The organism is Streptomyces sp. NPDC093071, from assembly GCF_044754545.1.
GTDB lineage: Bacteria > Actinomycetota > Actinomycetes > Streptomycetales > Streptomycetaceae > Streptomyces.
On sequence record NZ_JBIVPH010000005.1, the window covers coordinates 382,323 to 435,560 of the forward strand.

The following is a 53,238-nucleotide window of genomic DNA, read 5'->3' on the forward strand; positions in this document are numbered from 1 at the left end:
CCCCCGCTCCCTCCGGCGCCCGGAACCCACGATCTAGGATGCAGAGCGGCATGGGGTCCCAGGACCCCGGGGAGGAAGCCCGGTGAGATTCCGGCGCGGTCCCGCCACTGTGAGCCGGCCCGGCACCCCCGGGGCGGTGAGTCAGGAACTCCTGCCGTCCACACGACCACCCGGGGCGCGGACAACCCCGAGGAAGGCCTGCGCTCGCCATGCTCCTGCTGCTGTCGCACTCCGACACCGACCTGCTCAGCGCCCGCGCGGCCGGCGGCCCGGTCGCGTACCGGTTCGCCAACCCGTCCCGGCTCCCCCTGGCCGATCTCGACGGCCTCCTCGACGGCGCCGACCTCGTCGTCGTCCGGCTCCTCGGCGGGCTCCGTTCCTGGCAGGACGGGCTCGACGCGATCCGCGCCGCCGGAAAGCCGGTGGTCGTGCTCAGCGGCGAACAGGCGCCCGACGCCCAGCTGATGGAGGCCTCCACCGTGCCCGTCGGCGTCGCCACCGAGGCGCACGCCTACCTGGCGCACGGCGGCCCCGCCAACCTGGAGCAGCTCGCCCGCTTCCTCTCCGACACCGTCCTGCTCACCGGCCACGGCTTCGAGGCCCCGGCCGCCGCCCCGACCTGGGGCCCCCTGGAGCGCACCCCGAAGGCCACCGACGGCCCGACGATCGCCGTGCTCTACTACCGCGCCCACCACATGAGCGGCAACACCGCCTTCGTCGGCGCCCTGTGCGACGCGATCGAGGACGCCGGCGCGCGGGCCCTCCCGTTGTACGTGGCGTCCCTGCGCGCGCCCGAGCCGGAGCTGCTCGACCGCCTCCGCACCGCCGACGCGATCGTCACCACCGTCCTCGCGGCGGGCGGCACCAAGCCCGCCGAGGCGCAGGCCGGCGGCGACGAGGAGGCCTGGGACGCGGGCGCGCTCGCCGCGCTCGACGTGCCGATCCTCCAGGCCCTGTGCCTGACCGGGTCCCGCGCCGCCTGGGAGGAGAACGACGAGGGCCTCTCCCCGCTGGACGCCGCCAGCCAGGTCGCCGTCCCCGAGTTCGACGGGCGCCTGATCACCGTCCCGTTCTCCTTCAAGGAGATCGACGAGGACGGCCTGCCCGCGTACGTGGCGGACGCCGAGCGCGCGGCCCGCGTCGCCGGGATCGCCGTGCGGCACGCCCGCCTCCGGCACATCCCGAACGCCGAGAAGAAGCTGGCGCTCGTCCTCTCCGCGTACCCCACCAAGCACTCCCGCATCGGCAACGCCGTCGGCCTCGACACCCCCGCCTCCGCCGTCTCGCTGCTGCGCCGGCTGATCGAGGAGGGCTACGACTTCGGCCCCGCCGAGGACCTGCCCGGTCTGGTCTCGGGCGACGGCGACGAGCTGATCTACGCCCTCATCGAGGCCGGCGGCCACGACCAGGACTGGCTGACCGAGGAGCAGCTGGCCAAGAACCCGGTCCGCATCCCGGCCGCCGACTACAAGCGCTGGTACGCGACCCTCCCCGAGGAGCTGCGCACCCACGTGGAGGAGCACTGGGGCCCGGCGCCCGGCGAGATGTTCCTCGACCGGTCCCGGAACCCGGAGGGCGACATCGTCCTCGCGGCCCTGCGGCGCGGGAACCTGCTGGTCCTCATCCAGCCGCCGCGCGGCTTCGGCGAGAACCCGATCGCGATCTACCACGACCCGGACCTCCCGCCGTCCCACCACTACCTGGCGGCCTACCGCTGGATCGCGGCCCGCGCCGAGGACGGCGGCTTCGGCGCCGACGCCATGGTCCACCTGGGCAAGCACGGCAACCTGGAGTGGCTGCCCGGCAAGAACGCCGGCCTCTCCGCCGCCTGCGGCCCGGACGCGGCCCTCGGCGACATCCCGCTGGTCTACCCGTTCCTGGTCAACGACCCGGGCGAGGGCACCCAGGCCAAGCGGCGCGTGCACGCCACCCTGGTCGACCACCTGGTGCCGCCGATGGCCCGCGCCGACTCGTACGGCGACATCGCGCGCCTGGAGCAGCTCCTCGACGAGTACGCGCAGATCTCCTCCATGGACCCGGCGAAGCTGCCCGCGATCCGCGCCCAGATCTGGACCCTGATCCAGGCCGCGAAGCTCGACCACGACCTGGGGCTCGAAGAGCGCCCGGAGGACGACGGGTTCGACGACTTCCTGCTGCATGTCGACGGCTGGCTGTGCGAGGTCAAGGACGCCCAGATCCGCGACGGCCTGCACGTCCTCGGCGGCGCCCCGGCCGGTGAGGCCCGGGTCAACCTGGTCCTCTCCATCCTGCGCGCCCGCCAGATCTGGGGCGGTACGCAGGCGCTGCCCGGTCTGCGCGAGGCCCTGGGCCTGGACGAGTCGGCCGCGACCCGCACCACCGCCGACGAGGCGGAGACGAAGGCGCGCGAGCTGGTCGAGGCGATGGAGGCCGCCGACTGGGCGGTGGAGGCGGTCGAGTCGGTCGCGGCCGACCACGGCCCCGACGTGCGGGCCGTGCTGCGGTTCGCCGCCGAGCAGGTCGTGCCGCGCCTGGCCGCCACCACCGACGAGCTGGCCCACGCCGTGCACGCGCTCAACGGCGGCTTCGTCCCGGCGGGCCCGTCCGGCTCCCCGCTCCGGGGCCTGGTCAACGTCCTGCCGACCGGCCGCAACTTCTACTCCGTCGACCCCAAGGCCGTCCCCTCCCGCCTCGCCTGGGAGACCGGCCAGGCGCTCGCGGACTCGCTCCTGGAGCGCTACCGCACCGACAACGGCGACTGGCCGACCTCCGTGGGCCTCTCCCTGTGGGGCACGAGCGCGATGCGCACCGCCGGCGACGACGTCGCCGAGGCGCTGGCCCTGCTCGGCGTCCGCCCGCTGTGGGACGAGGCCTCGCGCCGCGTGAACGGCCTGGAGCCGATCCCGCTCGCCGAGCTGGGCCGCCCGCGCGTCGACGTCACCCTGCGCATCTCGGGCTTCTTCCGCGACGCGTTCCCGCACGTCATCGGCCTCCTGGACGACGCCGTACGGCTGGTGGCGGGCCTGGAGGACGAGTCCGCCGAGGACAACTACGTACGGGCGCACGCGCAGGCCGACCTGGCCGAGCACGGCGACGAGCGGCGCGCCACCACCCGCATCTTCGGCTCCCGGCCGGGGACGTACGGCGCGGGCATCCTCCAGCTGATCGACTCCCGCGACTGGCGCACGGACGCCGACCTCGCCGAGGTGTACACGGTGTGGGGCGGTTACGCGTACGGGCGCGGGCTCGAAGGGCGCCCGGCGCGGGCCGAGATGGAGACCGCGTACAAGCGGATCGCGGTGGCCGCGAAGAACACGGACACGCGCGAGCACGACATCGCGGACTCCGACGACTACTTCCAGTACCACGGCGGCATGGTCGCGACCGTCCGCGCGCTCAAGGGCACGGCCCCCGAGGCGTACATCGGAGACTCGACCCGCCCCGAGACCGTCCGCACCCGCACCCTGGTCGAGGAGACCTCCCGGGTCTTCCGGGCCCGCGTGGTCAACCCGCGCTGGATCGAGGCGATGCGCCGCCACGGCTACAAGGGCGCGTTCGAGCTGGCGGCGACCGTCGACTACCTCTTCGGGTACGACGCGACGACGGGCGTGGTCGCGGACTGGATGTACGACAAGCTGACGCAGGAGTACGTCCTCGACCCGGAGAACCAGGCCTTCCTCAAGGAGGCCAACCCCTGGGCCCTGCACGGCATCGCGGAGCGGCTCCTCGAAGCCGAGTCGCGCGGCATGTGGGAGAAGCCGGACCCGGAGACGCTGGCCGCGCTGCGGCAGGTGTTCCTGGAGACAGAGGGCGACCTGGAGAGCGCTGCGGATTCCTCCGACGACTAGGACACACCGGTGAGGACACGGCGACCAGGACACGGCGACTAGGACATCAGGGCGGCCTCCGGGGCCAGTTCGAGCACGCGGCCCCGGAAGCCCGCCCGCAGTCGCCGGTCGTGGCTGACGATCACCAGCGTGCCCCGGTACGCGGCGAGGGCGGCCTCGATCTCCTCGACCAGGCCCGGGGCGAGGTGGTTGGTGGGCTCGTCGAGGAGGAGCAGGTCGGCGGGCGAGGTCACGAGTCGGGCCAGCTCCAGCTTGCGGCGCTGCCCGACGGACAGGTGCCGGACGGGGGTCGTCAGGTCGCGGGCGGAGAAGAGCCCGAGGGTGAGGAGCCGGTCCGCGCGGTCCGCCCCGAAGGCCTCGGCCACCGTACGGGGGTCGGTGGGCGGGGCCGTCTCCTGGCGGAGCAGCCCGACCCGGGCGGGGGCGCTCACGACGCCCGCGTCCGGGGCGAGTTCGCCCGCGAGGACCTTCAGGAGGGTGGTCTTCCCGGCGCCGTTCGGCCCGGTGACCAGGAGCCGTTCGCCCGCGTCGAGGTGGAGGGCGTCGAGCCGGAGCCGCCCGTCCACCCGCACGTCCGCGAGGTCCACGGGCGCGCCCGCCCCCGTGAGGTCCGCGCGGAACGTCAGGGGCTCCGGCGGCGCGGGCACGGGGTGGGCGGCGAGCCGCGCGAGCCGCTCGCGGGCGGCCCGGATGCGGCTCATGGCGCCGTGCGCCCGTGACCGGGCCCGGAAGGCGCCGGCCCCGCTGAACGCGGCCGGGGCCTTGCGGGGGATCGCGGAGAACCGGTCGATGTGGGTGTCCGCGAGCGCCGTGTACCGGGCCAGTTCCTCCTTCCACTCCTCGTACTCCCGCACCCTGCGCGCCCGTTCGGCGGCGCGCCCGGCCAGGTAGCCGGCGTAGCCGTCGCCGTAGCGGCGGAGGGTGCGGCGGTCCTCGTCGACCTCCAGGACGGCGGTGGCGACCCGGTCGAGGAAGACGCGGTCGTGGGAGACGGCGACGACCGTGCCCCGGTGGGCGCGCAGCCGGTCCTCCAGCCAGGCCACGGCCTCGTCGTCCAGGTCGTTGGTGGGCTCGTCGAGCAGCAGCAGTTCGGGCTCGGCGGCGAGCACGGCGGCGAGGGCGAGCCGGGACCGCTGCCCGCCGGAGAGCGTTCCGAGTGGCCGGTCGCGGTCGAGCGGCCCCCGCTCCCCGAGCCTCCGCAGGGTCGTCTCCACCCGCCGGTCGGCCCCGGCGCCGCCCCGGGCCTCGTAGGCGGCGAGCAGCCGGGCGTACCCGTCGAGGTCGCCGGTCGCGGCGAGGTCCGCCTCGGCGGCCCGGATGGCCCGTTCGAGCTCCCGGACGTCCGCGAGGGCGCGGTCGACGGCGTCCCCGACGGTGGCGGTCGGCGGGAGGTCCAGGGTCTGGGCGAGGTGCCCGAGACCGCCGGGGGCGTGGACGTCCACGCTGCCGTTGTCGGGGGCCTCCAGGCCGGCGAGCAGCCGCAGGAGGGTGGACTTCCCGGAGCCGTTGTCCCCGACGACCCCGAGCCGTTCCCCGGCCCTGACGGAGAGGGAGACGCGGTCGAGCACGGTCCGGGACCGGGCGTCCGTGGCGTCGTAGCGCTTGGTGACGTCGGTGAGTTGGGCACGGAACAAGGGCTGTCTCCTGTACGTCGACGACATGGGCGAGATGCGACGAGACGTCTCGTCTCGTTGTGTCGAAGGTACAGCAGGGGCGAGCTCCCCGCAAGACGTTCCGTCTCGTTGGGTTCGCGCGCGTCCGGTCGGCGGTGGGTCAGGCGGAGGCTATGCGCAGGACCAGGGCGGCCGCCGCGAGCAGCGCGAGGACCACGACCGGGGCCACCACGTAGTCCTTCGCGCGCAGGTGGGTGACGAGGGCGCCGAGGAAGTAGAGGGTCACGCCGATCGCCGCCGCCACGCCGAGCGCGGGCACGGCCAGGCCCACGAGGAGGCCGATCGCGCCGGCCGCCTTCGCGGTCGCGAGCCAGGGGAACCAGGACTCAGGGACGCCGAGGTTGGCCATGCTGCCGGTGATCTGCGGATTGCGCGTGAAGGTGAAGAGGGCGGAGGCGGAGAGCGCGAGGGCGAGCAGGACGGCGACGACGGCGTAGGCGATGAACATGGGGACGCTCCAACGATAAGTCAGCAACAATCGTTGAACTGTATCAACGATTTCCCTCGCTCCACAATAGGGCCGCTGTTACGGTGGATGACATGGCAGCAGTCCTCCCGAACGACCGTCTCGGCTTCCTCCTCTCCTTCCGCGGAGAACTCACCGGCGCGCGGATCCGCGCCGCCCTGGGCGTCGCCGGACTGCACCCGAGGAGCGTGATGACGCTCATGCAGCTCGCCCCCGGGGCCATGAGCCAGCGGGACCTGGCCGCCGCCATGGAGGTCGACCCCAGCCAACTGGTCTCGATCCTGAACGAGTTGGAGGACCAGGGGCTCGCGGAGCGGCGGCGCGACCCCGCCGACCGGCGCCGGCACATCGTGAAGATCACGGAGACGGGCGCGGCCGCCCTGGAACGGGTCGACGCGGCGGTGGGCGCGGCGGAGCGGGAGCTCTTCGGCGGCCTCACCGACGCCGAACAGGCGCTGCTGCGGAGCCTGCTGGACCGGGTGGTGGTCGACCCGGCCGGTCACGAGTGCGGGGCCGAGTAGGTACGCCCTGATCCGACGGCCGGATGGCCGGACGGCCGGACGGCCGGACGGCTGGGTGGCCAGGCGGTCGGGCGGTAGGCCGGGCGGCCAAGCGGCCGGGCGGCCGGGCGGTAGGACGGGTGGCCAGGTGGCGGGGCGGCCGATGAGTTTCGACGCGGACGGGAGTCCACCCCCATGACAGTCCCACCACCGAGGAGACCGCCATGGCCGAGACCGACACCAGGACCCTGGACACCGCCGGAGCCGTCCTGCGCTACGACGTGCGCCCCGGCACGGGCGCCGGTGAGCCTCCCCTTCTGCTCATCGGTTCTCCCATGGACGCGACCGGCTTCGCCACCCTCGCCTCCCACTTCCCCGACCGGACCGTCGTGACGTACGACCCGCGCGGGGTGTCCCGCAGCGTGCGGACCGACGGGGCGGCGGAGACGCTCCCCGAGGAGCACGCCGACGACCTGGCCCGGCTCGCCGAGGCGCTCGGCGCCGGCCCCGTGGACGTCTTCGCGAGCAGCGGCGGCGCCGTCAACGCCCTCGCCCTGGTCGCCCGGCGCGGCGACCTGGTGCGCACCCTCGTCGCGCACGAGCCCCCGCTGGCCGGGATCGTCCCGGACCGGGAGGCGGCCCTCACGGCCTGCGCGGACATCCGCGACACCTATCTGCGGGAGGGCTGGGGGCCGGGAATGGCCAAGTTCCTCGCGCTGGTGAGCCACCTGGGCCCCGTGCCCGCCGACTGGACCGAGCGGCCCGCCCCCTCCCCGGAGGCGTGCGGGCTGCCGACCGAGGACGACGGCACCCGCGAGGACCCGCTGCTCGGCCAGAACATCCGCGGCTGCACCTCCCACCTCCCCGACTTCGCCGCCCTGCGCACCGCGCCGACCCGGATCGTCGTCGCCGCCGGGAAGGAGTCCGAGGGCACGCTCGCCGCGCGCGCCGCGCTCGCCGTCGCGGAGGGCCTCGGGATCCCGCTCACCGTCTTCCCCAGCCACCACGGCGGCTTCCTGGGCGGCGAGTTCGGGCAGCACGGCGCCCCGGAGGAGTTCGCCGGGGCGCTCCGGACGGCCCTGGAGGGCGACGGCGACTGATCCGGCCGCCGCTCGGCGCGGCGGCGGCAACCGACTCGGCCCTTCGGCGCGGCGGCGGTCCCCACCGCCGCCGCGTTCGCGTGGCCGGCCCCCTTCCCAAGGCTCATTGTTCTAGTAGAGTGCGAACAAGGGAGGTTTTCATGAACCGCGCCACACCTCGTCTCCGCGCGCTCGCCGCGCTCCCCTTCGTCCTCGCGCTCACCGCGTACCCGCTGGTGTTCGCCCTCTGGTACGACCGGCTCCCCGACCCCCTCGCCACCCACTTCGGCACCGAGGGCGGGGGCCGCGCCGACGGCTTCACCGACCGCGCCGCCTACGCGGCCGTCAGCACGCTCCTGCTCCTCGGCCTCGCCGTCGGCTGGCACTTCTTCGTCCGCCGCACCGCCCTGTGGGGCGCGTGGGCCACCGCCGGCTTCACCGGGACGCTGCTCGTCCTGATCCTGCGGGGCAACCTGGACGCCACCGACCCGGCCCAGGTGGTCTCCCCGCTCGCCAACCTCACCGTCGCGGCCGCCGTCGCCGCCGTCCTCGCCCTCGCGGGCCGGGCCCTGACACGGTTCGTCCCCGAGGAGGAGCCGGTCCCCGGCCCCGGCACCACGGACGGCCCCCGGCTCCCGCTCGGCCCGAGCGAGGTCGCCGGCTGGTCCCGCGCCACCGGCTCCCGGCCGCTCACCGTCCTCGCGGTCCTCGCCCTCGCCGCCGTCCCCGTCACCCTGCTCCTGGCCCCGTGGCCCGAGGCCTGGCCCGCCCTCCTCGGCCTGGTCGTCGGGGTGCCGGGACTCGCCCTCGCCCGCGTCCGGGTCACCGTCGACCGGCGCGGCCTCACCGTCCGGCCCGCCCTCGTCCCCCGGCCCCGCGTCCGCGTCCCGCTCGCCGAGGTCACCGGCGCCACCGTCCGCGACGTCGACCCCGTCGCCGAGTTCGGCGGCTGGGGCTACCGGGTGTGGCCGCAGCGCACGGGCGTCGTCCTGCGCTCCGGCGAGGCCCTCGTCGTACGGCGGGACAGCGGGCGCGAGTTCGCGGTCACCGTGTCCGACGCGCACACCGCGGCCGCCCTCCTCAACGCACTCGTCGAACGGCGTGGGAGGCTCTGACCGTGCTCTTCCGCGTCGACCCGGCCTCGGCCGTCCCCCTCGGTGACCAGATCGCCGCCTGCGTCCGGGGCGCGCTCGCCGACGGCTCGGCCGCTCCCGGCGAACGCCTCCCGGCCGCCCGGGAACTCGCCGACTCCCTCGGCGTCAACGTCCACACCGTCCTGCGCGGCTACCAGCGGCTCCGGGAGGAGGGCCTGATCGAGCTCCGCCGGGGCCGGGGCGCCATCGTCGTCCCCGGCGCCACCGCCCCCGACCGGGCCCGGCTGGTCTCCCGGCTCCGCGAGGCGGCGGCCGAGGCCCGCGAACTGGGCCTCACGGAGGAGGAGTTCCTGGACCTGGCCCGTACGAGCCTGGGGTAGGGGGGCCCGTACCCCGGGCGGACCTCGCGCCCCGGGGCCCGTACCCGTACGCCCGCCCCCGCCCCCGTACCCCCGCCCCTCAGCCCAGCTCGCGCACCGGCGTCCCCGCCAGGAACGCCTCGACGTCCTCCACCGCCTGCCCGAAGTACCGCCCGTAGTTCCCCTCCGTCACGTATCCGAGGTGGGGGAGGGCCAGGACGTTCGGCAGGGTCCGCAGGGGGTCGTCGGCGGGCAGCGGCTCCGTGTCGTAGACGTCGAGGCCCGCCCCCGCGATCCACCCCTCGCGCAGCGCCCGCAGCAGCGCCCCGCCGTCGACCAGCCCGGCCCGGGAGGTGTTGACGAGGTACGCGGACGGGCGCATCGCCCGCAGTTCGGGCTCCCCGACCAGGCCCCGGGTGCGGTCGGAGAGCACCAGGTGCAGCGACACGAAGTCGCCCTCCGCCATCAGCTCCCGCAGGTCCTTCACGTACCGCGCGCCGTGCTCGGCGGCCCGCTCCTCCGTCAGGTGCGGGCTCCAGGCGGCGATGTCCATGCCGAAGGCGAGGCCGATCCGGGCCACCTTGGCGCCGATCTTGCCGAGGCCGACGAGCCCCAGGGTCCGGCCGGCCAGGTCGGCGCCGACGGTGGACTGCCAGGGCCCGCCCTCCCGTACCGCCCGCGCCTCGGCCGGCACGTGCCGGGCCAGGCCGAGCAGGAGCGCCCAGGTCAGCTCGGTCGGCGGCGTGGAAGAGCTCTCCGTGCCGCAGACGGTGACGCCCCGGGCGCGGGCGGCGGCGACGTCGATCGAGGCGTTCCGCAGGCCGGAGGTGATCAGGAGCCGCAGCCGGGGCAGCCGGTCGAGCAGCGCCGCGTCGACCGGCGTCCGCTCCCGCATGACGACGAGGATCTCGCAGTCCCCGACCGCGTCGACCAGGGCGTCCCGGTCGTCGAGGTGCTCGCGCAGGACGCGCACCTCGACGCGCCCGTCGAGCGGGCTCCAGTCGGCGGAGGACAGGGCGACGCCCTGGTAGTCGTCGAGTACGGCGCAGCGCAGCTTCATGAGGCCCATGATCGCGTACGCGCCCCGCCGTCCGCTCTCCCCTCACCTGCGTACAGTGCCGTCGGTCTTGAGGTCCGCCAGTTCCTCCTCGAACTCGTCGAGCTTGTCGGGGCAGTAGACCTTCAGGACGATCCGCTCGGCCTCGACGGCCCGGTCGTCGGAGATGACGGGCCGCTGGCCGGGCCCGGTGGCGCCGTTGGACTGCTGGATCTTCCACAGCGCCGTCTTCAGGGCGTTGCCCGGCGCCTCGCAGACCTGCCCGCCGTCCGTGCCGAGCAGCCGCTCGACGGTGTCCGTGTCGGGGGACGGGTATCCGGCCCTGACCAGCTCCTCCTGGAGCTGGTTGGCCTTGGAGAGCGTCTCGTTGTTCCGCTTCACGGACTCGTAGCGGATCAGGCCGGTGACGACGAGGGCGACCAGGATCAGGATCGCGCCCCAGTAGATCCACCGGTGCTCGGAGGCGAAGCGGGTGGGGCTCATGCCTGCTCTCCCTCGGTCGTCTTCGGGACGGCGGCCGTGCGCCAGTCCGGCTTGCGGAACTTCAGGAAGAGCGCCGGGATCAGCAGGCCCAGGATCACCAGGCCGCCGCCGATGACGAGCACGTACGACCAGACGCTGCTGCCGCCGAACTGCGACGGCGGGACGAAGCCGATGGCGAGGGCCGCCAGGGAGGCGAGCAGGCCGACCGAGCACAGCAGGCCCAGGACGGGCGCCCGGTAGCCGCGCGGATGGTCCGGCTGGGTCTTCCGCAGGCGCATCGCGGCCACGAACATCAGCAGGTAGACGATCAGGTACACCTGCGTGGTGATGGTGGAGAAGATCCAGTACACGCTCGACACGTTGGGGATCAGCGCGTAGAGCAGGGCGATGACCGAGGTCACGACGCCCTGCGTGACCAGGATGTTCTGCTGGATGCCGTACTTGTTGAGCTTCTGCAGGAACGGCGGCAGGTAGCCCTCGCTGCGCGAGATCTCCAGGAGGCCCTTGGACGGCCCGGCGAGCCAGGTCAACATGCCGCCGAGGGAGGCGGAGATCAGCATGACGGCGGCGATCGGGGTCATCCAGCCGACGTGGAAGTACGAGAAGAAGGCGTTGAAGGCCTGCATCACGCCGGCCGTCAGGCTGAGCTGGTCGGCGGGGACGACCCAGCTGATCGCGAGCGCCGGCAGGATGAAGATCAGCAGGACCAGGCCCACCGCCAGGAACATCGACTTCGGGTACTCCTTCGCCGGGTCCTTGAGCGAGGAGACGTGCACGGCGTTCATCTCCATGCCGGAGTACGACAGGAAGTTGTTGACGATCAGGACGAGGCTGGCGAGGCCCGTCCACTGCGGCAGCAGGTGGTTCGCGTCCATCGGCGCGGCCGACGCGTTGCCCTGGCCGAGGAAGACCATGCCGAGGACGACGAGGACCGTGCCCGGCACCAGGGTCCCGATGATCAGGCCCCAGCTGGAGAGCCCGGCGAGGGCCTTCGTGCCGCGCGAGGAGACCCACACGCCGGTCCAGTACAGGACCATGATGACGATCGCCGTGTAGACGCCGTTCGACGCGAGGGAGGGGTCGATGACGTACGCGATGGTGGAGGCCACGAAGGCGAGCAGGCTCGGGTAATAGAAGATCGTCATCGCGAACTGGCACCAGACCGCGAGGAATCCGAGCGGCTTGGAGAGGCCCTCGGACACCCAGCGGTAGACGCCGCCGCTCCAGCCGGAGGCGAGCTCGGCGGAGACCAGGGCCGTCGGCAGCAGGAACACGACGGCCGGCACGAGGTAGAGGAACACGCAGGCCAGGCCGTAGACGGCCATCGTCGGCGCGGCCCGCAGGCTGGCCACCGACGCGGTCGTCATCAGGGCCAGCGTCACCCAGGTGAGGGTGGTGGGCGCCGGTCGCGTCGCCGCCGCCCGTGGTCGGGGAACGTCGGCCGGGGTGTCGATGCTGCTCATGGGCCCTCCGTGCGTCGCGCGTCGGACGATCACCCCACGCTCCGACGGCACCGGGGGCCCGGCAACCGGAGACGCCCGGACGGGCTAACGGTCCTCGTGACGCCCGGCGGACCCCTCGGGAGGCTCCTCGGCGGACTTCTCGACGGACTCCTCAGGAGGCTCCTCGGCGGACTTCTCGGGGGACTTCTCGACGGACTCCCCGCTGGAGCTCTCGGGGGGCCGTTCCGCGGCCCGTTCCGCCGCACGCCGGTACTCCGCGTTGATGCGCTGGGCCTCCTCCAGCTGGTCCTCCAGGATGACGATGCGGCAGGCCGCCTCGACCGGGGTGCCCTGGTCGACGAGTTCCCGGGCGCGGGCCGCGATCCGCAGCTGGTAGCGGGAGTAGCGGCGGTGGCCGCCCCCGGAGCGGAGCGGGGTGATCAGGCGGGCCTCGCCGAGGGCGCGGAGGAAGCCGGGGGTCGTGCCGAGCATCTCGGCGGCCCGTCCCATGGTGTAGGCCGGGTAGTCGTCGTCGTCGAGTCGGTCGCCGAGCGGATTGTCCGCTGTCATCTGCACCTCTTCTGGGGAACGCTTCGGGGCCCGGGCGCCGTGCGGCACCTGGGCCCCGGAGGAAATTCAACCACCGGAGGGCGCGCCGCCTAGAATCGGCTCTCATGTCGAAGCCTGACGAACTGCTGATTGACATCGCCGCCACGGTGGAGTCCGGGCAGAGCAATCAGATGTCCCTGACCGTGGTCGCGGGGGGCGTGGTCATCACCGGGCGCCTGGCCCCCGAGGCCCTCTGGAGAGAGCGGGTGTCGGAGGTCCTGACGGACTCCGCCCGGCTCGGTGAGTTCTCCGGGGTCTTCAAGCCCTCCGAACGGAAGGAAGACCCGCCGACGCACCTCCACTTCCACCTGGCCCGGATCCTCCAGGGCACGGTGGGCATCCCCGAGACGGGCGGGATGTACCGCGTCGCGATCGCGGACGTCAGCGCGTGGACGGTGGGCGACTTCCGGTACTCCGACCACTGAGCCGCCGACGGACGAACGAGGAGGGCCCGACCGGCACGTGCCGGTCGGGCCCTCCTCGTTCTCGTTCCCGGTGCGGGGTCAGACGGTCCCGGCGGCCGTCTCCGCGGGGAACGTGCCGCAGGTGAAGCCGAGACGGGTCATGGCCCGCACGACCTCCCCGGCGCTGAAGTCGCGCCGGTCCTGGCGGGTGACGACCTCGCCGACCTGCTTCGCGGGGTACTGCCGGCGGCCGACGGTGACGAACTCACCGGTGCCCGGCTCGGGCTTGACGCCCTTCATCGAGTCCAGCACGCCGCTCTTCGTCAGGTCGAAGGGGAAACGGGCGATGACACAGCGCATGATGCCTCTCAGGGGGTGGCGGGGGAGTGCGGGCGGGAAGGGACGGGAGGGGAGGACGGCTCAGCGGGCGGCCGCGACGTCGCCGACGACGTCCCGGATCCGGAGCCGGTCCGTGTACGAGGAGGCGGCGCGGGCGGCGGTGAGCTGGGCCCGGGTGACCAGGCCGGCGGGCCGGTCGTCGCCGTCGCGGACGAGCAGCTGTCCGGTACGGGCGGCGGCCATGACGGACAGGGCCGCCTCGACGGTCAGGTGGTCGGGCGCCTGCGTCGCGGCCTCGTCGGGGGAGGTCCTGCGGAGCGGTGTCATGAGGTGCCTCCTGCGGGCAAAGGACGGGGACGCCGTACGGGGGACTCCGTACGGGCGCGACCGGTCGGGGTGCCGGGTGCGCCGGGTGGGGTCGGGTGGTCCTCCGGGGGCGCGGTCGGGGCGTTACGCGGAGGGCGCGGGACGGCGGCCGGTCCGGCGGGGGCGGCGGGTCCGCCGGGAGCGGGTGGGGGCGCCGTCGCGGCGGCGTTCGGCCGCGGGGGCCGTGAGGACGACGGGGACGCCGGACGGGGCCTGCGCGCCGGTGATGCGGTGCAGCTCGTCCCCGCCGGAGCGGACCTCGGTGACGCGGGGCCGGATGCCCGCGTCCGCCATGAGGCGGACCATGCCCCGGCGCTGGCTCGGGGTGACCAGGGTGACGACGCTGCCGGACTCGCCCGCGCGGGCGGTGCGGCCGCCGCGGTGCAGGTAGTCCTTGTGGTCGGCGGGCGGATCGACGTTGACGACGAGGTCGAGGTGGTCGACGTGGATGCCGCGGGCGGCGACGTTCGTGGCGACGAGCACGGAGACGTGCCCGGTCTTGAACTGCGCCAGGGTGCGGGTGCGCTGCGCCTGCGACTTCCCGCCGTGCAGCGCGGCGGCCCGCACGCCGCTGAGGAGCAGGTCGCGGGTCAGCCGGTCGACGTCGTGCTTGGTGTCGAGGAACATGATCACGCGCCCGTCGCGGGCGGCGATCTCCGTCGTGGTGGCCTGCTTGTCGGAGCCGTGGACGTGCAGCACGTGGTGCTCCATCGTCGTGACCGCGCCGGCGGACGGGTCGACCGAGTGGACGACCGGGTCGTTCAGGTAGCGGCGTACGAGCAGGTCGACGTTGCGGTCCAGGGTGGCGGAGAACAGCATCCGCTGCCCCTCCGGCCGCACCTGGTCGAGCAGCGCGGTGACCTGCGGCATGAAGCCCATGTCGGCCATCTGGTCGGCCTCGTCGAGGACCGTGGTCTCCACCCGGTCGAGGACGCAGTCGCCGCGGTCGATCAGATCCTTGAGGCGGCCGGGGGTCGCGACGACGACCTCGGCGCCGGAGCGGAGCGCGCCCGTCTGCCGGCCGATCGACACCCCGCCGACGACGGTGGTCGTCCGGAGCCGCAGCGAGCGGGCGTACGGGGTGAGGGCGTCGGCCACCTGCTGGGCCAGCTCCCGGGTGGGCACGAGGACCAGGGCGAGGGGCCGCCGGGGCTCGGCGCGCTTCCCGGCGGTCCGGGCGAGCAGCGCCAGGCCGAAGGCCAGGGTCTTCCCGGAGCCGGTCCGGCCGCGCCCCAGGGCGTCACGGCCCGCGAGGGTGTTCGGCAGGGTCGCGCCCTGGATCGGGAAGGGCACGGTCATGCCCTCGGCGGCGAGGGCGGCGAGCAGCGGGGCGGGCAGGTCGAGCGCGGCGAACGTCTCGACGGGCGGCAGCGCGGGGGTGACCGTCCGGGGGAGCGCGAACTCGGCGGGCGGGCCCGAGGGCGTCCGGCCCCCGCCGCCGGGACGGGTGCGGCCGCGGGGCTGCGAGCGGGCGGAACGGGCGGAATGCGCGTGCGTACGTGTGCGGTTCATGGCGAACCTTCCTCGATGCGGCACGTATCAAGGAATTCCCGCGGCGGAAATGCGGCACGGACAATCGCGAGACAAGCCGGACCGAAATGAGAGGGGTCCTTCTATGCAAAGAGCTGGGGCCCGCACCCCAAGGTGCGGGCCCCAGCTCGTGCTGCGCTTCGCAGGAAGCGCCGCGCGACAGTGACAGCGTCAGGCGGAGACGATGTTCTCCGCGGTCGGGCCCTTCTGGCCCTGCGCGATGTCGAAGTTCACCTTCTGGCCTTCCTGGAGCTCACGGAAGCCCTGCGAGGCGATGTTCGAGTAGTGGGCGAACACGTCGGGGCCGCCACCGTCCTGCTCGATGAAGCCGAAGCCCTTTTCCGCGTTGAACCACTTGACGGTACCGGAAGCCATGTCTTTTCTCCTTCGGGGCAGTGCTCGGAAATCCACACCGTGCGGATTCCGTGTCGCCGCGATGATCGCCCCAGCCGGAAAAGACCGGAACTTCTCATGACCGTTGATGCTCATGCTTCGGGAACCACAACTGCAACTGCTTTCGACAATAGCACGGTGGTCGGCGGAACGCGGTACGGATAATTCTTTCCGCGTGGTCCGGTGAGAAATTCTCACGGCGCGTTCTGCTGAATTCTCACTTCGCGGGGACAGATTTTCTCCGCCCGGTCCGCCACCCCGTTGCCGCCTTCACCCCGTCACTCCTTCACCCCGTCACCCCTTCACCTCGTCACCCCTTCACTCCGGAGACGACGAGGAACGGCGGGTGGTCGGCCTCCGCCGGGCGGCTGCCCAGGAGGGACGAGTGCCGGGGGAGTACGGGCTCGTGGACGTCCAGGTCGGTGAACCCGGCCTTGCCCAGGACGTCGAGGTACGTCTGGCACGGCCAGTGGTGGTCGACCAGGTCCAGCGGGGCGGCGCCGCCGGGCCGTTCGAGGCGGGTCCGGCGGCGCTCGCCCTTGGTGTAGACGCGGCCGGGGTCGCCGGTGCGGAAGGTCGAGAAGCGGATGCCGGTGCTGCGCGGGTTGGTGTCGAGGACGGCGTACCGGCCGCCGGGGCGCAGGACGCGGTGGACCTCGGCGGCGATGTCGTGCAGGCCCTCGATCTCCCCGACGGTGACGAAGACGAAGCAGGACATGGCGGCGTCCACGGAGCCGTCGTCGAGGAACGCGAGCCGGCCGCCCTCGATCAGCCGGTGGTCGATCCTCGGATGCGGGTGCCGTTCGCGGGCGACGGCCAGCATCTCCGGCGAGACGTCGGCGGCCACGACGCGCGCGCCGGAGGCCTCGACGACCCGGGCGGCGACCTTGCCGGGCCCGCAGCCGTGGTCCAGGACCGTGCGGACGGCGGAGGAGCCGATGCCAAGGGCGTGGAAGACGGCCGGGTAGCCGATGAGGCGCTCGGGGAGGTCGTCGTAGGAGTCGTAGCCGTCGGCGGCGTCGCCGGGGTCGGCTTCCTTCCATGCGGTGCTGTTGCTCATGCGGGTCGCCTTTCGGCCTCGGCTGACAGGGGGGAGCATCGACGGTGATCCACTTCTCCCGGAACGTACTGCTTGTCCCGTGGTGCCGGTATCAGCCCGACCGGCCGTGTCGCATCGCTCCGGGGAGGCCATCCCCCAGGTCCGAGCGGGTGCGAAGGGCTCGCCGGGGGCCGGCGCCGCCAGGGCGTCACCCGTCCAACGGGTGAACCCCCGATCCGGCCCGTCCTACGGAACCGCAGGTCGGAAGGGGTGAGGCCGTCAAGGTGGCGTGGGGCGGGGTCCCGGGGGCGCCCCTTCACCCGCCCGGGCCAACGGCCGCCCCCGCTGCCGGGCGCCGCCCCCGCCCCCGTGGGTTGATGGGAGGCACGGGGCCGTCCGCAGCGGGCGTGCCGTCGAGCGAAGGGGAAGCCGTGGCGCTCCACGAGATGAAGGCCCCGACGAGGGCCGACGCGCGGACGGACGTGTTCGCCTCGCCGCTCAGCGAGCGGGTCCTGCCGAAGTACCGCATCCCCGAGGAGCCCTCCCTGCCGGAGGCCGTCTACGCGATGCTCCACAACGAGCTGCTGCTCGACGGGAACGCGGCGCAGAACCTGGCGACGTTCTGCACGACCTGGTCGGACGACGAGGTCCGCCGGCTGATGGACGAGTGCCTCGACAAGAACATGATCGACAAGGACGAGTACCCGCAGACCGCCGAGATCGAGGCGCGGTGCGTGAACATCCTGGCCGATCTGTGGAACGCCCCCGAGGTCCCGGGGCGCGGGGCCATGGGCTGCTCCACCACCGGCTCCAGCGAGGCCGCCATGCTGGGCGGCCTAGCCCTGAAGTGGCGGTGGCGGGAGCGGCGCCGGGCCGAGGGCAAGCCCGTCGACCGGCCCAACATCGTGGCCGGGCCCGTCCAGATCTGCTGGGACAAGTTCGCCCGCTACTTCGACGTCGAGCTGCGCCAGGTCCCCCTGGAGGACGGCGCGACCGGCCTGCGGCCGCACCAGCTGCGCGCGTACGTCGACGAGAACACGATCGGCGTCGTCGCGATCCTCGGCGTCACCTTCACCTGCGACTACGAGCCGGTCGCGGAGATCGCCGCCGAACTCGACCGGATCCAGGAGGAGACGGGGCTCGACGTGCCGATCCACGTCGACGCGGCCAGCGGCGGTTTCGTCGCGCCCTTCCTCCACCGGGACCTGGTCTGGGACTTCCGGCTCGAACGGGTCTCCTCCATCAACGCCTCCGGCCACAAGTACGGCCTCGCGCCCCTCGGCGTGGGCTGGGCGGTCTGGCGCACGGCGGACCTGCTGCCGAAGGACCTGGTCTTCGACGTGAACTACCTCGGCGGCGACCTGCCGACCTTCGCCCTCAACTTCTCCCGGCCCGGCGGCGAGATCGTCGCCCAGTACTACAACTTCCTGCGCCTGGGGCGGGCCGGCTACCGGCGCGTCCAGGGGGTCTGCGCGGAGACCGCCCGCTACCTGGCCGGGCAGGTCGCGGAGATGGGCCCGTTCACCCTGCTGTACGACGGGCAGGGGGCGCTGCCGGCCGTCTCGTACACCCTCACCGACCCGGCGGGCGCGGGCTTCAGCCTGTACGACCTGTCCGACCAGCTCCGGATGCGCGGCTGGCAGGTGCCCTCGTACCCGCTGCCCGCCGACCGGCAGGAGACCGTCGTCCAGCGGGTCCTGATCCGGCACGGGGTGGGCCGGGACGAGGCCGACCTGCTCGCCCGGGACATGCGGCACTCCCTGGAGCGCCTCACGCGGGGCAAGCCGGCGGACTCGGAGCGCGCGGGATTCCACCACTGATCCGGGACCGGGCGGACACCGGTACATACACCGGTCAGGACACCGGTACATACACCGGTCAGGACACCGGTACGGGCACCGGTCAGGACACCGGTCAGGATTCGAGAAGCGCCGTCGGGGCGGGCGTGGCTAGCGTGGTGCGCATGGACCTCACCATCCACACCACCGCCCTCCCGCACGACGACCCGGACGCCGCCCTCGCCTTCTACCGCGACGCCCTCGGCTTCGAGGTCCGCAGCGACGTCGGGGAGGGGGCCATGCGCTGGATCACGGTCGGGCCGCCCGGGCAGCCGGGCACCTCGATCCTGCTCGCGCCGCCCGCCGCCGACCCCGGCGTCACCGAGGAAGAGCGCCGCGTCGTCGCGGAGATGATGGCCAAGGGCACGTACGGCTGGATCCTCCTCGCCACCCGCGACCTCGGCACCACCTTCGAGAAGGTCCGGGCCGCCGGCGCCGAGGTCGTCCAGGAGCCGACGGACCAGCCGTACGGCATCCGCGACTGCGCCTTCCGCGACCCGGCGGGCAACCTCGTCCGCGTCCAGGAACTCCGCTGACCGCCGTACGGGAGAGGGGACTTCGCCATGTGCCACCCCGCGTGGGCCCGCGCCCGCGAACGGGCCGCCCGGGAGCAGGAGGCCCGGGAGCGGGCCGTGCCGGACCCGGTCGTTCCGGGCCCGGCCGCCCCGGTCACCGACCCGCCCCGCCGTACCCCTGCCGTTCCAGGACCTCCGCGACCCGTGGCGGGCGGTACGACGGGCCCTTGAGGACCTTGCCGTCCTCGCGGAGGACGGGGCGGCCGTCGGGGCCGAGCTTCGACATGTTGGCGCGGTGGACCTCGGCGAGGACGGCGTCGAGGTCCACGCCGTGGACCAGGGCCGTGCCGTACGCGAGGTAGACGACGTCGGCCAGTTCGTGCGCGATGTCCACCAGGCGCCCCGCCTCCGTCGCCTCCGCGACCTCGGCCACCTCCTCCTCCAGGAGCGTCTGGCGGTGCCGGGCCAGCTCCGGGGGGACGGCGGCCGGGCGGCCGGTGCCGGTGCCGAGGCCGAAGGCCCGGTGGAACTCGCGGACCAGGTCCTGAGGGGTGGGGGCGGTCATGCGGTCGTCCTTTCGCGACGCAGGGCGAGCACCGCGTTGTGGCCGCCGAAACCGAAGGAGTTGCCGAGGACGACGTCGCCGGAGTCCGGCAGCGGGCGCGGCACGTGCGCGACCACGTCCAGGGCGCAGGCGTCGTCGAGGTCGTCGCAGCCGATCGTAGGCGGGATCCGGCCGTGGTGGAGCGTGAGCGCGGCGGCCACGGCCGCCACCGCCCCGGCGGCTCCCTGGAGATGGCCGATGTTCCCCTTCACGGCGGTCACCGGCACGTCCCCGTCCTCCCCGAAGACCCGGCGCAGGGCCGCCGCCTCCGCCAGGTCGCCCTCCACGGTGGCGGTGGCGTGCGCGCTGACGTGGGCGACGTCGGCCGGTACGGCGCCCGCGTCGGCGAGCGCCCGGCGCAGGGCGCGCACGATCCCGGAGCCCGTGGGGTCGGGCGCGACGATGTGGTGGGCGTCGGCGGACAGGCCCCAGCCCGCCGCCTCGCAGTAGATCCGCGCGCCCCGGGCCCGCGCGTGCTCCTCGGACTCCAGGACGACCGTGCCGGCGCCCTCGCCGTGCACGAAGCCGTCCCGGTCCTTGGCGAAGGGGCGCGAGGCCCGGCCGGGTTCGTCGTTGCGCGTGGACAGGGCCCGCATCGCGGCGAAGGCGCCCATCACGGCGGGCGTGACGGCCGCCTCCGTCCCGCCGGCCACGACGACGTCGAGGTGTCCGTACCGGATGCGGTCGATCGCCTGCCCGATCGCCTCGGTGCCGGAGGCGCACGCGCTGACGACGGTGCGGGCCTCGCCGGTGATCCGCAGGTCGAGGGAGACCTGGGAGGCCGCCTGGGAGGGGACGGTCATGGCGGCGGTGAGCGGCGGCACGCCCCGGGGCCCCTTGTCGCGCAGCCTCCGGTCCCCGTCGACCAGGGCGGGGGCGCCGCCGATGATGGTGCCGAGGGAGACCCCCACACGGTCCGGGTCGAGGCCGCTCCCCCCGGTCCCCGAGGGCGCGAAGCCCGCGTCCCGCCAGGCCTCGCGGGCGGCGACCACCGCGAACCGGACGGCGCGGTTCATGCGCCGGGCCACGGCCGGGGGCAGCAGCCCGGCGGGGTCCTCCGGCACGGTCGCGGCGATCCGCACGGGCAGACCGGCGAACTCCTCGCCCTCCAGGGCCCGTACGCCGCAGCGCCCCTCCAGGAGCCCCCGCCACAGCTCCGGGACGCCGACGCCGAGCGGGGTGATCGCGCCGAGCCCGGTGATCACGACCCGGCGCGGTGCCGTCCGGCCCGCTCCGGACCGTCCCCCGGACGGAGACGGAGACGAAGGCGCATACGAAGGCGGATACGGGTCCGGGGACGGGTGCTGCATGGAGATCTGCTTTCCTGTCGTCGCAGTCGCTCAACTCCACCGCTTTTGGCGGCAGTTGAAAACCATCAAAGCGATTCCCCGGATCTCCGCGCAAGGTGACGAGGCTCTCGTCGCTTTCTTCGCGCGCGGTAGAATCGTGTTCCATCGGGGGAGGGGAACGAAGAGCATGGAACTGCCGCAGCTCCTGCGTGCCTGGAGGATCGACGCGGGCGCGAAGCTCGGACGGGAAAGGGCGCTTCCGCAGAAGGAAGTCGCCGAACTCATGGGCGTGAGCGAGCGCTGGTACCGCAGCCTGGAGGCCGGGGACTCCGTATCGCTTTCCAGCGACGTATTGAGCCGGCTTTCCGCGGCGCTCGTCCTGGGCCCCGACGAACGGATGGTGCTTTACAGCAGTGCCCTCGCCGGTGCCGCCGGCATCGCCCTCGCGGACGAGACGGGCGAGACGGAGAGCCAGCTCGCGCTCCTGCACCTGGTCACGGCGCAGAGCCTTTTCCCGGCCTATCTCACCGACGGTTCCTGGAACATGCTGGGCTACAACACGCTCATGGCCGCCTGGTTCCCCTGGGTCCGCGAGCCGCACGCCAATCTCATGCGCTGGGCGCTGAGCGACCCCTCAGCACGTGAGCAGATGATCGACTGGCAGGAGCACGCGGAGGTGTACCTCGCGATGCTCCGGTTCGCCCTGGCCTCGAACTCCTCCCGTGACGCCCCCCGCGCCGCCCCGCTCAGGGCGCTGCTCGACGGCATACTGCGGGATCCCGAATGCCGCCGGCTGTGGGAGCGGAAGCCGAAGGTCGTCGCCTTCCGCCAGGGTCACCGGTACCGCCTCGATCTGCCGCACGTCTCGCCCGAGCCGATCACCGTGACCTCCCAGGTGCTTCTCCCCGCCTATCAACACGGCCTCCGCTGCGTCTTCCTGCTGCCGTAGGCCACACCCTACACACGGAATACCCGGTGTGAACCGGCAAGTTTTTGCCGGTTCCGCCGCCGGCGACCGGCAATTTCCTGCCGGTCGCCTTTCCTTTTGTACCGCTTCGGCGACCGGTAACTCCACGAACCCGTACAACTCCGTCCGGCGGCAAACTTTTGCCGCTTGACGGCCACTTGGCCCGCTGGCAGCATCCTGGTCCCACGAACCATTTTCGGACAATCCCGAAGGTTTAAACGAAGCAATGGCATTGCAATTTGCGAGTACGGCCAACCGGACCGTTCTCGCCCGCAGTCATCAGAAGCGCCTCGACCAGGTGTTCGCCTCGACGGAATACCAGCGGGCCGAATACCACGCGACCGAACACGGCGGAAGCGAATACCACGGAGCCGGGAACCGGCGGGCCGAATACCGCAGCCGTTTCCGCACCTGGGAGCGCGTCGCCACCGTACGGAACAGCCCGATGCGGTCCCTGGAGGCCGACGGCGAGCTCTTCTTCAGCCCCGAGCTCGTCCCCGCCCTCGCCCACCCCGTGCTCCGGCGGGCCGCGCCGCACGTCCGCGAGACCGTGCTGGTCCACCGGCTCTACGAGTACCTCCGGTTCACCATCGACCTGGAGCAGAGCGCGGTCATCCCGGTCACCGGGCACATCAGCCGCGGCATGTCCGGTCTCGACCTGCCCGAGGCGATGCGCGCCGACGCGTTCAAGATCGTCACGGACGAGGCCTGGCACGCCCAGTTCACCTACGAGATCCTCCGGCAGGTCCGCGACCGCACCGGTGTCGCACCCGCCCTCCCGGACGCGCCCACGTTCACCACCGAACTGGCCCGCATCCACGACTCCCTGCCGCACGAGATACGCGGCCTGGACGAGCTGCTCTTCGCCATCGTCAGCGAGACGCTCATCTCCTCGGTCCTGGAGGACCTGCCGCGCGACGAGCGGCTTCCCGAGGGGGTCCGCGAGATGGTGGCCGACCACGCGGTCGACGAGGCCAAGCACCACACGTACTTCTCGACGCTCCTCCGCCACCTGTGGCCCGCCATGACCCGGCGGGAGCGGGAGCTGGCGGGCCCGTACATCCCGCGCCTGATCTTCGCGTTCCTGGAGCCCGACTGCACCAGCGCCGCCCTGGGCCTGCGGGCCTCCGGCCTGACGGCCCAGGAGGTCGAGGAGGTCATGACCGACGTGTACGCGCACGACGGGATCGTGGCCGACGTGCGCCGGGGCGCGGCGCCCACCCTCCAGTACTTCCTCGAAGCGGGCGCGCTGGAGCACGGCGCGACCCTGGAGGCCTTCCAGGAATCGGGGCTGATCGCATGAGGACCGCCATGGTCCGGTCGGCGCATGCCCTGACGCCGACGGTCAGCCGGTACCTGCTCACCCACCCGTACGGCGGCGAACCGCTCCCGGCCGCCGAGCCCGGCCAGCACGTCACGCTGCGCGTCGGGCCCCGCGTCAAGACCTTCACGGTCGTGGCCACCGGCCCCGAGGGCTACGAGCTGGCGGTCCGCAACCGCCACCGGGGCGACCGGCGCGACCACCTCTCGCCCCGCCTGTACGCCGGCGCGGCCGTCAAGGTCTCCGCCCCGGCCGGCCGGTTCACCGCCGGACACCCGGCCGCCTTCACGCACTTCCTGGCCGCCGGCGTGGGCGTCAACCCCGTCCTGGCGGTCCTGTCCGGCGGACGGCTGCGCGGCTGGAAGCTCGTGTACGTCGACCGGGGCGCGGACGAGTTCCCCTTCCTCGACCGCCTCCGGGAGCTGGCCCGGGACCAGGACGGCACCGTCGTCACCCACGACACCGCGACCGACGGCCGCCCCGACTGGGCCGCGGTCGTCGCCGCGGTCCCGGCGGACGGCGTCGTCGGCGTGTGCGGCCCGCCCGCCATGGTCGCGGCCGTGCGCACCGCCGTCCACGAGGCGCCCGGGGAGCGGCAGTTGATAGCCGACGGGCCCGCCTCCGGTACGGCGGAGGTCGCGGAGTCCGTGGAGGTGGAGTGCGTGAAGTCCGGCGTCACCTTCGAGGTCACCCGGCACCAGCCGCTCCTCGACGCGCTCCACCGCAACGGCGTCGCCGTCCCCTCCTCCTGCCGCCAGGGCATCTGCGGCACGTGCGAGATCGGGGTCCGCTCCGGACGGATCGACCACCGCGACGAGGTGCTGACCGACGAGGAGAAGGCCGAGTCCGGCTACATGCTCCCGTGCGTCAGCAGGTCGATCGACCGCCGGCTCGTCCTCGACGTCTGACACGCACCCCGCCACCGGGGAGTCCCTTCACCGGCAAGCCCCTTCACCGGGAAGCCCCACCACCGGGAAGTCCCGCCACCGGGAAGCCCCCACCACCGGAAAGACCTCATGAACGACCTCATCACCCGCTACGCCGACCGGATCGGATGCGAAGGACCGCTGGAGCCGACCCTCGCCCACCTGCGGCGGATCCACGAGGCGCACCTCTACCGCGTCCCCTTCGAGAACTTCTCCATGCACCGCAACGCCGAGCGCGGCCTCACCGACGAGGTGCTCCACGAGGTGATCGTGGAGGGCCGCCGGGGCGGCATCTGCTTCGAGACGGGGCGGATGATGGAGCGGCTGCTCGACGCGTGCGGATTCGCGTACGGGATCCGGCTCGGCAGCGGCTGCGACCCGCACCCGACCCCGGCCACCCACCAGGTCTTCGTCGTCGAACTCGACGGCGAGCGCCTGCTCTTCGACATCGGCTACGGCGCCAGGGGCCCCCGCGGCGTCCTCCCGCTCGTGGACGGCGCGGAGCTGGCGCACCCCGCCCTCTCCACCCGGGTCCGCCTCGACCGCGCCTCCGGCGCCCCGGTCTGGACGGTCTCGGTCAAGGAGCACGCGGTCGGAGCCGCCGACTGGCAGGACATCTACCGGTTCGTCGACGTCCCCGCCGGTGAACTCGACCTGGAGATGGCGCACTTCTACACCACGTCCTCCCCCCACAGCCTGCTCAACCGGCACAAGGTGGCGAGCATCCCCACCGCCGACGGCCGCGTGAGCGTACGGGACGGACACCTGACGGTCGTCGCGGACGGCCGGAGCACCACCACCCCCATCACCGAGGCCGCGGAGCTCCAGGAGGCGGTGGGCCGTCACTTCGGCCTCGCCGTCTCCCCGCGGGACCTCGGCCTCGAAAGGTAAGGACCATGCACTTCCTGACCGTGCCGGGCTACACCGGCTCCGGACCGGACCACTGGCAGACCCATCTGGAGAACGCCTACGAGGGCTTCTCCCGGGTGGTCCAGGACGACTGGGAGACCGTCGACCGCGACCGCTGGGTCGCCCGGCTCGACGAGGCCGTGCGCGCCGTCGACGGCGAGGTCTTCCTCGTCGGCCACAGCTGCGGCGCCGTCACCGTCGCGCAGTGGGCCGCGGCCCGCTACGACGACCGGGTCGCCGGCGCCCTCCTGGTCGCCCCGGCCGACGTCGAGGCGCCCGACGCCCCGGACGCCATCCGGCCGCAGGCCCCCCTGCCCGCCTCCGTACTGCCGCTGCGGACCCACCTCGTGGTCTCCGACGACGACCCGTTCCTGTCGCGGGACCGGGGCGCGGCGCTCGCGGCGGCGTGGGGCGCCACCGTCGAGGTCGTCCCCGGCGGCGGCCACCTGGCCACCCGGGACGGCTACGGGCCGTGGGACCACGTGGCGACCCTGATCGCCCGCCACTCGGGGACCGTACCGAAGCGGCGCCCGGCCGCCCCGGGCACGGCGCCGGAGCCGACCGAGGGACGTGTTCCCCGTGCGTAGCAAGCTCGCGGCGGTGCCCCGGCCCGTCTACTTCTACCTGGCCGCCTCGTTCTTCATGGGGCTCGCCAACACCATCTTCGACGTGGTGTTCAACTTCTACCTCGCCGAGCGCGGCATCAGCGAGGGCGACGCGGGCGTGATCTACGCCGTCGCCACCGGCGCCATGGCGGTCGCGGTCGTCCCGCTCCTCCTCCTGGGCCGGTACGTCTCGCAGCGGGCCCTGCTCATCGGCGCCTCGGTGCTCTACACCCTGCCCTTCGCGGGCCTGCCGTTCGTGTCCTCGATCGTCAGCGCCTCGCTCGTCCTGAGCGCGATCCTCGCGGGGATGCTGGGCCTGCTGTCGGTGGGCAACGCGATCGCCGGCGCGCAGGTCCCGGCGTCCGGCCGCACCCGCCTGTTCAGCACCTTCTTCATCTGCTACCTGGGCGCGGGCGTCATCGGCTCCGCCCTGGTGTCGGGGATCAGCGACCGGCTCGACATGAGCGACCTCGACAAGTACCGCTTCTTCCTGCTGCTGTCCTTCGTCGCGGCCTGCCTGATGCTGCTTCTGCGCCTGCCGTCGGCGCGGGAGGTCCCGCGTCCAACGGCGACGTCCGCGCAGGACCCGGCCGGGGCGGCGGGCGAGAAGCGCAACTTCGTCACCCTCTTCGTCGCCTCGGGCTTCCTGGGCGCGTCGATCGCGCTGTTCTTCCGCTTCGCGAACGTCCTGTTCGCCCAGATCTACGACATCTCGGTGAGCGACATCTCGCTGATCCTGGGCACCGACAAGATCGTCAGCATCTTCGGCGCCATCTTCGCGCCGGTCCTGGTCAAGAAGTTCTCGCTGCGCCCGAGCGCGGCCTTCTTCGGCATGTTGGCCGTCGTCGGCCTGGTCCTGCAGACGTTCACGGTCCCGCTGGTGGTCTTCACCGTCCTGTACCTGCTGCGGCTGCTGTTCAACTACTGCCTGATGCCGCTGCTCGACACGGTCGCCATGTCCGGCTTCGCCCCGGCGCGCCAGATCGTCTCGATCGCCCTGCGGCAGTCCTCGTTCTACCTGGGCGGGGCCGTCGCGGCCGCCGTCTACGGAAGCCTCCTCGACGACGGCCGCTGGCAGGCGGCCCTGTGGGTCTCGGCGGGCTGCGCCCTGGTCGGCTCCCTGGCGATGACCCTGGTGCGGAACGCGGAACCGGCCCCGAAGACCGAGCGCGAGGGAAAGGTCCTGGAGAATGCCTGAGAACCCGCTCCCCGCGCGGGAGAACCCGACCCCCACGCCGGAGAACCCGCTCCCCGTCCCGGGGACGCCGACCCCCGTGCAGGGGGCCCCGACACCCACCCCCGGGCCCCCGACACCCACGCCCGGACCCGGGACCCCGGTCCTCGTGGTGGTGGACCCGTACTCCAGCGGCTCGGTCTTCGCCCGCCGGGCGAGGGAGCGCTACGGCCTGGACGCGGTCGCCGTGCTCACCTCGGAGACCCTCCCGCCGGCCCTCCTGGCGACGTACCCGCGCGAGGACTTCGCCGCGGAGCTGCGCTTCTCGACCGCCGGGGAGACGGCGGCGGAGGTCGAGCGGCTGTGCGGCGGGCGCCGCCCGGACTTCCTCGTCTGCGGCTCGGAGCCGGGAGTGGAGGCGTACGACGCGCTGGCCGCGCACTGGGGGATGCGCCCCAACGCGGGCCCGTCGGAGGTGCGCCGGGACAAGTTCCTGATGCAGGAGCGGCTGCGGGAGGCGGGCGTCCCGCACATCCCGCACCACAAGGCGTCCGACACGGAGTCGGCGGTGGCGTGGGCCGAGGGCAGCGGCCTGGCGGAGTTCGTCGTGAAGCCGATGCGGTCCTTCGCCACCGACGGCGTCTTCTTCTGCGCCACGCCGGACGAGGTGCGGGCCGCGTGCGACCGCCTCTTCGGCCGCGTCGACCTGGCGGGCGAGGTCATCACCGAACTCCTGGTCCAGGAAAGGCTGGTCGGCCCGGAGTACGTGGTCGACTCGGTGTCCCTGGACGGGGCGCCGTTCGTCGTGAACATGTTCCGCTACACGAAGGAGACGATCGACGGGACCCCGGTCTACCGGGCGATGACGGCGGTGGAGGTCGGCGACCACCCGGAGATCACGGACTACGTGGCACGGGCCCTCGCCGCCCTCGGCATCGAGAACGGCCCCGCGCACAGCGAGCTCGTCCTCACCGGCCGGGGCCCGGTCCTCATCGAGACGGGCGCCCGGATGCACGGCGGCCTGGGCCCGACCCTGGTCGAGCACGCCTCCACCCACTCCCTGACCGACCTGACCCTGGCCTCCCGGGTGGCCCCGGAGGAGTTCCTGGAGAGGACCCGGACGGCGCCCTCCCTCCACCGGGGCGTGGTCGAGTGCTTCCTCTCCTCCCCGGCGACGGGCACGGTGACGGCGAACCGCGTCGGGGAGGCCTGCGGGGAACTGGACAGCTACCTGTTCGACACCTGTGCCCAGGCCCCCGGCGACCCCGTGGCGAAGACCACCGACCTGATCACCTCGTACGGCCGCGTGGTCCTCTCCCACGAAGACCCGGACACCCTCGCCCGCGACACGACCCACGTCCTGTCCCTGGACCGCAAGGGCGAACTCCTGGACGTACGACCGGGGGGCTGACGCCCGTCACCGCCGGCCGGACCGCGCCGTCCCACGGGGCGTTGTCAGTGCGCACTGCCAGTATTTCTCCCCTGGACCCGTCCGAAGCGGACGGAGGGACGAAGGGGGAGGGAACGGACGATGGTGGGCCTTCTGAACGCCCTCGTACAAGCACGGCGCTCCGGCCGGGCGATCCCGTCGGCGGCGGTGCCGCCGCAGCGGGGCGGGTCCGGAACGGGCGGGGCCGACCCCGGCCCGTCCGACGGCGGCGGCACCCCGGGGAGCGGGGTGCCCACCGCCGCCACCCAGCGCGTCCGGCTGATCGTCGAGGGGCCGGACGACCCGGACGAGACGGAGCGCGCGGTCGAGGCCCTGGGCTCCCGGCCCGGCTGGAAGGTACGGCCCGCGCGGCCGCACGACAGGGTGGCGGCGGCGGACGGGCGCGTCGTCCTGGTGGTGGACGCCCTCGCGTACGGGCAGCGCAGGACGGCGGTCGACGCGGTCCGCGCGCAGGTGACCGACCTGCTCGGGAAACCGCCGGTCGACTTCCGGATCCGCGAGGCCAGACTCGTCCGGTACGAGGAGGAGCGGGGCACCACGCTGGTCCGGGTGGTGCGGCGCACCCCGCCGGGCTCGGGAAGGGTCCGCCGCTGGCTCGGACGCCACCTGGAGGCCCTGGGCGGAGCCGACACGGGCCACGTGCTGACCGTCCCGTTCCTCCCCGGGGAGGACGCCGAGCAGCTGAAGGCCCGGGTGAAGGAGCGGTGGGCGGAGCTCACCCAGGGGGCCGAGGCGTTCGACGACGACCTCCACGACCTCCGCCTGTCCGTCGGACCGAGGCCGAGACCGAGGCCGGAGGCGGAGGAGCCGCCGTCGTCGCACACCGGCCTGCGACGCTTCTGGCCGCTGGCGTCGGCGTTCCTCGCCTTCCCCGTGCCCATGGCGTGTGCCTGGGTGCTCGCCTCGTTCTCCTCGCCGTGGCGCTTCCTGGCGCTGCTCGCGCCCCTCGCGGCCTTCGGTCCGGTGGGCTACTGGATCACGTCGAACGAGCCCCGGCCCCGGCTGCTGCGCCTCGCGTGCGGGGCGATCGTCGTGGGCGGCTTCACCTGGGTGACGTACGCGTGGCTGGCGAACAGCCCCGCGGGGTTCGGATCACAGCTCGCGGGGATGGGCCAGGCCCTGCTGATACTGGCGACCGCCGTCGGCTGCTGGCACGCCTTCTCCCGCTCGTGGCTGAGCCGCAACCTGCTGCTGCTCCTGCCCCTGCTCCTCGCCCCGCTCCCGTTCGTCCTCCCCTGGGTCGGCTCCTTCCTCCACACCGCCTACCTGGAAGAGGTGCTGGGGATCCCCGAATCCGCCGTGCACATCTCCTTCTACTGGCGCTACTTCGTGGCCCTCAAGCCGGTGGCGCTGGCCCTCGCGATCACCCTGGTCTTCGTGGCCCTCTACGGCTGGATCAAGTACTTCAACCCGCACCTCGCGCAGGGCGCCATGGTGATCGGAATGTTCCCCCTCCTCGTCCTGGTCGCCGTCCTCGGCACGGCGGACCTGACCCTGAAGGAGGTCCAGGCCGCCGCCGAGCGCACGTACCTGGCCGCGTCCAGGGGGGAGCGGCCTCCCTCCTACTTCGGCATCGACGGGCGACTGGTGTGCGTGCGGCCGGTCGAGCCGGGCAAACCGTTCTCCGTCCACCCCGGCCCGCCCCCGACGGGCCGGCCGGTCCTGGTCTTCCCGCGGGAAGGCGGCGACCTGTGGGTCTGGGACCCCTCCCCCGAACGGGGCCGCCTCTCCAGCGATCACGCCGTCAGCATGAGGGCCGAGGACGTCTCCCTCCACCCGGCGACCGGCACGACGTGCCCGTGACGCGGGCACGGCCCGGGGGACGGCGTGGGCACCCAGTACGCGCGGTGGATGCTCCTCCTCGACCGCGAAGGCGTCCTCCCCGGACTCCTGCGCCTCGATCGCGTCGAGCTCACTGGGCCGCGCCCCAGCCCGAGCAGTCGTGTACGGATAGCTCGGCCACGGCGGTGCCCCGCACCTGTTCGAGGGCGGGGACGTAGGGCGGGGTGTCCGGCCGGGGCGTGCAGAACGTGACGTAGGCGGTCAGGAGGTCTTCGTCGAGACCTCCGGGCGACAGCGAGACGTACGCCCGCACCGCGTCGTCGCGGAAACGGTCCCGTGCCGCGAGCAGACAGGCGGCGGCGTACGCCAGGCACCGGCGCAGCAACGCGTCCGCGCGTTCGTCCGCGGCGGCGGGCCCGGTGGGGAGGTCGTGGTCCGTCATTCCGCGACCGTTGACCGTGGTCTCCTCCGCCAGGCGGTCGAAGGCGGCCACGGCCGGGACGAGGAGCAGAGCGGTCAGCACCCGCGCACCGCTCCCCGTCACCGACCAGCCCCGCTCCACGACCTCCCGGAACATCGGGGGGACGTCCGACGGGGAGAGACCGTCCAGGTCCACGCCGTCCAGGAGCTTCCTCATCTGCTGGTTGGTGCGCACGTCCACCTTTCGCCGAGTACGGCGGAACCCTTCCTGACGCCCGTGACGAATCCCGGGCCGACCGCACCCGGCGCCGCTGTCAGTGTTCCCTCCTAAGGTCACCGCATGACGACGTTCCGTTCCGGTTTCACGCTCTGGAAGATGGTCCACGAGGCACGTGAACTCACCGAACACCCGAGCGTGACGGAGCGCATCGACGCGGTGCTGGACATCATGGGCCCTGCCTTCGGCGGGACGGGATACGGCAAGGGCAGACCGTTGGTGAACGCCCTGGAGAGCGTCGCCCGGGAATCGCTCCTGCACGAGGACTTCGCTCTCGCCCAGCGGTTCCAGCGCTTCGCCGCCTACGCCGGCGGTGAGTTGTTCCTCGAAATCCTGGAGAACCTCTACGACGAGGAAGCGCGGCAGCACAGCGAGGAATCCATGCGCAGGATGGTGGCCATGGCCGCCGATCGAGCCGTGGCCGTTCTGGACGCCCTCTCGAAGGACGACCCCGAGGCGACGCTGGCCGACGCACGGGACCTCTTTCGCGGGATAGTCCTGTCCGCCGACCACTTGGGCATCGGCACGGGTGAGGGCGGGATCCGGCTTCCCCTTCGGGAGCGGAGGCGGCTCCAGCAGTACGGACACATGGAGCTGGTCCTGAGGAACCTCCCACGACCGGCCTCGGCCGAGGCCGCACGGATGGTGGGCGACTTCCTGGCGGACGCCGACGCGGGGTTGCTCGCCCAGTTGCTGGAGCTGAAGGCCCGGAGAGCGGGTCTCGACGCCCTCCGGGCCGTGGTGGAGGACGCGACGAGTTCCGAAAGCGCCCTCCACGCCCGTCTGAAGAACCAGGAATGGATCTTCGGCGGCGCCTACGTGGCGGAGCTGGCACGTAGGCAGTACACCCCCGACGCGATTCTGGACATCCCGCTCCTGCGCGGTGACGGCTCCCTCCACGTGGTGGAACTCAAGCGCGCCAACATCAAGGACCTGGTGATTCGCCGCAGCGGCCACCTCATGCTGGGTGCCGCGGCCCACCACGCGGTGTCGCAGGCGCAGAACTACCTCCGCACCATGGACGAGAACCGCGAGGCCATCCTCACGCGGCACGGCGTCGATGCGCGGAGGGCCTCGGCGACGGTGGTGATCGGACATCCGAGATACGTGACCGGGGGCATCACCTCCCAGGAGATCGCGGAGACGCTGCGCACCTACAACACGCACACGGCACGCATCGAAGTGATCACCTACGAAACCCTGCTGGAGTCGGCGGCCCGGATGCTGGCCCTCGCATCGGCGCGGCAGGACCCCGCCGACCGGGCCACTGACGGATGTTCCGCGCCGGCGACCACTCGATACGGGTCGGCGACGTGATGAACGGTGTGATCACCGCCGGCGGCCTGAACGAGAAGGGGCGACGAAGAAGGGCCGGTCCTATGACCTGGGAAAACCCTCCTGGTGACCTCGGGCACGCCCGAAGCGGTGGCGTGGGGCGCGCGTCACGAGGCGACCCCCGCCACCCCGCCCCCGTCGTCGAGGCGGGTGACGCGGCGCTGTGCGGCGAAGGCGGCGGCCGGGTAGCGGGGGTCGGGGCGGAGGGCGTACTCGCGCAGGCAGGCCTCGGTGAACTTGATGACGTGCTCGTCGCCGTGCTCGGCGGCGCGGGCGGGCAGTTCGTCCAGCGGGGGAAGGTCCGGCGATTCCGACCGCCAGGCGGACGTGCCCTCGTCGCGCCGGTCCGAGGTGAAGACGAGCAGGAACGCCGACTGCACCTGCCAGAGCCGGGCCAGCGTCGGCTCGTGCAGCGCGGGCGGCAGGTGGGGGAGGACGAGGCGGACGGCGGCGGGGGCCGTGACGCCGTGGATCAGCGGGACGGGGTACACCTCGGGGTGGCCGAGGTAGACGTCGGCGAACTGGACCGTCATCTCGCTCAGCAGCCGGGACGCCTGTTGCGGCGCCAGCACCTCCAAGGAGTCCCCGTAGCCGGGGAGTTCGGCGAGCGCGTCCAGGCGATGCCGGCCGGTGTCCGGTCCCGCCGGGCCGTCGAGCGGTACGCGGGGCAGCGCGGCGACCGCCTCGGACAGCGCGTGGGTGCCGCGCAGCCGCGGGCGGCCGGGGAGCTCGCGGTAGCGGGCCGCCCAGTAGGCCAGGCCCCGGGCCAGCTCCCCCCGCTGGAGCGCCGTGGCTCCGTCCCGGGCCGCGTACAGGCCGCGTACGGCGTGCGCGGTGCGGATGACCCCGTGCGTCAGGCCCGTGAAGAGCCCCGGGAGCAGACGGGGCCACCAGCGCGCGAGCACCTCGCGCCAGGGGTCCCCGGCCAGTTCGCGCAGGAAGAGCCGCTCCCAGTCCCCGGCCCGCCGGAAGGCGCCGAGGGCGGGGCGCCACGAGGACTCGTCCGCGGGGTCCAGGGCGAAGCGGGCGGCCGGGGGCTCGTGGTGCTCCATCGCCTTCCGGTAGCGGCCCACCCACCGGGCGACCTCGTCCGTCTGCCCGAGCAGGGCGAGCGCCTCGGCGCCCATCGGGCCGTGGTTGGCGAGATCCACCCCCTGCCCCCGCTCGTACCCCAGGTCGTCCAGGCGTTCCAGTGCGTCGTTGAGCGCATCGCTGTAGCTGATCGACGGCATGAGCAAACCCTTCGGAGAAGCAAATGGTTTGGATATCCGAACCATATACACTTGTAGCATGACGCGGAGTGGGAACACCGGGAAGACGACCCCGGAACAGCTTGAAGTCGCCTGTCTCGTACCGCTGTTGGAGCCCTTCTTCCGCGGCTCGGTCGTACGGGGCCTGATGCCGGACCCGCTGCGGGACGCCATGGAGGCACACGGCCTGACGCCGCGTCACGGCGCCGTACTGCCCCAACTCCTCGCCGGTCAGCCGCTGGTCGTCGGCGAGATCGCCCGCCGGCTCCAGGTCTCCCTCTCCACCGCCAGCGAACTGGTCGGAGCCCTGAACCGCGCCGGCATCGTCGACCGCACCGAGGACCCGGCGAACCGCCGCCGCGTCCTGGTCACCCTGTCCGAGGAGTACCGCCCCTCCCTCGAAACCTTCGTCGTCCGCCGCGTCGCCCCCCTCCTGCGCGCCCTGGAGGGACTGACCCCCGACGAGCGGGCGGGCTTCCTGGCGGGGCTCACGGCCTGGGTCGGCGAAGTGCAGAAGTGACCGCGGCCCCCTCGTCCGCCGCGCTGTCGTACGGGACACCGGGACCGGGTAACGTCTCCGGCATGTTCTTCCCGACGCCGACGTACGAGTGGCCGACGTACGAGTGAGAGCGCGAGGGCCCCACCGACGCCCTCCCCCATGGATCCACACCTCACCCCGGGAGAGCCCGTGACCGACAGCAAGAACATCAACAACCCCGTGGGCCAGGGCGGCGGCCAGCGCAAGAAGCTCTCCCGCGCCGAACGCCAGAACAACGGCCCGCACCGCAACCTCGACCGCCAGGGCGCCGCCGACCGCAAGGCGGAGCTGGTGCGCAAGATGCGCGAGAAGACGCACGGCACCGAGGCCACCGGCCGGACGGACGACGACACCACCCGGGGCTGACACCCCGCCGGCGGAGCCGTTCCACGACGAAGCCCCAGGTCGCTGACCCGGGCTTCGCGCACGAGCGGATGATGGGAAGCGACCCCCCCTCGGCCGACCACCGGGTCGCCGTGATCGCGCCCAGGAGGAACAGGCCGGGGCCTTCGCGTGAGTCCTCGCGCGCCTCGTGGACGCCCTCCGGGCGCTGCTCGGCCCTGCTGTTAGCATCGCGGCGTTTGCACGAGGCGGTACGGCTGGGGGGCCTTTTCGCTCGTACTCGCGCGGCTGGATGAGCCGACGCCGTGCGCCTCCTGCCTTTACGCCCCTGGGGAGGGACCTCGCTTTGCCTTCTACGAGCAATGCCCGGCTGTGTGGAAACGGCCGTACCCGTGCCGCTCTCGCGCTGGCACTGGCGGCACTGACAGCGGCGGCATCGGGAATCACGGCGCCTTCGGCGTTCGCCGACTCGGCCCCGGACGTCACCGTCCTGCCCGCGGCCCCGCGCTTCTCGCCACGCGCCACGTCGATCCTCAACGCGGGCGAGACCGGCTACCTACTGGCGCAGGAAGACGACGATCGCCTGCTGTGGATCGACTACGCGACGGGCTCGGCGGCACCTCTCGCCGTCACCCTGCCCGAAAAGCCGCGCTACGACTTCGAGAACGGCTACTGGGACCACAGCCAGCGGCTGCACATCGGGGGCGACGGCTATTACGGCGACGGTTCCGACACCGTTGCCCTCTACTCCGCCACACCCGTACCGCACGTGACGCTCCAGAAGGGCGCGGGCGCCGTGTTCGCCGACATGGCGCTGCCCGAGGGCCAGTCGTACGTCGGAACGTTCGGTGACACCGTCCTGACCCGCACGGGCGAAGCGGACACGCCGACCGGCTACCACCTGCTGCGATACGAGGCCGGCAAGGTGACGGACACACCGGTCACCGGCTTCCCCGAGGGGGCCGTGCTCGGCGGGCTGGAGGACGGCGACGCGACGTCGCTCATCCTCCGGTACAAGGACTCCACCGGAGGGTGGGGCCGCTGGGTCCTGGTGGACCTCTCGGACGGGGTGGCGAAGCCTCTCCCCGACCGTCCGATTCCCGGCGATCCATGGAGGGTACGCGGCTTCCGGCTCGGCGCGGACACGATCCTGCGCGATGGGGGCGACCTCCTGGAACGTGCCGCTCCGCACACCGTGATGCGTACCGTCAACACCGGCGTCGTCGCCTACGGCGCGACCGTCGTCCCCGTCGGCACGGCTGTTGTGGCGGTCCAGCGGCAGAACGCCGGCAACAACGAATACCGGGGTTCGGAGCTGTGGAACCTTCCGGGAGAGGACGAGGGCCTGTCCCGGCCCGTGCTGCAACGGGCCTACACGCAGGTCGTCATCGCGCCCGACGGCACCGCGCTCGTCTCCGGAGCAAAGACCGCGGACTCGAAGGGCGACGTGGACTGGGCCGTGCACCGGCTCGTACCGGTCGCCGGCGGCGGGGTGGAGGTTCGGCGCCTTCGGACCGTCGACCCCATGCCCGCCCGCATCTACGGCCTCTCCCTCGGCGCCGGCATCCTCACCACGGCCGAGAACAGCACCTACTTCGCGCCCGGCGACTACCACGGCGCGTACCGGAGCACCTGGCTGGGATCCGCCGGGCGGCCGCAGCCGGTCCGTACGACCGTGGACGGGCTGATGGGAGTCGGGGGCGGATACTGCTCCATGGATTCCCCGGCCCGTTGTGTGTCGATGCTGGCGAGCGGTGACGGCTTCCACGGACAGCAGATCTCCACCGGCCAGGGGTACACGCTGCTCCGCAAGAACGGAGAGAGCGACTGGGGCCCGCACGTCGACACGGGCGGCGACCGGCTGCAAGACCTCTCCGGCCGGTTCGGCGTGATCGTCAGCGGTGTCCCCGGCGACTCGCCGTCCATCGTCGAGTTCAAGCCCCCGACGGGGGCGACCGTCCTGCGACGGACCGACTACGCTCTGGCCGCGCTGTGGGGCTCCACCCTGTGGAGCGTCGCCAAGGACGATGCGAAGGTCACTTCGAGGACGCTGCCGTCCGGTGCCGTCGGCGCGTCCTTCACCACACCCAACGCGTGCGTGCCGACGGAACTCCAGGCCGCGGGACGCTGGGTGTACTGGTCCTGCGAGGACAGCGAGTGGGGGCCCGAGAACGGTTCGGGCGTCTACGACCGCCTGACCAGGCGGACCATGCGCGTACCGGGACGCAACATCGGCAACGTCCTGCTCGGCGACGGCTACCTCGTCCGACAGAGCCAGGAGGGCCTGCGGCTCTACGACCTGCACGCCGGGCTCCCCGCCTCCGGCTCCGCGGTGCCCCAGCGCATCCTGGTGAGCGCCGCCGACCTCGGGCCGAACAACCGGGCCCGCTGGGGCTGGACGGTGGACCGCTTCGGCGGCCACGTCGCCTACGCGGGCGACGACCAGCGTGTCCGTGTCGTCGGCACGGGGACTCCCGCCCCGGCCGTCGGCGTGATCGACTCCGTCGTCGGCACCACGCTCGACGTGGCCGGCGCCGCCCCGCGCTGGTCGGGCAGTTGGTGGACCTCCAAGCCCACCGGCGCATGGACCCTGTCGCTGACCGAGTCCGCCACCGGGACCGTGGTCCGTACCGTCTCCGGCGCCGAGGCGCGCGGCCGTGTCGATGTCGCTTGGGACGGCAAGAACGCTTCCGGGCAGGTCGTGCGGAACGGCGCGTACGTCTGGACCCTGACCGCCGAGCCTGCCGACGGGGTCGGCGCCGATCTGAAGGTGAGCGGCTCGGTGACCGTGTCCGGGGGTGCTCCGGCACTCAAGCCGCTTCCTGCCTGGCGTGACTTCAGCGGTGACGGCAAGGGCGACCTGCTCGCGCTCACCTCGGCCGGGGCGCTGACCGTGCGGACCGGTACGGGAACCGGCGGGCTCAGGACCGGAGCCTCGGCCACCGGATGGCCGTCGACGTCGATGGTCGTGCCGTTCGGGGACCTGTCGGGCGACCGGTGCAACGACCTGCTCGTGCGCAGCTCCGCGGGTGTGCTGACCCGATACGACGGAGGCTGCGGGAAGGCGTTCGCGACCGGGGGAACCCGGCTGACGATCGGTTCGGGCTGGCAGATCTACAACACGCTGACCGCGCCCGGCGATCTGACCGGCGACGGCCGGACGGACCTCCTCGCACGGACTCCGGCCGGTGAACTGTGGATGTACGCCGCCGACGGCGCGGGGAAGTTCAAGGGACGCGTGAAGGTGGGCGGCGGCTGGCAGACCTACCACTCGATCGTCGGCACCGGCGATCTGAACGGCGACAAGGCGGGTGACCTGCTGGCCCGCGACACCGCCGGTGTCCTGTGGCGGTACTACGGCACCGGCAAGGGCACGCTGGGCGGACGTGTGAGGATCGGCGGTGGCTGGCAGACCTACAACGCGCTCGCGGGCGTCGGTGACATCACCGGCGACGGCAGGGCGGACTTGGTCGCCCGGGACACGGCTGGAGCGCTGTGGCGCTACAACGGCACCGGCGCGGGCGCGTTCTCCGCGCGGGTGAAGATCGGTGGCGGCTGGCAGATGTACAAGACGCTGTCCTGACCCGCGACGTGACGGCCGCGGCAATCCGTTTCAGGATACGGGGGACGTGCCACCCGATTGCCCTGCCCGGTGACCGTCCTCCGCGACGGTCACCGGGTCGCGGCGAAGGGCGAGGTCGCGGCGAAGGGCGAGGGCGGGGCGTCTCAGTCCTCCCCCGGTCCCGCCGGACGCAGGAGGTCGATCCCGCAGAGAGCGGCCAGCTCCTCGGCGGTCGAGGACAGTGGTTCCCGCAGGTCGGCGAGGTGCGCGCGCATGTCGGCGGCCTTGGGCCAGAGCCGTTCGTGGTCGATGGCGCTGCGTCCGGGCGGGCAGGTCTCCTCGTGCAGGCGGAGGGCCGAGTGCCACGTCGCGAGGAAGGGGCGGAGGTGCCGGTTGGCCAGGACGAAGGCGATCCGGGGGAGGAGGAGCGGGGGCGGGGACTCGGCCGCGACCCGGTGCAGCACCTCCCGGGTCGTGGCGAACAGGGAGTGCAGGGAGGTGAGGGCTTCGCGCAGCGAACCCTCCTCGGGGCCGAGGGGCTGGACGCCGACCCGGGTGACCAGTTCCACCTGGAGGTCGAACGCGGCGGCCCGTTCCACGGGGCCCGGCCCCGAGCGGAGCAGGTCGAGCGGAGGGAAGGGGACGGGCACCGGCCGGGGCGGCACGCTGTCGTGGGACATCCGGGTGAGCGGCGCCGCGAGGGTGTGCAGCAGCACCTGCCGCAGGTCCTCCTGACGGGCGGTGTCCTCGTCGTGTCTGCGGACCGCCCGCGCGAGGAGGGCGTGCACGGTCCACGACCGGGGGGCCGTGGGATCGGGCAGGAGGGCGCCGGAGCCGAGCAGCGTGGCGACGGCGTCGGAGACCGCGGGGCCCGCCTCCCACGGGTCGTACGGATCGACCGAGGCGACGGCGTTCTCCAGGACCGTCTGGAGAGGGGCGCCGGGGAGGCGAGGGCGAAGAGCCGCAGGACGTCGTCGACCGGGCCGTTCCCGCACAGGGGCCGGGTCAGGAGCGTGGCGGCCAGCGGGATCCGGGAGGGCTCCGACGACCGGCTTCCGGAGCGCGGCGGTCCGGGGGAGGCCAGGATGTCGGTGCCGGCGGCGTGCAGCCGGTTCCGGAGGCCGGTGAAGTCGGCGGTGTCGGCCAGGTCGGAGAGGAGGTCGAGGGCGTGGGGGTGTCCGCCCACGTCGTGGACGAGGGCGAGGGCCGTCGCCTTCTCGACTTCGCTCCCGGGGGTGCGGTGCGAGGTGACGAGCCGGTACCCGTTCGCGTCGGAGAGCGGCGGTACGTCGACGGCCTCGGCGAACGACCCGTACCGGAACGAGCGCGTGGTCAGCAGGGTGGAGGCGAGCAGGTGGGGGCCGCGCAGCAGTTGCAGCTCCTCCCGGCTCAGTCCGTCGGGCACCCCGTCCACGACCCACAGGCACGGCACCCCGCGTTCGCCGAGGTGGATCGCGAGCCGGCTGAGGAGCCGTACGAGGGAGGCGTCACCCGTACGGTCCACGTCGAGCGCGTGGCACACGACGGCCACCTGCTCCGCGTAGACGTCCATCGCCGTCGTCGGGAACGAGCCCTGGGCCGGGTGGAGGTCGAACCAGAACACACCGCCGGGGTACGCGGAGCCGAACCGGAGGGCGTACTCCTGGGCCAGTACGGACTTGCCGATGCCCGGCATCCCGCGGAGCTGCGCCGTCCGGCCCGAGCCGGAACCCGGCTGGGCGACGAGCGGGGCGCGGTGGCGGACGAGCGCCGTGTGGATGCGCCACTGCTCCGCGAGCCGGTCGGTGAAGCGCGCCGAACCGGTCCTGACCGGAGCGGGCAGCCACGGGACGGACGGGGCCTCGCGCCCGCCCGCCAGGTGCCCCGTCGCGCCGAGGGGCGAGTCGATCCCCGCCACGTGCGACGCGACCTGCTCCGCGAGCCTTCGGAGCGCGTCCGGGACGGCGGGCCAGATCCAGTGCTTGGCGTCGCGGAGCTCGACGGGATGGACGTGCTCGGCGGAGAGCTCGGGGTTGATCACGAGGACGCGGCTTCGGGGGTCGCCCTCCCGCTGGCCGGCGAGATACGCGTACGTGAGCTCCCACTGGCAGGCACGACGCCGCGGGCACTCGGCGGAGTTCATGGTGCCGATGATGCGGACGTTCGGCGGAACGGTCTGCTGTCGTCCACTGGTCGGCAGGGTGATGGAGACCGACCCCCGTTTGTCGAGTTCCAGCAGAGTGATCAGCTCGCCGAGAACGCGCGGCAGATCACCGCGGTTGATCTCGTCCACGACCATCAGGAAGGTCTCGTCCGGGTACTTCTCGGCGGCCGCGCAGACCCGGAGGAAGATCCCCTTCTTCATCTTCAGGTGGAGGCCGGCCCCGTCCGCCGCCGTGTCCGGCCTGAACCCTTCGACGAAGTCCTCGTATCCGTAGGACGGGTGGAAGGTCACCATCGTGAGCCGTGCGGCCCGGTCCTCCTCGGGCCCCTCCGCGTCCTCGGGCACCGCGGACAGTTCCGCGAGGACGGTGCCCCGCTCAGCCGGGGTCGCCTCGATCAGGTCCGCGCGTCCCGCGAGGGCCAGGGCGACGTTGAGCGCCAGCCGGGTCTTTCCGGTGCCGGGCGGGCCCTGGAGCACGACCTGCCCCTTGTGCTCCAGCAGGTCCCGTACGTTCCGCACGTCGTCGGGGAGCTCGTCATCGGACAGCGCGACTCCCTCCGCCGCGCTCCCCTGCAGGGCACCGGCCTCGGTGGCCTCCTGGGCCTTCCCCGCCGGTCCGGGGGTTTCCACGGCGCCGCGTCCGCCCTGACCGCGCCGGATCTCCCGCATCAGGGTGGCGGGCACCTTGGCGAGCGTCTGCTGCCAGGCGTGCCGGGGCGCGTCGAAGCTCTGGGCGTACGAGGTGTCCCAGTCCACGCCCACGGTGTGGCGGTGGGTCCGCATGCCGGAGTCGTACGCGTACCCGCCCACGACGGTGCCCACGGCCAGCACCTCCGATTTTCCCCGGTTGGCGACGACGAGATCGCCGCGTTCCAGGTCACGGAAGGCCAGCATCTGCCGCGCGAGCCGCAGGTTTCCGCCGGTGCTGTGCGGCCAGTGCAGGTCCAGTTCCGCCTTGAGTTCCTGGTCGCTCTCGTACTGCCCCAGGCTGCCCACCTCGTCCCAGGCGATCCGGATGCGGTGGTTCTGGAGGCAGTCGTCCCAGAGCTTCGCCCGCTCTCCGGGCGCGATCTTCCAGACCACCCGGTCCTGCGGACGCGGATCGTGGAAGGCGTACAGGAAGCTCATCACCTCGTGCGGACTCCACCCCTTGAACTCCTCGTACTCACGCAGGAGTCCGAGGAGCTCGCGGTTCGCCCGCCACGTGCGCACACCGGAGGAGTACGCACGTGGCCTGCCGCCCAGCAACGCGGTGAAATGACGGACGTGGGCGGCCGAGAAGATCGGCAGGAACTCACCGGGGAAGTAGATCGCCAGTGCCTTGGTGGTCAGCGCCTGGCCGTAGGACAGCGACTCCAGGTCGTCCAGACGTTCGTACTCCCCTCTCCCGCCGCGTCGAAGGCCGTCACGAACTCGGAGCGCACCCGGTCCCAAGCCGCTTTCACCTCGAGCCCGCGCAGTGCGCCGGGCACGACTCGCCACTGGTTCGAGTGGTGCTGGTAGATGATGTGCTTGGCCGCGCTGCCCCCGCGAATGCTGCCGGAATTATCGGTTCCGTACTCCATCAGATGGCAGAAGGACAGCCCGCTCCGTCGGCTTTCGGGCCCCAGCGCGCCCTCTCCCGATCGAACTGCGCGATGCGCGCGGCGAGACCTTCCCGGAACTGTTCAGCATCAGCCATGCGCCCATTCTTCGGCACTCGGCCGGACCGTGACACCGGCATCGGGAGGCAGGTCCTCTTCCGGAGGGCGGCGCCGGGTCCCGGCCATGTGTTCCCCCGTACGGAATGACATGCTCTGTCCTGCGCCGAGGCGAGGACGCGGAGGAGGTGATCATGGACCTGCTGTGGGACGGGATCGGTGACGCCGGTCCGTCGATCACGGGGTCGCCGGTGGCGTGGACCGCCCGGGAACGGTGGCGCCACTCCGATGGGGTCCCGCGCGGACGGCTCGTGACCCGTGGCGGAGGGTGCTCTGCCGGGCCGCGGGTTTCGTCGCCCTCGGCGCTGTGGAGCTCCTGCGGCCGGTGACGGGCCGAGGCACGGCTGCCCCGCTCTCCCTCGGGCCGGGTGCTTCGGCGGGTGTTGTCGTCTTCACGGTGATCGCACGGGAACGAGCAGCTCGGGGGCGGAGGCCGTATGCCTGACGGTCCACCGCGTCCCGGCCTGCCGGCGGCTTCGGCCTCCGTACGCCGTCGTACGGCCTGGCACCGGTCATGGGGTGCGTGCGCGGCTCTGCTGGGCCTCGCGACGACCCTGCTGGCGGGCGCGGTTCTTCTGGGGGTGGTGCCGGAACTGATCGCCGACGAACGGGCGTATGCCGCCGCCTCTCCGTGTCCTCCCGCCGCAGGGACCGCCGAGGACTGTCTCCGTGACGTGACGGCGACCGTCGTGAGAGCGGTGATCAAGGACGAGATCAAGTACGACGAGTTCTCGGTACGCCTGAGGGGCCCGCGCGAAGTCTCGGGTGACGTCGACATGGACGCGCCCGGGCCCCTGTTGAAGGACCTGCGGCCGGGTGACGTCGTGACCGTCACGCTGTGGCGGGACTACGTGGTCGCGGTGGCCAAGGACGGACGGTCCCAGGAGACGGCCGACACCCCGTCGGGCGAGCCGCAGTTCGTGACCGCGGTGGGGTCGGCCCTGCTGTCGGCCGGTGTCTTCACCGCCTACGCGGGGGGCCGGACTCTCACCCGGGCGCGCCGCTACGGGGAGCGGGGATGGCCCCGGCTCCTGGTGGTCCACGGCAAGACCGCGTTCGGCGCGATGCTGTGCACCGTGCCGGCCATGATCGTGGGGGACCTCGCCGGAGTTCCGCTCCAGATGATCGTCTGGCTCGTTCCGCTGCCCGCGGTCTGGTGGTTCGTGCGCCGGAGTGAGCTCCGGGGCCGGGGCAGACATGCCGCTCCGGTACTCCGGGACGTGTGACCGGCAACGGGCAGGCGGCCCGGTCCTCACTCCTGCCCGTCGTCCTGCAGCTTCGCCAGCCACCGTGCGGCGTACAGAACGCCGGCGTCTTGCGCCTGCCGCAGCATCTTCTCGGCCCCTGCCAGATCCCCTCGCTGCTTTCGGATGTGTGACAAAGGCACAAGGAGATCCGGATTTCCTCGCGCGACAGCCGCCAGGAGCAGCTTTTCGGCAGCTTCGTATGCGCCTCGGGCCGCTCGTGCCTTCGCCAAGGATCCGAGGAGCTCATTCGATCTTCCTGCGAGACGCTCGGCCTGCCGAGTTCTCCCCGTGGTCTCCAGGATTCGTACGAGATTACCGGCGGCGCTGGACTGCCCCTCTTCAAGGGCCCGCCGGTAAAGCCTCTCGGCCTGCTTCAGGTGGCCTTCCTCTTCCCGCAGTCGGGCCAGATCGAGCAGTACATAGGTCAGGTCCAGGTTGTAGGCCCTCCAAAAGAGAGCGGCCGCGGCGCGGTGGTCACCTTTTCTGCGACGGATCATCCCCAGACCGCGGAGTGCGTTCGTCTCGCCGAGGCGGACGGCGATCTCGCAGAACCGGTCTGCCTCGTCGCTGTCTCCTTCTTCTTCGAGGGCCCAGGTCAGTTCCCTCGGCGCGTTGACGTCCCCTTCGGCCATGGCGTACTTGAGCACCTCGATGGCCCGGGGCGTGTCTTTGTACATGTAAGTCCAGGCCAGACCTGTGAACGCCTCGGTGTTCCCGGAACCGAAGGAGAGCTTTGTCAGGAGCAGTGCGAGGGCATGCTGGCCGCGACCGGCCAGCCAACGTGCTTGGTACTCGACTGCCCGAGCCCCGAAGAATCCGGCGCCGAGGGCCTGTCTGTACAGCTCGATCGCGCGCTTGCCGTCTCCGCGCCGAGACGAGACGGAGGCCAGGCCGACGACGGCGTCCCATCGGCGGCTGTCCTGATCGACGGCCTTGCGGTACCAGTGTTCGGCTTTCTCGATCTGCCCGTCGTTCTCCGCACGGAAAGCGATGACGATCTGCGCGGAGATGTCCCCGAGTTCGGCCGCCAACTCGTAGTAGAGGTAAGGATCTTCGTCCTTGCGATTTTCTTTGATCCATCCCGCGAGGTGGGACAGGGCGGCACCCTCTCCGTCCTGTGCCGCCGCCCACGCGAGTTTTTCCGCTTGGTTCACCCTTCCCCGCGTAAGCGCGGAGAGAGAAAGGGAGACCCGGTCCCTAGCGCCGGCGGCGTGCTCCGCCGCCGCGTCCCAGAATTCTTCTTCGGGGCAGATGAGTTTCCGATGCCGATGGCCGTACAGCTCGAGGTAGTCCGCCAGCCGGTAGCTGCTGGGATTCTCGGATCCGGTCGCGCGGAATCCCGGGACCGGCGCCAGGGGCCCGCGAACCCCGCGGCACGGAGCCGACAGGTATCGCAGGGCGGACGAGAACCAATCGGGTTCTGCCAGATCCCGTTGCAGCGCGGTGAGGTAGCCGGCGGCCGCCGCACGGAGGAACGAGTGAGGCAGGTCCATGCCGTGACCGAGCCGCCGCGCGTCCATGGCGGCGTGCAGGACGGCCCGGGCGGTCGGGGATCCGTTCGCGTAGCGTTCCAACTGCGCCGGCCCGCCTGCCAGGAACTGGATGATGTGGCCGCCCTCGGCCTCGCGAGCGGCCTTCAGCATTCTGCGGTCGGCAGGCCGGCCCTCGCCGAGGAGAGCGGCCACCTCGTCGTCGCTGAACCTCTCCGGAACCGGGAGGGCACATGTGGTCAGCAGGGCGTGTGTCTTCGCGCGCTCGCCTCTGGAGAAGAGAGTCATGGCGGCCCAGTGGACATGCCAGGCCGTTCCCAGGACCAGAACGGGGGCCCGGCGCGGATCGCGCAGCAGCTCGGTGAGCCGAGCGGCGACGTGCTCGTCTTGGGGGGAGTCGCCGCAGAGCAGGTAGCGGTTGATCTCGTTGAGCCACACGACCGTATGCGGCTTCACCGCGCCCAGTGAGGCCAGCAGGTCTTCCCGGTCGGCCGGGTGCCACAGCCGCCATTCCTTTCCGAGGCGCTGAACGGCTTCCCACGCCGCGCGGGTCTTTCCCGTCGAAGAGTCGGCGAGAAGGACTTTCATCTCACTGGTCCCGGCGAGAGCCCGGTCGACGGCGGCATCGAGTTCGTCGTCGAAGGGCCTTCGGAAGTACGCCGGCAGGAAAGGCTCGTCCGGGGCCGTTTCCCCGTCGACCGAGATGGCCTCGTGGACCTCCAGGTCGACCGGGTCGGCGTCGTGCACGGGACAGCCGACTTCGTCGCCGCCTCCAGCCCGGTGGAACGCCTCCAGGGCGTCCGCGTCGCAGAAGCGTCGCGCCACGTGGTCGCCGAAGTACCGGGCCACGACGCGTGGCTGGAGCCGTAGACGAGACGCCAGGTGCTCGGCGTCCCACAGCTCCAACACCAGATCCGGATTCCGGGTCTGGTAGTGGTGCACCAGATCACGGACCTGGGTCCGGGTGGACGTGCAGGACGTGACGATGACCAGCCGCGACGCCGCGTAGGGCCTCGGGCCGTCCAGGAAGAGGTCCAGGGCCTTCTTCGCGTCCGCTCGAGTGAACCGGGCGACGTGCTTGACCTGGAAGGCGTGCCACTGGCCGTCCTCCGACAGCCCCGCGATGTCGATGCCGGCCTGCGCCTGCCCGGGAGATCCGTACCGGTGGCAGGGCGACAACCGTTCGGCCGTCTGGACGGACTCGCACACCAGCTGCTCGAACCGGCTCCACGAAGTCAGCTCGTGGAAAGGCAGCGATGCGAGCTTGCCGTCGATCACCAACGGTCGCTCCGAAGCTTCAGTCACATCGCCTCGCCGGGTCCGCACTCGATGTCTGGCGAGAACTCTATGCGGGGCGACCGACAAGCGGCCCGACGAGGGCCGAACCCGGCCACGGCCGGCGATCCGGTCGTTCCACCTGCGACAGCGCCGACGCGCCGCACCACGCACACGCACCACACCGGATGCTCCTCGCACGCTCTTTCCGCTCGCATCCGGGCCTGATTCCCTGATCGGACAGGCACTTGGACTCGACCACGAGGTGGGGTATGGAGCGCGCGGCCCAGAGGACAGCACGGCGCGGTACGTATGACATCGGCGAGCGACGGTACACCCCCTTCCTCGGCAGCCTGTCGGAGGAGGCCAGGGAGGAACTGCTGAGCATCGGCTCCCCGAGGCAGTATCCGCCCGGGGCGAAGATCCTCGTGGAAGGGACACCGGGCGACTGCCTGATGCTCCTGGGGGCCGGCTACGTGAAGGTCACCAGGAAGCGCGCCAACGGGCATGAAGGCCTGATCGCCATCCGGGCCGTCGGAGACGTGATCGGGGAGATGGCCGTGATCGACGACGTGCCCAGATCGGCCACGGTGACGGCGGGTCAGGACATCGACGTCCACGTCGTCCAGCGCCGAGCGATGCGGAGATTTCTCGGCAGGTATCCCGAGGCCACCCTTCAGATCGTACGGCTCGGCAACCGCCGCCTGCGCAGCGCGAATTCCTGGCGGATCGTGTTCGGCGAGTTCCCGGTTCACGTACGGCTCGCCCGGGTGCTCGCCGAACTCGCCGAGCACCACGGCAAGCACCTCGGCTCGCGCACTCTGATCTGCGTCGAGCTCACGCAGGCCGAACTCGCGGCGCTCATCGGATCGAAGGAAAGGGCGGTGCAGAAGGCGCTGGAGGAGTTCCGTGAGGCGGGGACCGTGGAGACCGGCTACCGCGAGATCGCGGTGCTCGAGCCGGACCGCCTCCGGGCGATCGGACTCCTGCCGCCGATCGGACGCTGACAGGAACCGGCATCCCGCATTTCTGCGGCCTGTCCCAAGAGCCCGGCACATCGGCAGCACAGTTGGCGACCAGCACCACCGACTATCCGAACTCATCGAGTAGGTGATGGTTCACATGACGTCGCAGCCGACCGTCCGGTCCGGGGCCGAGCCCTGGCCGGATGACGACCGCCGCCTCTGCCTGGCGGCGGACATTGAGCAGTACAGCCGCTTCGACACCCCGGGCCAGCGGACCGCACAGGCCCAGCTCGCCCGGATGCTGAGGACGGCAGCCGAACGCAGCGGGCTGGACCACGGCACGTGGTCCGTCCAGCCGCAGGGCGACATGGAGTTCGCGGTCCTCCCGGCCGGCACTTCCGAGCAGGTGGTGCTGGGCGAGTACGTCACCCACCTCGCGGCCGGGCTCGGCGGCTACAACGCCACCCGCCGGACCACCGGGCGGATGCGGCTCCGGCTGGCCATCGACACCGGTGTGGCCGCCACCGCCGCCCTGGGCTTCTCCGGCCCCGCCCCGATCGCCGTGGCCCGCTACCTGAACGCACCCGAGGTGAAGCGGGCCCTGGCGGCCGCCGAGTCGGCGAGCCTGGCCGTGGTGATCTCCGACCGGCTCTACCAGGACGTGGTGCGCTCGCGGCTCCACGGGCACGACCCGGAGCAGTACCGCCGCATCCACGTGGAGCAGAAGGGGTTCGCCGGGTACGGCTGGGTCCGGTTGCCCGGTGTGGACCCGAGCGACGCGGGGGAGTCCTGGCCGGACGCGCCGGAGGGCCGGCCGCGGCCCCCGGTGCGAGCGGCGGAGGCGGAACGGCCGAGCTTCGTCCAGCAGGGCGTCCACGGCACCGCCGTCCAGGGCGTGATCCACGGCTCCGTCGTCCACGGGGTGGTGCCCGGCGGGGCAGGCCGATGAGCGCCGTCCCGCCCGAGGAGGGCTGCACCTCCTGCGGGAACGCGGCAGGCGGCAACCGCCAGCAGGACACCCGGGGCCTCTCCGTCCAGGGCCGGACCGGCGACGTGTACTACTACGCCGCCGCCTGCGACCACCGCTCCGCCGCGAACGCGCGACAGTACACGGCCGGCTTCTCGCCGGTCCCCTACGAGACGCTGCGCGAGGAGTTGCACCGGATCGTCCGGGCCTGCTCACGCATCGTGGACGGCATGGGTGACGATTCGGGAGGTTCACCATGGGACTGATCCCCTACAACCGGGTGTTCGACGTACTGGAGCACCGGTTCCGGCCCGCCGAACTGCCCTTCCCGGGCATGACGGCCGAGGGCCCGAGCCGGCTCTCCGCCCTGACGGCCCGGCGGGCGCTGTACGCCAGGCCGTCGGATCCGCGGCTTCGCGAGGAGATCTGGCGCGAGGCCGTCGACGGGGCACGGCGCGACACCGGCACGGCCGGATCCGGACGGCTGCTGGCGATCTGGCTGGCCCTGCCCGCCCTGCGGGGCACCCTCCGCCGGATCGCCAACCGGTTGCCGGTCGACCGGCGGGAGCTCGAATCCGAGGCGCTGCTCGCCCTCCTGACCGTACTCGCGGACATGGACCCGCGGGCCCGGGAGACGGGCCGCGCACTGCTGCGCCCCACCACCAACCGGGTCTGGGCGTTCGCCCGGGCCCGCACCCGTGAGCGGCCGGTGGCGGACATCGGGGCGCTGGCCGCCGCCCACCTCTCCGCGGAGTCCCCCGCGGAGTCGCCGGTCGGCGACCGGCACGACGGCTGGGAGCTGCGGGTGTCTCCGCCCGCCCGGCCCGACGGCCTGTCGGCGACCGTGCGGTTCAGCGTCGCACCGGATCGGCTGGAGAGCTTCCGACTGGGCGAGCTGGCCGGTCACTTGGGTCTCGGAGAGATCGTGTACCGGGCGCGGCGTCCGAGCGAGGGAAGCCGCATCGGCACCCTGTCGCTGCGTCCGGTGGGAGGGCGACGATGATCCCGCGTTCCAGGACATGGCTGTCGTTCGGCGAGGCGTTCGACCTCCCGCTGGTCGTCGACCTGCGCACCGCCGCCCGGGCGCTCGGGCTCTGCCCCGCCACCGCGTACAGGCTCATTCACCAGGGCGGTTTCCCCTGCCGGTTCCTGCGCCTCGGGTGGCAGTACCGGATCCCCACCGCCGACCTGCTCCGGGCGCTCGGGATCGAGGAGCGCCCCATCTACCCGGCCGATCTCCGTGCCGGGGCCGACTTCCAGGAACAGCGCGATTCCGCAACGGAGTTCGAAACGGAGGACTACGCATGAGCATCGTGGCCGTCGCCGAGCCGAAGCCCGGGGAACCGCCGATGACGACCTGCTTCGTCATCGCGCCCATCGGCAACGAGCACGCCCCGGACGGGAGTCCGGAACTCCTGGCGTACGAGGAGAACCTGGAGATCTACGAGAAGGTGATCCTGCCCGCCTGCGCCAGGCACGGCATCGTCCCGGTCAGGGCGGACGGGATCGCCGACACGGGTGAGATCACCGAGCAGATCTGCCGTCACGTGCTGCAGGACGACATCGTGATCGCCGATCTCACCGGGGGCAACGCGAACGTCACCTACGAGCTCGGGATCCGGCACCTGACGGGCAAGCCCATCATCCACATCGGTGAGCACGGGCAGCTGCCGTTCGACCTCTCGCTGATCCGGACGATCATGTTCAAGCGAAGCCGGAGCGGTCTGGTCAGGGCGCGGCGGGACCTGGAGACCGCGCTGAAGGGCGCTCTGGACAACCGGTTCGAACCGCTGACCCCGGCCCGGATCCTGTTCGGGCTGCCGGCGGCGTCACCGTCGGAAGCCGTGGTCGAGGCGGAGCCGGACGATCCGGAGGCCCCCGGACTGTTCGACCGGTTCGCCCGTGTGGAGGCGCAGACGGAGGCGATCGGCGAGACCACGGAGGCGATCGCCGGGTTCATGACGGTGATCTCCGAATCCGTCGTGCAGATCGGTCCCGTGATGGAGCGGGCCGCCCAGCCGGGGGTGCCGATGAGCGCGTGGCTGCCGGCGATGACGGAGTTGTCCAGGTCGATGGCCGAGCCGGCCTCCGGCCTCCGGGAGGCCTGCACCCGCTTCGCCGGGCAGATGGTCGAGATGGACGCGGCGGTCCAGGCGACGTTCGACGTCATCGAGGCGATGCCGCCCGAGCAGCGCGCCGGTTCGTCGACCGACTTCCTGGAGCAGATGATCAGCACCGCCGAGTCCACCCACGAGGTGGTCGGCGTGCTCGGAGAGATCGAGGTCGGCATGCGGTGGATGGTGAAGATGAGCCGGGAACTGCGGGGACCGGGCCGGGACCTCACGGCCGCGGTCAAGCAGGTCAGCGGCGTGATGGCCCGGATCGCGGACTGGGAGCGCAGGGCTCGCGCGTTGCTCTGACCGCCCCACGCGTTGATCTGATCGCGAGGCGGACGGCTCCCCCGTTCCACCGTCGCCCAGCGGTCGAACCGGGGTGAACGGCCTCGGCAGACCACGACCATGAGCAGGTCCCGAGAACGACGAAGCCCCAGGTCTCCGACCTGGGGCTTCGTTCACGAGCGGATGACGGGAATCGAACCCGCGCTATAAGCTTGGGAAGCTCATGTTCTACCATTAAACTACATCCGCACAGCGGCCCAATGATCCCTGCCGCATCGTTGCACACTGTACCCCATGCGCCACTTGAGGCGAAGCCGCAGGCCCCCCGGGCGTGTGCGGAGTGCCGTCGCCGGAAGAGGGGGGTCGGTCCCCTAGGGTGGCTGTCTCGTTCACCGTATGTGTAGGGGAAGGGACTTGATGGGTTCCGTGGAGCGCACCGTCGTCCGTTGTGCCGAAGGGCACGTGTTCAGTACCGCCTCGTTCCCGCTGCAGCAGCTCGGGGCCGGGCGGATCGGGCCCGGGCGGCTCATCCGGTGTCCCCGGTGCGCGCGGCTGCGGCACGCCGTGCCCGTGGAGCTCGAGCGGCGCTGAGAGGGCGGCCGGGGCGCGGGGCCCTGCCGATTGGGGCAGGTCCGCGCCCCCTGCGTATCGTGGGGGCGTGCTTCTCTCAGACAAGGACATCCGGGCCGAGATCGATGCCGGACGGGTGCGCATCGACCCGTACGACGAATCCATGGTGCAGCCCTCGAGCATCGACGTGAGGCTTGACCGCTTCTTCCGGGTGTTCGAGAACCACCGCTACCCGCACATCGACCCCGCCATCGAGCAGCTCGACCTGACGCGCGAGGTCGAGCCGGAGGGCGACGAGGCGTTCATCCTCCACCCGGGTGAGTTCGTGCTCGCCTCCACCTACGAGGTCATCACCCTCCCGGACGACATCGCGTCCCGGCTCGAGGGGAAGAGTTCCCTGGGGCGGCTCGGGCTCGTGACGCACTCGACCGCCGGGTTCATCGACCCCGGCTTCTCCGGGCACGTGACCCTGGAGCTGTCGAACCTCGCGACCCTGCCGATCAAGCTCTGGCCGGGGATGAAGATCGGCCAGCTGTGCATGTTCCGGCTGAGCTCGCCCGCCGAGTTCCCCTACGGGAGCGAGCGGTACGGCTCGCGGTACCAGGGCCAGCGGGGGCCGACGGCCTCCCGGTCCTTCATGAACTTCCATCGGACCCAGGTGTGAGGCGGTCGCAGGCATGAGTGAAGTACGCGAGAACCTGACGTACGAGGGGTTCGGGCAGGCCGTCCGCGAGCTGGCGCAGACCATCGCCGACGACGGCTACGAGCCCGACGTCGTGCTCTCCATCGCCCGCGGCGGCGTCTTCGTCGCCGGCGGCCTGGCCTACGCCCTGGACTGCAAGAACATCCACCTCGTGAACGTGGAGTTCTACACCGGCGTCGGGACCACCCTGGAGATGCCGGTCATGCTGGCGCCCGTCCCCAACGCGATCGACTTCAGCGACAAGAAGGTGCTCATCGCCGACGACGTCGCGGACACCGGCAAGACCCTCAAGCTCGTCCACGACTTCTGCGTCGACCACGTCGCCGAGGTCCGCTCGGCCGTCATCTACGAGAAGTCCCACTCCCTCGTGAAGTGCGAGTACGTGTGGAAGAAGACCGATGAGTGGATCAACTTCCCCTGGTCGGTCGAGCCGCCCGTCGTGCGGCGTGAGGGCCAGGTGCTCGACGCCTGAGTCCCCCCGGACCACGGAGAAGGCCCCCGCCGGCATCCGGCGGGGGCCTTCCTCGTGTCCGTACGGGCTACAGCGTGCCCAGCTTGATCAGGCTCAGCAGTGCCGCCAGCTGGATCGCCGACGCGCCCAGGGCCTTCGGCCACGGGAGGTCGTGGGAGCGGCTCACCATCACCGTGAAGAGGGCGCCCGCCGCCAGCCAGGTCAGCCAGCCGACGACCTGGACGAGGCCGTTCTCGCCGCCCAGGAAGAGGGCGAAGACGAGCCGGGGCGCGTCCGTGATCGACATGATCAGCATGGACAGGCCGACGGTCGGCTGCCAGGCCCCGTCGCCGCCCAGCTGGCGGGCCAGGGTGTGGGTGACCGCGCCCAGGATCAGGCCGCCGAGGACGAAGCCGAGGGCGGTCATCAGGACGTACGGGATCGCCGTCGACAGGGTCGCGTTGATCGCCTCGTCGCGGGCCTTGTCGAAGCCGAAGATCGCGAGCAGGCCGTAGAGGAAGGTGACGACCAGCGCCGGGCCCCAGACGGCGTGGTCCCGCGTCCGCAGGAACGTGTCCGCGGGGCGCAGCACGATGCCGCTCAGGAGCGCCTTCCAGTGGAGCCGGGGGCCGGTCGGGACGGGCGCCGCGCCGGCGTGGTGGTCCGTGGCCGGGCCGTACGGGTCGTCCACGCTGAACATTTGCGTGTGGCCCGGGTTGTTCGCCGTGGCCGCGTGCGGGTGCTGGGGCTGCTGCCCGTAGGGGTCGCCGAAGTACTCCGGCTCCCCGTAGGGCTGCCGGCCCTGGTCCTGCCGGCCGCCCTGCTGCCCGTACGGCGGCTGCCCCTGGCCCTGCTGGGGCCACTGCTGCCCCGCGTGGGGCGGTGGGGCCGCGTTGTACCCGTACGGCGCCTGCTGCGGTCGTTGTTGCGGGGGGCGGTTTTCCCGGCCGCGTCCGTTCCTGAATCCAGCCACGTCAATGAACGTACCCGCTTCCGCCGGTCGGGCGCGCCTTTGCGGCTGACCTGTGACATCCCCTAAGGGACGGTACGTACGGGAAAGGCCGCCCCGCGCGGAGGCGGGACGGCCGTTCTCGTGATCGGGTGCTTACGCGGCGGGCTCGGGCTCCGGCTCGGTCTCCTCCGCCGGCTCCGGGTCGACCGGGGTCTTCACCGAGTCCAGGAGGAGCTGGGCGACGTCCACGACCGTCACGGACTCCTTGGCCTTGCCGTCGTTCTTCTTGCCGTTGACCGAGTCGGTCAGCATGACGAGGCAGAAGGGGCAGGCGGTGGAGACGATGTCCGGGTTGAGGGACAGGGCCTCCTCGACGCGCTCGTTGTTGATGCGCTTGCCGATCCGCTCCTCCATCCACATCCGGGCGCCGCCGGCGCCGCAGCAGAAGCCGCGCTCCTTGTGGCGGTGCATCTCCTGCTGGCGCAGGCCGGGGACGGCGGACATGATCTCGCGCGGGGGCGTGTAGACCTTGTTGTGCCGGCCCAGGTAGCAGGGGTCGTGGTAGGTGATGAGGCCCTCGACCGGGGTCACCGGGATCAGCTTGCCCTCGTC

47 protein-coding genes, 1 tRNA gene, 2 pseudogenes and 1 riboswitch are annotated in these 53,238 nt (G+C 72.3%); of the genes and pseudogenes, 29 read left to right on the top strand and 21 right to left on the bottom strand.

Going from position 1 to position 53,238, the window contains the following annotated elements; translation table 11 throughout:
* The first annotated feature begins 71 nt into the window (after nucleotides 1-71).
* A riboswitch (cobalamin riboswitch) is annotated at nucleotides 72-151 on the top strand.
* A gap of 58 nt (nucleotides 152-209) precedes the next feature.
* Nucleotides 210-3,827 (top strand): cobaltochelatase subunit CobN, encoded by a 3,618-nt coding sequence (cobN, locus tag ACIQD7_RS22570; RefSeq protein WP_402443721.1) that lies wholly within the window; start codon nucleotides 210-212, stop codon nucleotides 3,825-3,827.
* Nucleotides 3,828-3,865: 38 nt separating this feature from the next.
* Here the strand turns inward: cobN and abc-f are convergent, their stop codons facing one another.
* Both abc-f and ACIQD7_RS22580 read right to left on the bottom strand, forming a co-directional pair.
* A complete protein-coding gene (gene abc-f / locus ACIQD7_RS22575; RefSeq protein WP_402443723.1) occupies nucleotides 3,866-5,461 on the bottom strand; it encodes a ribosomal protection-like ABC-F family protein in 1,596 nt (531 codons plus the stop codon).
* 139 nt (nucleotides 5,462-5,600) lie between these two features.
* The gene (locus tag ACIQD7_RS22580; protein ID WP_402443724.1) at nucleotides 5,601-5,948 is read right to left on the bottom strand and encodes a DoxX family protein; all 348 of its coding nucleotides are present in this window, start codon (nucleotides 5,946-5,948) and stop codon (nucleotides 5,601-5,603) included.
* A 92-nt stretch (nucleotides 5,949-6,040) separates the two neighbouring features.
* Between ACIQD7_RS22580 and ACIQD7_RS22585 the strand changes: the two genes are divergently transcribed.
* From ACIQD7_RS22585 to ACIQD7_RS22600, 4 genes are all read left to right on the top strand, one after another.
* Complete coding sequence (locus ACIQD7_RS22585; protein ID WP_402443725.1) at nucleotides 6,041-6,487, top strand: MarR family winged helix-turn-helix transcriptional regulator; 447 nt, start codon at nucleotides 6,041-6,043, stop codon at nucleotides 6,485-6,487.
* A gap of 203 nt (nucleotides 6,488-6,690) precedes the next feature.
* Nucleotides 6,691-7,566 carry an alpha/beta fold hydrolase gene (locus ACIQD7_RS22590; RefSeq protein WP_402443727.1) on the top strand — a complete coding sequence of 292 codons (876 nt, stop codon included), beginning with the start codon at nucleotides 6,691-6,693 and terminating at the stop codon, nucleotides 7,564-7,566.
* Between the two features lie 140 nt (nucleotides 7,567-7,706).
* The gene (locus ACIQD7_RS22595) at nucleotides 7,707-8,660 is read left to right on the top strand and encodes a hypothetical protein (RefSeq protein ID WP_402443729.1); all 954 of its coding nucleotides are present in this window, start codon (nucleotides 7,707-7,709) and stop codon (nucleotides 8,658-8,660) included.
* Nucleotides 8,661-8,662: 2 nt separating this feature from the next.
* Nucleotides 8,663-9,019, top strand: coding sequence for a GntR family transcriptional regulator (locus ACIQD7_RS22600; protein WP_121832900.1), 357 nt, complete (start codon nucleotides 8,663-8,665; stop codon nucleotides 9,017-9,019).
* A 79-nt stretch (nucleotides 9,020-9,098) separates the two neighbouring features.
* Here ACIQD7_RS22600 and ACIQD7_RS22605 read toward each other — a convergent pair whose 3' ends face one another.
* The 4 genes and pseudogenes from ACIQD7_RS22605 to ACIQD7_RS22620 form a co-directional block, all read right to left on the bottom strand.
* Nucleotides 9,099-10,058: a D-2-hydroxyacid dehydrogenase family protein gene (locus ACIQD7_RS22605; protein WP_402443731.1), complete on the bottom strand. Its 960-nt coding sequence runs from the start codon at nucleotides 10,056-10,058 to the stop codon at nucleotides 9,099-9,101.
* Between the two features lie 42 nt (nucleotides 10,059-10,100).
* Complete coding sequence (locus ACIQD7_RS22610) at nucleotides 10,101-10,538, bottom strand: hypothetical protein (protein ID WP_121832899.1); 438 nt, start codon at nucleotides 10,536-10,538, stop codon at nucleotides 10,101-10,103.
* Nucleotides 10,535-12,001 carry an APC family permease gene (locus ACIQD7_RS22615; RefSeq protein WP_402443733.1) on the bottom strand — a complete coding sequence of 489 codons (1,467 nt, stop codon included), beginning with the start codon at nucleotides 11,999-12,001 and terminating at the stop codon, nucleotides 10,535-10,537. The genes ACIQD7_RS22610 and ACIQD7_RS22615 overlap by 4 nt, the downstream gene beginning before the upstream one ends.
* 201 nt (nucleotides 12,002-12,202) lie before the next feature.
* Nucleotides 12,203-12,550: pseudogene (locus ACIQD7_RS22620) on the bottom strand (MerR family transcriptional regulator); the annotation flags it as partial.
* 104 nt (nucleotides 12,551-12,654) lie between these two features.
* On the opposite strand from ACIQD7_RS22620, the gene ACIQD7_RS22625 reads away from it, so the two are divergent.
* Nucleotides 12,655-13,014, top strand: coding sequence for a hypothetical protein (locus ACIQD7_RS22625; RefSeq protein WP_121832897.1), 360 nt, complete (start codon nucleotides 12,655-12,657; stop codon nucleotides 13,012-13,014).
* A 78-nt stretch (nucleotides 13,015-13,092) separates the two neighbouring features.
* Here ACIQD7_RS22625 and ACIQD7_RS22630 read toward each other — a convergent pair whose 3' ends face one another.
* From ACIQD7_RS22630 to ACIQD7_RS22650, 5 genes are all read right to left on the bottom strand, one after another.
* Nucleotides 13,093-13,353 (bottom strand): SCO5918 family protein, encoded by a 261-nt coding sequence (locus tag ACIQD7_RS22630; protein WP_391055355.1) that lies wholly within the window; start codon nucleotides 13,351-13,353, stop codon nucleotides 13,093-13,095.
* Between the two features lie 60 nt (nucleotides 13,354-13,413).
* Nucleotides 13,414-13,659 carry a hypothetical protein gene (locus ACIQD7_RS22635; protein WP_402443735.1) on the bottom strand — a complete coding sequence of 82 codons (246 nt, stop codon included), beginning with the start codon at nucleotides 13,657-13,659 and terminating at the stop codon, nucleotides 13,414-13,416.
* Nucleotides 13,660-13,782: 123 nt separating this feature from the next.
* Nucleotides 13,783-15,210: a DEAD/DEAH box helicase gene (locus tag ACIQD7_RS22640; protein WP_402443737.1), complete on the bottom strand. Its 1,428-nt coding sequence runs from the start codon at nucleotides 15,208-15,210 to the stop codon at nucleotides 13,783-13,785.
* Nucleotides 15,211-15,399: 189 nt separating this feature from the next.
* A complete protein-coding gene (locus ACIQD7_RS22645; protein ID WP_030206327.1) occupies nucleotides 15,400-15,603 on the bottom strand; it encodes a cold-shock protein in 204 nt (67 codons plus the stop codon).
* Nucleotides 15,604-15,931: 328 nt separating this feature from the next.
* Entirely contained in the window at nucleotides 15,932-16,681 is a 750-nt protein-coding gene (locus ACIQD7_RS22650; RefSeq protein WP_402443739.1) for a class I SAM-dependent methyltransferase, read from the bottom strand.
* A 410-nt stretch (nucleotides 16,682-17,091) separates the two neighbouring features.
* Here ACIQD7_RS22650 and ACIQD7_RS22655 point away from each other — a divergent pair, with 410 nt between their 5' ends.
* Together ACIQD7_RS22655 and ACIQD7_RS22660 are read left to right on the top strand one after the other, a co-directional pair.
* The gene (locus ACIQD7_RS22655; RefSeq protein WP_402443741.1) at nucleotides 17,092-18,480 is read left to right on the top strand and encodes a glutamate decarboxylase; all 1,389 of its coding nucleotides are present in this window, start codon (nucleotides 17,092-17,094) and stop codon (nucleotides 18,478-18,480) included.
* A gap of 143 nt (nucleotides 18,481-18,623) precedes the next feature.
* Nucleotides 18,624-19,034 carry a VOC family protein gene (locus ACIQD7_RS22660; protein WP_121830337.1) on the top strand — a complete coding sequence of 137 codons (411 nt, stop codon included), beginning with the start codon at nucleotides 18,624-18,626 and terminating at the stop codon, nucleotides 19,032-19,034.
* Between the two features lie 133 nt (nucleotides 19,035-19,167).
* Here the strand turns inward: ACIQD7_RS22660 and ACIQD7_RS22665 are convergent, their stop codons facing one another.
* Nucleotides 19,168-19,578 carry a MazG nucleotide pyrophosphohydrolase domain-containing protein gene (locus ACIQD7_RS22665; protein ID WP_390755701.1) on the bottom strand — a complete coding sequence of 137 codons (411 nt, stop codon included), beginning with the start codon at nucleotides 19,576-19,578 and terminating at the stop codon, nucleotides 19,168-19,170.
* Nucleotides 19,575-20,822 carry a beta-ketoacyl-[acyl-carrier-protein] synthase family protein gene (locus tag ACIQD7_RS22670; RefSeq protein WP_402443742.1) on the bottom strand — a complete coding sequence of 416 codons (1,248 nt, stop codon included), beginning with the start codon at nucleotides 20,820-20,822 and terminating at the stop codon, nucleotides 19,575-19,577. The genes ACIQD7_RS22665 and ACIQD7_RS22670 overlap by 4 nt, the downstream gene beginning before the upstream one ends.
* A 271-nt stretch (nucleotides 20,823-21,093) precedes the next feature.
* On the opposite strand from ACIQD7_RS22670, the gene ACIQD7_RS22675 reads away from it, so the two are divergent.
* From ACIQD7_RS22675 to ACIQD7_RS22710, 8 genes are all read left to right on the top strand, one after another.
* A complete protein-coding gene (locus tag ACIQD7_RS22675) occupies nucleotides 21,094-21,855 on the top strand; it encodes an XRE family transcriptional regulator (RefSeq protein WP_390755699.1) in 762 nt (253 codons plus the stop codon).
* Nucleotides 21,856-22,099: 244 nt separating this feature from the next.
* Nucleotides 22,100-23,176 carry a diiron oxygenase gene (locus tag ACIQD7_RS22680; RefSeq protein WP_390755698.1) on the top strand — a complete coding sequence of 359 codons (1,077 nt, stop codon included), beginning with the start codon at nucleotides 22,100-22,102 and terminating at the stop codon, nucleotides 23,174-23,176.
* Nucleotides 23,173-24,102, top strand: a complete 930-nt coding sequence (locus tag ACIQD7_RS22685) for a 2Fe-2S iron-sulfur cluster-binding protein (protein ID WP_402443744.1) — start codon at nucleotides 23,173-23,175, stop codon at nucleotides 24,100-24,102. Before ACIQD7_RS22680 ends, ACIQD7_RS22685 begins: the two co-directional genes overlap by 4 nt.
* 108 nt (nucleotides 24,103-24,210) lie before the next feature.
* Nucleotides 24,211-25,011: an arylamine N-acetyltransferase gene (locus tag ACIQD7_RS22690; protein ID WP_390755696.1), complete on the top strand. Its 801-nt coding sequence runs from the start codon at nucleotides 24,211-24,213 to the stop codon at nucleotides 25,009-25,011.
* Between the two features lie 5 nt (nucleotides 25,012-25,016).
* Nucleotides 25,017-25,616, top strand: a complete 600-nt coding sequence (locus tag ACIQD7_RS22695) for an RBBP9/YdeN family alpha/beta hydrolase (protein ID WP_402443747.1) — start codon at nucleotides 25,017-25,019, stop codon at nucleotides 25,614-25,616.
* Complete coding sequence (locus ACIQD7_RS22700; protein ID WP_402443748.1) at nucleotides 25,609-26,832, top strand: MFS transporter; 1,224 nt, start codon at nucleotides 25,609-25,611, stop codon at nucleotides 26,830-26,832. Before ACIQD7_RS22695 ends, ACIQD7_RS22700 begins: the two co-directional genes overlap by 8 nt.
* Nucleotides 26,825-28,219, top strand: a complete 1,395-nt coding sequence (locus tag ACIQD7_RS22705; protein ID WP_402443750.1) for an ATP-grasp domain-containing protein — start codon at nucleotides 26,825-26,827, stop codon at nucleotides 28,217-28,219. Before ACIQD7_RS22700 ends, ACIQD7_RS22705 begins: the two co-directional genes overlap by 8 nt.
* A 120-nt stretch (nucleotides 28,220-28,339) precedes the next feature.
* Nucleotides 28,340-30,061 carry a hypothetical protein gene (locus ACIQD7_RS22710; protein ID WP_402443752.1) on the top strand — a complete coding sequence of 574 codons (1,722 nt, stop codon included), beginning with the start codon at nucleotides 28,340-28,342 and terminating at the stop codon, nucleotides 30,059-30,061.
* A 109-nt stretch (nucleotides 30,062-30,170) separates the two neighbouring features.
* Here ACIQD7_RS22710 and ACIQD7_RS22715 read toward each other — a convergent pair whose 3' ends face one another.
* Nucleotides 30,171-30,695, bottom strand: coding sequence for a hypothetical protein (locus ACIQD7_RS22715; RefSeq protein WP_402443754.1), 525 nt, complete (start codon nucleotides 30,693-30,695; stop codon nucleotides 30,171-30,173).
* A gap of 105 nt (nucleotides 30,696-30,800) precedes the next feature.
* On the opposite strand from ACIQD7_RS22715, the gene ACIQD7_RS22720 reads away from it, so the two are divergent.
* Nucleotides 30,801-32,054 carry a Shedu anti-phage system protein SduA domain-containing protein gene (locus ACIQD7_RS22720; RefSeq protein WP_402443756.1) on the top strand — a complete coding sequence of 418 codons (1,254 nt, stop codon included), beginning with the start codon at nucleotides 30,801-30,803 and terminating at the stop codon, nucleotides 32,052-32,054.
* Nucleotides 32,055-32,179: 125 nt separating this feature from the next.
* Here the strand turns inward: ACIQD7_RS22720 and ACIQD7_RS22725 are convergent, their stop codons facing one another.
* A complete protein-coding gene (locus ACIQD7_RS22725) occupies nucleotides 32,180-33,304 on the bottom strand; it encodes a hypothetical protein (RefSeq protein ID WP_402443757.1) in 1,125 nt (374 codons plus the stop codon).
* 58 nt (nucleotides 33,305-33,362) lie between these two features.
* On the opposite strand from ACIQD7_RS22725, the gene ACIQD7_RS22730 reads away from it, so the two are divergent.
* From ACIQD7_RS22730 to ACIQD7_RS22740, 3 genes are all read left to right on the top strand, one after another.
* On the top strand, nucleotides 33,363-33,842 hold the full coding sequence (locus tag ACIQD7_RS22730; RefSeq protein WP_402443759.1) for a MarR family winged helix-turn-helix transcriptional regulator: 480 nt from the start codon (nucleotides 33,363-33,365) through the stop codon (nucleotides 33,840-33,842).
* A gap of 168 nt (nucleotides 33,843-34,010) precedes the next feature.
* Nucleotides 34,011-34,226, top strand: coding sequence for a DUF6243 family protein (locus ACIQD7_RS22735; RefSeq protein ID WP_402443761.1), 216 nt, complete (start codon nucleotides 34,011-34,013; stop codon nucleotides 34,224-34,226).
* 322 nt (nucleotides 34,227-34,548) lie between these two features.
* Nucleotides 34,549-37,785, top strand: a complete 3,237-nt coding sequence (locus tag ACIQD7_RS22740) for an FG-GAP-like repeat-containing protein (RefSeq protein ID WP_402443763.1) — start codon at nucleotides 34,549-34,551, stop codon at nucleotides 37,783-37,785.
* A 143-nt stretch (nucleotides 37,786-37,928) separates the two neighbouring features.
* Here ACIQD7_RS22740 and ACIQD7_RS22745 read toward each other — a convergent pair whose 3' ends face one another.
* Together ACIQD7_RS22745 and ACIQD7_RS22750 are read right to left on the bottom strand one after the other, a co-directional pair.
* Entirely contained in the window at nucleotides 37,929-38,759 is an 831-nt protein-coding gene (locus ACIQD7_RS22745) for a hypothetical protein (RefSeq protein WP_402443819.1), read from the bottom strand.
* Nucleotides 38,760-39,931: 1,172 nt separating this feature from the next.
* A pseudogene (locus ACIQD7_RS22750) lies at nucleotides 39,932-41,035 on the bottom strand (ATP-binding protein); the annotation flags it as partial.
* Between the two features lie 1,246 nt (nucleotides 41,036-42,281).
* Between ACIQD7_RS22750 and ACIQD7_RS22755 the strand changes: the two are divergent.
* Nucleotides 42,282-42,833 (top strand): hypothetical protein, encoded by a 552-nt coding sequence (locus tag ACIQD7_RS22755; RefSeq protein WP_402443765.1) that lies wholly within the window; start codon nucleotides 42,282-42,284, stop codon nucleotides 42,831-42,833.
* Nucleotides 42,834-42,859: 26 nt separating this feature from the next.
* Here ACIQD7_RS22755 and ACIQD7_RS22760 read toward each other — a convergent pair whose 3' ends face one another.
* A complete protein-coding gene (locus tag ACIQD7_RS22760; protein ID WP_402443767.1) occupies nucleotides 42,860-45,622 on the bottom strand; it encodes a tetratricopeptide repeat protein in 2,763 nt (920 codons plus the stop codon).
* Between the two features lie 269 nt (nucleotides 45,623-45,891).
* Here ACIQD7_RS22760 and ACIQD7_RS22765 point away from each other — a divergent pair, with 269 nt between their 5' ends.
* From ACIQD7_RS22765 to ACIQD7_RS22790, 6 genes are all read left to right on the top strand, one after another.
* Complete coding sequence (locus tag ACIQD7_RS22765) at nucleotides 45,892-46,626, top strand: Crp/Fnr family transcriptional regulator (RefSeq protein WP_402443769.1); 735 nt, start codon at nucleotides 45,892-45,894, stop codon at nucleotides 46,624-46,626.
* A 115-nt stretch (nucleotides 46,627-46,741) separates the two neighbouring features.
* Complete coding sequence (locus ACIQD7_RS22770) at nucleotides 46,742-47,533, top strand: hypothetical protein (protein ID WP_402443770.1); 792 nt, start codon at nucleotides 46,742-46,744, stop codon at nucleotides 47,531-47,533.
* Nucleotides 47,530-47,817 (top strand): hypothetical protein, encoded by a 288-nt coding sequence (locus ACIQD7_RS22775; protein ID WP_402443772.1) that lies wholly within the window; start codon nucleotides 47,530-47,532, stop codon nucleotides 47,815-47,817. Before ACIQD7_RS22770 ends, ACIQD7_RS22775 begins: the two co-directional genes overlap by 4 nt.
* Entirely contained in the window at nucleotides 47,808-48,554 is a 747-nt protein-coding gene (locus tag ACIQD7_RS22780) for a hypothetical protein (protein ID WP_402443774.1), read from the top strand. Before ACIQD7_RS22775 ends, ACIQD7_RS22780 begins: the two co-directional genes overlap by 10 nt.
* Nucleotides 48,551-48,859, top strand: a complete 309-nt coding sequence (locus ACIQD7_RS22785) for a helix-turn-helix domain-containing protein (RefSeq protein WP_402443775.1) — start codon at nucleotides 48,551-48,553, stop codon at nucleotides 48,857-48,859. Before ACIQD7_RS22780 ends, ACIQD7_RS22785 begins: the two co-directional genes overlap by 4 nt.
* Entirely contained in the window at nucleotides 48,856-49,971 is a 1,116-nt protein-coding gene (locus ACIQD7_RS22790; RefSeq protein WP_402443777.1) for a hypothetical protein, read from the top strand. The genes ACIQD7_RS22785 and ACIQD7_RS22790 overlap by 4 nt, the downstream gene beginning before the upstream one ends.
* Nucleotides 49,972-50,128: 157 nt before the next feature.
* Here the strand turns inward: ACIQD7_RS22790 and ACIQD7_RS22795 are convergent.
* Nucleotides 50,129-50,199, bottom strand: a tRNA-Gly gene (locus ACIQD7_RS22795).
* A 409-nt stretch (nucleotides 50,200-50,608) separates the two neighbouring features.
* On the opposite strand from ACIQD7_RS22795, the gene dcd reads away from it, so the two are divergent.
* Complete coding sequence (gene dcd / locus ACIQD7_RS22800; protein WP_062754053.1) at nucleotides 50,609-51,184, top strand: dCTP deaminase; 576 nt, start codon at nucleotides 50,609-50,611, stop codon at nucleotides 51,182-51,184.
* Nucleotides 51,185-51,197: 13 nt separating this feature from the next.
* Nucleotides 51,198-51,695 (top strand): phosphoribosyltransferase, encoded by a 498-nt coding sequence (locus ACIQD7_RS22805; protein ID WP_121830310.1) that lies wholly within the window; start codon nucleotides 51,198-51,200, stop codon nucleotides 51,693-51,695.
* 67 nt (nucleotides 51,696-51,762) lie between these two features.
* Here the strand turns inward: ACIQD7_RS22805 and ACIQD7_RS22810 are convergent, their stop codons facing one another.
* Together ACIQD7_RS22810 and ACIQD7_RS22815 are read right to left on the bottom strand one after the other, a co-directional pair.
* A complete protein-coding gene (locus ACIQD7_RS22810; RefSeq protein WP_402443780.1) occupies nucleotides 51,763-52,647 on the bottom strand; it encodes a Yip1 family protein in 885 nt (294 codons plus the stop codon).
* Nucleotides 52,648-52,779: 132 nt separating this feature from the next.
* Nucleotides 52,780-53,238, bottom strand: a 459-nt coding sequence (locus ACIQD7_RS22815; protein WP_402443781.1) for a (Fe-S)-binding protein, incomplete at its 5' end; no start/stop codon positions are given.

Coding starts and splice junctions, on each gene's coding strand:
- cobN (WP_402443721.1), top strand. CDS start 210: ATGCTCCTGCTGCTGTCGCACTCCGACACCGACCTGCTCAGCGCCCGC.
- ACIQD7_RS22580 (WP_402443724.1), bottom strand. CDS start 5,948: ATGTTCATCGCCTACGCCGTCGTCGCCGTCCTGCTCGCCCTCGCGCTC.
- ACIQD7_RS22585 (WP_402443725.1), top strand. CDS start 6,041: ATGGCAGCAGTCCTCCCGAACGACCGTCTCGGCTTCCTCCTCTCCTTC.
- ACIQD7_RS22590 (WP_402443727.1), top strand. CDS start 6,691: ATGGCCGAGACCGACACCAGGACCCTGGACACCGCCGGAGCCGTCCTG.
- ACIQD7_RS22595 (WP_402443729.1), top strand. CDS start 7,707: ATGAACCGCGCCACACCTCGTCTCCGCGCGCTCGCCGCGCTCCCCTTC.
- ACIQD7_RS22605 (WP_402443731.1), bottom strand. CDS start 10,058: ATGAAGCTGCGCTGCGCCGTACTCGACGACTACCAGGGCGTCGCCCTG.
- ACIQD7_RS22610 (WP_121832899.1), bottom strand. CDS start 10,538: ATGAGCCCCACCCGCTTCGCCTCCGAGCACCGGTGGATCTACTGGGGC.
- ACIQD7_RS22615 (WP_402443733.1), bottom strand. CDS start 12,001: ATGAGCAGCATCGACACCCCGGCCGACGTTCCCCGACCACGGGCGGCG.
- ACIQD7_RS22625 (WP_121832897.1), top strand. CDS start 12,655: ATGTCGAAGCCTGACGAACTGCTGATTGACATCGCCGCCACGGTGGAG.
- ACIQD7_RS22630 (WP_391055355.1), bottom strand. CDS start 13,353: ATGCGCTGTGTCATCGCCCGTTTCCCCTTCGACCTGACGAAGAGCGGC.
- ACIQD7_RS22635 (WP_402443735.1), bottom strand. CDS start 13,659: ATGACACCGCTCCGCAGGACCTCCCCCGACGAGGCCGCGACGCAGGCG.
- ACIQD7_RS22640 (WP_402443737.1), bottom strand. CDS start 15,210: ATGAACCGCACACGTACGCACGCGCATTCCGCCCGTTCCGCCCGCTCG.
- ACIQD7_RS22645 (WP_030206327.1), bottom strand. CDS start 15,603: ATGGCTTCCGGTACCGTCAAGTGGTTCAACGCGGAAAAGGGCTTCGGC.
- ACIQD7_RS22650 (WP_402443739.1), bottom strand. CDS start 16,681: ATGAGCAACAGCACCGCATGGAAGGAAGCCGACCCCGGCGACGCCGCC.
- ACIQD7_RS22660 (WP_121830337.1), top strand. CDS start 18,624: ATGGACCTCACCATCCACACCACCGCCCTCCCGCACGACGACCCGGAC.
- ACIQD7_RS22665 (WP_390755701.1), bottom strand. CDS start 19,578: ATGACCGCCCCCACCCCTCAGGACCTGGTCCGCGAGTTCCACCGGGCC.
- ACIQD7_RS22675 (WP_390755699.1), top strand. CDS start 21,094: ATGGAACTGCCGCAGCTCCTGCGTGCCTGGAGGATCGACGCGGGCGCG.
- ACIQD7_RS22680 (WP_390755698.1), top strand. CDS start 22,100: ATGGCATTGCAATTTGCGAGTACGGCCAACCGGACCGTTCTCGCCCGC.
- ACIQD7_RS22685 (WP_402443744.1), top strand. CDS start 23,173: ATGAGGACCGCCATGGTCCGGTCGGCGCATGCCCTGACGCCGACGGTC.
- ACIQD7_RS22690 (WP_390755696.1), top strand. CDS start 24,211: ATGAACGACCTCATCACCCGCTACGCCGACCGGATCGGATGCGAAGGA.
- ACIQD7_RS22695 (WP_402443747.1), top strand. CDS start 25,017: ATGCACTTCCTGACCGTGCCGGGCTACACCGGCTCCGGACCGGACCAC.
- ACIQD7_RS22705 (WP_402443750.1), top strand. CDS start 26,825: ATGCCTGAGAACCCGCTCCCCGCGCGGGAGAACCCGACCCCCACGCCG.
- ACIQD7_RS22710 (WP_402443752.1), top strand. CDS start 28,340: ATGGTGGGCCTTCTGAACGCCCTCGTACAAGCACGGCGCTCCGGCCGG.
- ACIQD7_RS22720 (WP_402443756.1), top strand. CDS start 30,801: ATGACGACGTTCCGTTCCGGTTTCACGCTCTGGAAGATGGTCCACGAG.
- ACIQD7_RS22725 (WP_402443757.1), bottom strand. CDS start 33,304: ATGCCGTCGATCAGCTACAGCGATGCGCTCAACGACGCACTGGAACGC.
- ACIQD7_RS22730 (WP_402443759.1), top strand. CDS start 33,363: ATGACGCGGAGTGGGAACACCGGGAAGACGACCCCGGAACAGCTTGAA.
- ACIQD7_RS22765 (WP_402443769.1), top strand. CDS start 45,892: ATGGAGCGCGCGGCCCAGAGGACAGCACGGCGCGGTACGTATGACATC.
- ACIQD7_RS22770 (WP_402443770.1), top strand. CDS start 46,742: ATGACGTCGCAGCCGACCGTCCGGTCCGGGGCCGAGCCCTGGCCGGAT.
- ACIQD7_RS22775 (WP_402443772.1), top strand. CDS start 47,530: ATGAGCGCCGTCCCGCCCGAGGAGGGCTGCACCTCCTGCGGGAACGCG.
- ACIQD7_RS22780 (WP_402443774.1), top strand. CDS start 47,808: ATGGGACTGATCCCCTACAACCGGGTGTTCGACGTACTGGAGCACCGG.
- ACIQD7_RS22785 (WP_402443775.1), top strand. CDS start 48,551: ATGATCCCGCGTTCCAGGACATGGCTGTCGTTCGGCGAGGCGTTCGAC.
- ACIQD7_RS22790 (WP_402443777.1), top strand. CDS start 48,856: ATGAGCATCGTGGCCGTCGCCGAGCCGAAGCCCGGGGAACCGCCGATG.
- ACIQD7_RS22805 (WP_121830310.1), top strand. CDS start 51,198: ATGAGTGAAGTACGCGAGAACCTGACGTACGAGGGGTTCGGGCAGGCC.